At 39.3% G+C, this 57,671-nt stretch carries 52 protein-coding genes and 2 pseudogenes (2 of these 54 running past the window's edge); 43 read left to right on the top strand and 11 right to left on the bottom strand.

The genetic code is table 11. From position 1 onward, the window contains the following. Positions 1–1,437 carry the 5' portion of a squalene--hopene cyclase gene (gene shc, locus F9802_RS13960; RefSeq protein ID WP_152152985.1) on the bottom strand. The gene continues 438 nt to the left of window position 1, outside the view, so the window shows 1,437 of its 1,875 coding nt (coding positions 1–1,437); it begins with the start codon at positions 1,435–1,437; the stop codon falls past the left edge of the window. A gap of 214 nt (positions 1,438–1,651) precedes the next feature. On the opposite strand from shc, the gene F9802_RS13955 reads away from it, so the two are divergent. The 10 genes from F9802_RS13955 to F9802_RS13905 all read left to right on the top strand — a co-directional run bounded on the left by F9802_RS13955 (position 1,652) and on the right by F9802_RS13905 (position 11,826). After that, on the top strand, positions 1,652–2,695 hold the full coding sequence (locus tag F9802_RS13955; protein ID WP_404799171.1) for a DUF2515 family protein: 1,044 nt from the start codon (positions 1,652–1,654) through the stop codon (positions 2,693–2,695). After that, on the top strand, positions 2,613–3,092 hold the full coding sequence (locus tag F9802_RS20145) for a CBO0543 family protein (RefSeq protein WP_318636116.1): 480 nt from the start codon (positions 2,613–2,615) through the stop codon (positions 3,090–3,092). Before F9802_RS13955 ends, F9802_RS20145 begins: the two co-directional genes overlap by 83 nt. Before the next feature lie 332 nt (positions 3,093–3,424). Continuing rightward, positions 3,425–4,861, top strand: a complete 1,437-nt coding sequence (gene sauS / locus F9802_RS13945) for an acylating sulfoacetaldehyde dehydrogenase (RefSeq protein ID WP_152152979.1) — start codon at positions 3,425–3,427, stop codon at positions 4,859–4,861. 14 nt (positions 4,862–4,875) lie between these two features. Then, positions 4,876–6,003 carry an ATP-grasp domain-containing protein gene (locus F9802_RS13940; RefSeq protein ID WP_152152977.1) on the top strand — a complete coding sequence of 376 codons (1,128 nt, stop codon included), beginning with the start codon at positions 4,876–4,878 and terminating at the stop codon, positions 6,001–6,003. Continuing rightward, entirely contained in the window at positions 6,000–6,893 is an 894-nt protein-coding gene (sucD, locus tag F9802_RS13935; RefSeq protein ID WP_152152976.1) for a succinate--CoA ligase subunit alpha, read from the top strand. Before F9802_RS13940 ends, sucD begins: the two co-directional genes overlap by 4 nt. Positions 6,894–7,011: 118 nt before the next feature. Next, on the top strand, positions 7,012–8,271 hold the full coding sequence (locus F9802_RS13930) for an MFS transporter (protein WP_152152974.1): 1,260 nt from the start codon (positions 7,012–7,014) through the stop codon (positions 8,269–8,271). Positions 8,272–8,666: 395 nt separating this feature from the next. Then, positions 8,667–9,734: a type III polyketide synthase gene (locus F9802_RS13920; protein ID WP_152152970.1), complete on the top strand. Its 1,068-nt coding sequence runs from the start codon at positions 8,667–8,669 to the stop codon at positions 9,732–9,734. After that, the gene (locus tag F9802_RS13915) at positions 9,731–10,246 is read left to right on the top strand and encodes an isoprenylcysteine carboxyl methyltransferase family protein (protein WP_318636115.1); all 516 of its coding nucleotides are present in this window, start codon (positions 9,731–9,733) and stop codon (positions 10,244–10,246) included. The genes F9802_RS13920 and F9802_RS13915 overlap by 4 nt, the downstream gene beginning before the upstream one ends. A gap of 177 nt (positions 10,247–10,423) precedes the next feature. Continuing rightward, on the top strand, positions 10,424–11,239 hold the full coding sequence (locus F9802_RS13910; protein ID WP_152152968.1) for a squalene/phytoene synthase family protein: 816 nt from the start codon (positions 10,424–10,426) through the stop codon (positions 11,237–11,239). A 248-nt stretch (positions 11,240–11,487) separates the two neighbouring features. Next, on the top strand, positions 11,488–11,826 hold the full coding sequence (locus F9802_RS13905; protein WP_152152966.1) for a hypothetical protein: 339 nt from the start codon (positions 11,488–11,490) through the stop codon (positions 11,824–11,826). Positions 11,827–11,996: 170 nt separating this feature from the next. On the opposite strand, the gene F9802_RS13900 is transcribed toward F9802_RS13905, so the two are convergent. Then, complete coding sequence (locus F9802_RS13900; RefSeq protein ID WP_152153046.1) at positions 11,997–12,407, bottom strand: PaaI family thioesterase; 411 nt, start codon at positions 12,405–12,407, stop codon at positions 11,997–11,999. 381 nt (positions 12,408–12,788) lie between these two features. On the opposite strand from F9802_RS13900, the gene yyaC reads away from it, so the two are divergent. Both yyaC and F9802_RS13890 read left to right on the top strand, forming a co-directional pair. Continuing rightward, positions 12,789–13,394 (top strand): spore protease YyaC, encoded by a 606-nt coding sequence (gene yyaC, locus F9802_RS13895; RefSeq protein ID WP_225435358.1) that lies wholly within the window; start codon positions 12,789–12,791, stop codon positions 13,392–13,394. 124 nt (positions 13,395–13,518) lie between these two features. Further along, a complete protein-coding gene (locus F9802_RS13890; protein WP_152152964.1) occupies positions 13,519–14,199 on the top strand; it encodes a GntR family transcriptional regulator in 681 nt (226 codons plus the stop codon). Positions 14,200–14,413: 214 nt separating this feature from the next. On the opposite strand, the gene F9802_RS13885 is transcribed toward F9802_RS13890, so the two are convergent. Further along, positions 14,414–15,220 (bottom strand): aspartate dehydrogenase, encoded by an 807-nt coding sequence (locus F9802_RS13885; protein ID WP_152152963.1) that lies wholly within the window; start codon positions 15,218–15,220, stop codon positions 14,414–14,416. Between the two features lie 1,040 nt (positions 15,221–16,260). Between F9802_RS13885 and F9802_RS13880 the strand changes: the two genes are divergently transcribed. Then, positions 16,261–17,712 (top strand): hypothetical protein, encoded by a 1,452-nt coding sequence (locus F9802_RS13880; protein WP_152152960.1) that lies wholly within the window; start codon positions 16,261–16,263, stop codon positions 17,710–17,712. A 167-nt stretch (positions 17,713–17,879) separates the two neighbouring features. Next, positions 17,880–18,608 carry an NAD(P)-binding domain-containing protein gene (locus F9802_RS13875; RefSeq protein ID WP_225435357.1) on the top strand — a complete coding sequence of 243 codons (729 nt, stop codon included), beginning with the start codon at positions 17,880–17,882 and terminating at the stop codon, positions 18,606–18,608. Positions 18,609–18,865: 257 nt separating this feature from the next. On the opposite strand, the gene F9802_RS13870 is transcribed toward F9802_RS13875, so the two are convergent. Next, positions 18,866–20,101 carry a hypothetical protein gene (locus tag F9802_RS13870; protein ID WP_225435356.1) on the bottom strand — a complete coding sequence of 412 codons (1,236 nt, stop codon included), beginning with the start codon at positions 20,099–20,101 and terminating at the stop codon, positions 18,866–18,868. A gap of 710 nt (positions 20,102–20,811) precedes the next feature. After that, the gene (locus tag F9802_RS13865; protein ID WP_152152956.1) at positions 20,812–21,147 is read right to left on the bottom strand and encodes a hypothetical protein; all 336 of its coding nucleotides are present in this window, start codon (positions 21,145–21,147) and stop codon (positions 20,812–20,814) included. Positions 21,148–21,455: 308 nt separating this feature from the next. On the opposite strand from F9802_RS13865, the gene F9802_RS13860 reads away from it, so the two are divergent. From F9802_RS13860 to F9802_RS13800, 13 genes are all read left to right on the top strand, one after another. Further along, on the top strand, positions 21,456–21,788 hold the full coding sequence (locus tag F9802_RS13860; RefSeq protein WP_152152954.1) for a 2Fe-2S iron-sulfur cluster-binding protein: 333 nt from the start codon (positions 21,456–21,458) through the stop codon (positions 21,786–21,788). A gap of 149 nt (positions 21,789–21,937) precedes the next feature. Next, on the top strand, positions 21,938–22,708 hold the full coding sequence (locus F9802_RS13855) for a creatininase family protein (RefSeq protein ID WP_152152952.1): 771 nt from the start codon (positions 21,938–21,940) through the stop codon (positions 22,706–22,708). Positions 22,709–22,936: 228 nt separating this feature from the next. Next, positions 22,937–23,665: a TenA family transcriptional regulator gene (locus F9802_RS13850; protein WP_152152950.1), complete on the top strand. Its 729-nt coding sequence runs from the start codon at positions 22,937–22,939 to the stop codon at positions 23,663–23,665. A gap of 191 nt (positions 23,666–23,856) precedes the next feature. Next, on the top strand, positions 23,857–25,323 hold the full coding sequence (locus F9802_RS13845) for an aldehyde dehydrogenase family protein (RefSeq protein ID WP_404799173.1): 1,467 nt from the start codon (positions 23,857–23,859) through the stop codon (positions 25,321–25,323). 27 nt (positions 25,324–25,350) lie between these two features. Continuing rightward, positions 25,351–25,830: a GlcG/HbpS family heme-binding protein gene (locus tag F9802_RS13840; protein WP_152152946.1), complete on the top strand. Its 480-nt coding sequence runs from the start codon at positions 25,351–25,353 to the stop codon at positions 25,828–25,830. A gap of 143 nt (positions 25,831–25,973) precedes the next feature. Further along, positions 25,974–26,588 (top strand): chromate transporter, encoded by a 615-nt coding sequence (locus F9802_RS13835; protein ID WP_404799170.1) that lies wholly within the window; start codon positions 25,974–25,976, stop codon positions 26,586–26,588. Beyond that, positions 26,585–27,115 (top strand): chromate transporter, encoded by a 531-nt coding sequence (locus F9802_RS13830; protein ID WP_152152942.1) that lies wholly within the window; start codon positions 26,585–26,587, stop codon positions 27,113–27,115. Before F9802_RS13835 ends, F9802_RS13830 begins: the two co-directional genes overlap by 4 nt. Before the next feature lie 40 nt (positions 27,116–27,155). Then, a complete protein-coding gene (locus F9802_RS13825; RefSeq protein ID WP_152152940.1) occupies positions 27,156–27,845 on the top strand; it encodes a GntR family transcriptional regulator in 690 nt (229 codons plus the stop codon). 157 nt (positions 27,846–28,002) lie between these two features. Beyond that, complete coding sequence (locus F9802_RS13820) at positions 28,003–28,353, top strand: 2Fe-2S iron-sulfur cluster-binding protein (protein WP_152152938.1); 351 nt, start codon at positions 28,003–28,005, stop codon at positions 28,351–28,353. 381 nt (positions 28,354–28,734) lie between these two features. Then, positions 28,735–29,220, top strand: a complete 486-nt coding sequence (locus F9802_RS13815; RefSeq protein WP_225435355.1) for a RidA family protein — start codon at positions 28,735–28,737, stop codon at positions 29,218–29,220. A 99-nt stretch (positions 29,221–29,319) separates the two neighbouring features. Continuing rightward, on the top strand, positions 29,320–29,685 hold the full coding sequence (locus tag F9802_RS13810) for a Na-translocating system protein MpsC family protein (protein ID WP_152152936.1): 366 nt from the start codon (positions 29,320–29,322) through the stop codon (positions 29,683–29,685). Positions 29,686–29,816: 131 nt separating this feature from the next. Continuing rightward, positions 29,817–30,839: a Nif3-like dinuclear metal center hexameric protein gene (locus tag F9802_RS13805; RefSeq protein WP_152152934.1), complete on the top strand. Its 1,023-nt coding sequence runs from the start codon at positions 29,817–29,819 to the stop codon at positions 30,837–30,839. A gap of 14 nt (positions 30,840–30,853) precedes the next feature. Continuing rightward, on the top strand, positions 30,854–31,978 hold the full coding sequence (locus tag F9802_RS13800) for a hypothetical protein (protein WP_152152932.1): 1,125 nt from the start codon (positions 30,854–30,856) through the stop codon (positions 31,976–31,978). 109 nt (positions 31,979–32,087) lie between these two features. Here F9802_RS13800 and F9802_RS13795 read toward each other — a convergent pair whose 3' ends face one another. Continuing rightward, positions 32,088–32,558 (bottom strand): hypothetical protein, encoded by a 471-nt coding sequence (locus F9802_RS13795; RefSeq protein ID WP_152152930.1) that lies wholly within the window; start codon positions 32,556–32,558, stop codon positions 32,088–32,090. Positions 32,559–32,879: 321 nt separating this feature from the next. Between F9802_RS13795 and F9802_RS13790 the strand changes: the two genes are divergently transcribed. The 3 genes from F9802_RS13790 (at position 32,880) to F9802_RS13780 (ending at position 36,591) form a co-directional block, all read left to right on the top strand. Next, positions 32,880–33,506 (top strand): PepSY domain-containing protein, encoded by a 627-nt coding sequence (locus F9802_RS13790; RefSeq protein WP_152152928.1) that lies wholly within the window; start codon positions 32,880–32,882, stop codon positions 33,504–33,506. Between the two features lie 169 nt (positions 33,507–33,675). Continuing rightward, on the top strand, positions 33,676–34,104 hold the full coding sequence (locus tag F9802_RS13785) for a cell wall hydrolase (RefSeq protein WP_152152926.1): 429 nt from the start codon (positions 33,676–33,678) through the stop codon (positions 34,102–34,104). Positions 34,105–34,617: 513 nt separating this feature from the next. Beyond that, positions 34,618–36,591, top strand: coding sequence for a methyl-accepting chemotaxis protein (locus F9802_RS13780; protein WP_152152924.1), 1,974 nt, complete (start codon positions 34,618–34,620; stop codon positions 36,589–36,591). Positions 36,592–36,651: 60 nt separating this feature from the next. On the opposite strand, the gene F9802_RS13775 is transcribed toward F9802_RS13780, so the two are convergent. Beyond that, on the bottom strand, positions 36,652–37,326 hold the full coding sequence (locus F9802_RS13775) for a GntR family transcriptional regulator (protein ID WP_152152922.1): 675 nt from the start codon (positions 37,324–37,326) through the stop codon (positions 36,652–36,654). Between the two features lie 256 nt (positions 37,327–37,582). Between F9802_RS13775 and F9802_RS13770 the strand changes: the two genes are divergently transcribed. The 8 genes and pseudogenes from F9802_RS13770 to F9802_RS13730 all read left to right on the top strand — a co-directional run bounded on the left by F9802_RS13770 (position 37,583) and on the right by F9802_RS13730 (position 47,684). Further along, the gene (locus F9802_RS13770; protein WP_152152920.1) at positions 37,583–38,386 is read left to right on the top strand and encodes a transporter substrate-binding domain-containing protein; all 804 of its coding nucleotides are present in this window, start codon (positions 37,583–37,585) and stop codon (positions 38,384–38,386) included. Between the two features lie 97 nt (positions 38,387–38,483). Then, positions 38,484–39,638, top strand: coding sequence for a saccharopine dehydrogenase family protein (locus F9802_RS13765; protein ID WP_152152918.1), 1,155 nt, complete (start codon positions 38,484–38,486; stop codon positions 39,636–39,638). 76 nt (positions 39,639–39,714) lie between these two features. Beyond that, positions 39,715–40,371 (top strand): amino acid ABC transporter permease, encoded by a 657-nt coding sequence (locus F9802_RS13760; protein WP_152152916.1) that lies wholly within the window; start codon positions 39,715–39,717, stop codon positions 40,369–40,371. A gap of 39 nt (positions 40,372–40,410) precedes the next feature. Further along, positions 40,411–41,166, top strand: coding sequence for an amino acid ABC transporter ATP-binding protein (locus tag F9802_RS13755; RefSeq protein WP_318636114.1), 756 nt, complete (start codon positions 40,411–40,413; stop codon positions 41,164–41,166). 274 nt (positions 41,167–41,440) lie between these two features. After that, positions 41,441–42,948: pseudogene (locus F9802_RS13750) on the top strand (sigma 54-interacting transcriptional regulator). Between the two features lie 536 nt (positions 42,949–43,484). Beyond that, positions 43,485–44,332, top strand: a pseudogene (locus tag F9802_RS13740) (iron-containing alcohol dehydrogenase). Between the two features lie 62 nt (positions 44,333–44,394). After that, complete coding sequence (locus F9802_RS13735) at positions 44,395–45,852, top strand: CoA-acylating methylmalonate-semialdehyde dehydrogenase (RefSeq protein WP_152152910.1); 1,458 nt, start codon at positions 44,395–44,397, stop codon at positions 45,850–45,852. A gap of 242 nt (positions 45,853–46,094) precedes the next feature. After that, entirely contained in the window at positions 46,095–47,684 is a 1,590-nt protein-coding gene (locus tag F9802_RS13730; RefSeq protein WP_152152909.1) for a PucR family transcriptional regulator, read from the top strand. A 206-nt stretch (positions 47,685–47,890) separates the two neighbouring features. Here the strand turns inward: F9802_RS13730 and F9802_RS13725 are convergent, their stop codons facing one another. The 3 genes from F9802_RS13725 to F9802_RS13715 all read right to left on the bottom strand — a co-directional run bounded on the left by F9802_RS13725 (position 47,891) and on the right by F9802_RS13715 (position 50,668). Then, positions 47,891–49,123 (bottom strand): Zn-dependent hydrolase, encoded by a 1,233-nt coding sequence (locus F9802_RS13725; protein WP_152152907.1) that lies wholly within the window; start codon positions 49,121–49,123, stop codon positions 47,891–47,893. A 615-nt stretch (positions 49,124–49,738) separates the two neighbouring features. Beyond that, entirely contained in the window at positions 49,739–50,128 is a 390-nt protein-coding gene (locus tag F9802_RS13720; RefSeq protein WP_152152905.1) for a hypothetical protein, read from the bottom strand. A gap of 3 nt (positions 50,129–50,131) precedes the next feature. Continuing rightward, complete coding sequence (locus F9802_RS13715; protein ID WP_152152903.1) at positions 50,132–50,668, bottom strand: hypothetical protein; 537 nt, start codon at positions 50,666–50,668, stop codon at positions 50,132–50,134. Between the two features lie 503 nt (positions 50,669–51,171). Here F9802_RS13715 and F9802_RS13710 point away from each other — a divergent pair. From F9802_RS13710 to F9802_RS13695, 4 genes are read left to right on the top strand one after another with little or no spacing between them, the layout of a single operon-like run. Next, positions 51,172–52,557: an NAD(P)-dependent oxidoreductase gene (locus tag F9802_RS13710; protein WP_225435354.1), complete on the top strand. Its 1,386-nt coding sequence runs from the start codon at positions 51,172–51,174 to the stop codon at positions 52,555–52,557. Between the two features lie 31 nt (positions 52,558–52,588). Beyond that, positions 52,589–53,857 carry an NAD-dependent dihydropyrimidine dehydrogenase subunit PreA gene (preA, locus tag F9802_RS13705; RefSeq protein WP_152152899.1) on the top strand — a complete coding sequence of 423 codons (1,269 nt, stop codon included), beginning with the start codon at positions 52,589–52,591 and terminating at the stop codon, positions 53,855–53,857. Between the two features lie 49 nt (positions 53,858–53,906). After that, entirely contained in the window at positions 53,907–55,316 is a 1,410-nt protein-coding gene (gene hydA / locus F9802_RS13700) for a dihydropyrimidinase (protein ID WP_152152897.1), read from the top strand. A gap of 48 nt (positions 55,317–55,364) precedes the next feature. Then, positions 55,365–55,598, top strand: coding sequence for a hypothetical protein (locus F9802_RS13695; RefSeq protein WP_152152895.1), 234 nt, complete (start codon positions 55,365–55,367; stop codon positions 55,596–55,598). 144 nt (positions 55,599–55,742) lie between these two features. On the opposite strand, the gene F9802_RS13690 is transcribed toward F9802_RS13695, so the two are convergent. Further along, on the bottom strand, positions 55,743–56,318 hold the full coding sequence (locus F9802_RS13690) for a hypothetical protein (protein WP_152152892.1): 576 nt from the start codon (positions 56,316–56,318) through the stop codon (positions 55,743–55,745). Positions 56,319–56,952: 634 nt separating this feature from the next. Here F9802_RS13690 and F9802_RS13685 point away from each other — a divergent pair. Further along, positions 56,953–57,671, top strand: partial view of a CoA-acylating methylmalonate-semialdehyde dehydrogenase gene (locus F9802_RS13685; protein WP_152152890.1) — the 5' portion only. Its footprint extends 739 nt past the window's final position; the window shows 719 of its 1,458 coding nt (coding positions 1–719); its start codon is at positions 56,953–56,955; the stop codon falls past the right edge of the window.

The following is a 57,671-nucleotide window of genomic DNA, read 5'->3' as shown; positions in this document are numbered from 1 at the left end:
GTCTTTTTTCTGATGATGAAAAAGCCAGTCTATTCCTCGTTTCATCACCTCATGATTTTTCGGTAATTTCGTATAACCTCCGAGAAACTCGAGTGTTCTTCCAGTCAGGTCTGCGCTGCTCGGATCCGTCAGCAAAAATTTTCCCCCCTCAATTGGCAGCAAGTTCAACAATCTTTTATCCACGTTTTTTTCAAAAGCAGGCCAGCCGCCGTCATTGTTTTGCATGGAAAATATCCACTGGGTGCCTCTGTCCCACGCTTGGCGCAGATGGGGATCAGTTTGAACAAGCGGCGAAAAAGACCTGAGCGATGCGGTTGTGTCATCTACGTCAGGGTTCATCGTATTAATATGTGAGAATCCCCATCCACCGGGTAAAACCCCCGGATTATGAAACGTCCAATCTCCATATTTATATTGCTGCCGCTCCAATAAATAGCGATTGGCCTTTGTGACCATCGGATCGGAAGGGGAGACTCCCGCTTGTTGAAGGGCGTAACTGATTAAGGAAGTATTCCACACCGATGCGGTCGTGTATTGCATGTGGCTGCGGCCATTGATCGTGCATTTCATCGCTTTTAAGCCACTAACCGCCTTTAAAATGACGGGATCGCTTTTGGAGTGGCCAAGTGAAAGCAAGGCAAATATCATCAGAAACGTAGAACTGAAATAGCTATAAAGGGTTCCATCCGGTTCAATATGATCCAACATATATTGCTTTGCCCGGTGAATAGCCAGTGAGTGGATGTATTGGGGAAGGCCAACTAACTGTTGAATTCCCTGGCCAATGAGGGAGAAAAAACTTTTCGATTCCCGAGTTTCCGGCCAGTTGAAAAAGTCATCAGCTCTTGAAACAAATAGACCGGAAAGGTTTGGACTTTTTTTCGTTTTTTTGCTGTATTTCTTATTGGCTGCAATCATAATAGGAGCGAGATTGGCCCGGCCATATACGGAAAAATCATAGAAATTGACCGGAAAGGAAAGCGGCAAAAGAAGCATTTCAACCGGAATAGGGAAAAAAGGCGGCCACGGGTATTGCCCCGTTAAGGACAGCATGATCTTTGTAAACATATGTGATTGTTCAATCCCGCCGCTCGCTAAAATAAACTTTTTTGCTGCCTGCAAACGTTTATCTTTCTTTGTGTAATAACCGGAATAAAGAAGAGAATAATACGCTTCGACCGTCGCGCTTATATTCCCGTGTTCCTCGTCGTGGAAAAGCTTCCATGCTCCGTTTTTCTCCTGTTTTCTCCATATCCTCTCTGTTAATTCACGGATTAAGTCTTCATCATTTATTTCCAGTGTCCTTAATAAAATAATCATATAAGCATCTGTTGAAATGCCCGTTTCAAACGGATAGTCCCACGAACCATCCGGTGTCTGGGATTCTTTAAGTTGTCGGATTATCTGGCGGACCAATTCTTCTGTATGATGTTTCACCGATACACCATCTCCCTAATGTAAGATCATTCTTTCTTATACATATTCTTTTAAGAAAAAAGAATTCTCTAGAGCTAGACAACAGCGGGGGTGACTAGTCATTTTCTTTCAAAAGAAGACAGGAGCAAAACAACGGCTGCCGGAAAATCTGCTTGAGATTAAAGAAGAGTTAAAGTTGATGGGGCAGCCTGTTTTACTGCCCGAGGAGTCCAACTTGTCAAAAAAAGACCAGCAGCTTCTTCAGCAAGTTCGCTGCCGAACGATTCAGTTGAATGTAAATAATGTCACAAGAACGAAAGCTTACCTGGACTTTTACTGTCTCTATCCGGAAGTTCATTGGGCATTCCTCGGTCATATGGTTTCAAGAAATGGGGGATGGAATATGACGGATTTAAGAGGAGACCTCCTTTCGAGACTCTTGAATGAAGAAAAAAGGCAAGCGTTTTTTACTTTTTTGGAACGTGGGAACTGGCTCATTTTTCAAGATGCGTATCCACAGTTTTTACTATTTGCGGAAAGTAAGAGGCGAAACCAAAATATGTTTTATTTATTGCCTTATTTGAATATCTCCGTATTCATGGAAACGATCTGGAACTATTATTGGAAGAAACGTGACCATTATATTCTTACCATCGCTCTTATCATTAATGAACAAAGCTATTTAGAGAAAAGGGTCATTCAGAATTCAATGTTTAAAGATAAGGTGTTTCATACACTCGAGTTTTTGCTGCAGGATCTTCTTTCTTTTAATCATATTTTGTTTCCTTATTGTGTTAGCGGAAAATCGGAAAGGAAAGCAGCTCTCATTGGGCTGACGCTCCATCACTTTGGTTCCTTGCATGAACGAATCATGCTCGGGAAACGGTTATATCACTTGCTTTTCCATAATAGGGGCCAGTTGGAGAAAGTCTTTCGCTGGGCCGTTGTCCATCCGCATACCGGTACACGGAAGGATTATTGGCCGGATATTTTCAATGATGTAAACGAAGGGATACCAGGAACAATTTTTACACGCCGAATAAAGCGTTGTCAGTTGAGAAAGGGAGCAGTTAGGCTATATAGCCCGAGACTTGAATTTGCATGGAAAAACGTTGAACATCTTCCGGCAGAGTCAGGAGATTGGCTTGAAAGCTTGAGCATCATCGACTATCTGCAGGAAGAAACTAAAACGATTAATGGAGAGGTTGCAGGTGAATACTGTGAAACACTTGAAAAACTCGAACTTGCCGCAATGGCCAAGAAGGCGATTTTTATTTAATATAGCCTCTTATTTTCCCGCCATCTTGTTAGCCTCGTGGTTGGGAACCTATTTAGATCTTTACTTTGTCGGAGAAAAATTTTATGAATTTCCGCTTCGTCCTTTCCCGGGAGTTTTTTCAATAAATATAGCCTTTACGCTCCTTGGCCTTCCTTTTTTAACGTGGGCGTTTCTTTTTTTGATGAATAAAATGGACAGATGGAAAAGGTGGATGTTCATCCTGCTGCTTAGTCTCGCTTTTCCCGCTGTTGAGAAACTGTCGGAACAATGGGGGGCCTTCCGCCATAGTGATAAATGGAGCCACAGCTATTCTCTTTGTGGATATTTCCTGTTTCTAGTGATCGTTTGGCAAGTGTTCAAATGGACGAATCGAAGGAATAACTCGAAAGTTAAATAACGGTGCATAAGAAACAAGTTTCCGGTGATAGCGAGACATGTGTGAGCTATCATTGGAGACTTGTTTTTTGATAATGAAACTTGGATTTAATTCCATTTTTAACCAAAAGGCTTTATTCTGTTTGATATTAAACTTTCGAATCATTGTCGAGTAAAAACATTACGAATATAAGTTTTAGTTATAAAGGGGAGAGGAAGCTGCATAACCTTGACTTAGATGGGTGCCCATAATCTTTCGACACAGATTTTTGAGTTTGGATAGGTGAAGAAAACCATTGCTCCATCTGTCCCGGTGAAGGCCGGTCGGTTATACGATATGAAGGAGGAGAAAGAATGAGTGTTAAAAAAGTTGTGCAAAAGGGTCAAGAAGTGGATGTTTCAACCATCATATCAAAGATGGTTCAAAGGGCAAGAACCGCGATGGATCAAATTTATGATTACAGTCAAGAACAAGTAGATGAAATTGTACAAGCAGTCGCCTGGGCTATTTATAAACCGGGAAATGCAGAAGAACTGGCTCGGATTGCTTTACAAGATACAGGTGTAGGCCGGTACGATCATAAGGTCATAAAAAAGCGGCGGAAAACAATGGGAACACTTTATGATTTAAAAGGAAAGAAAACTGTCGGGGTCATTAATCGTGATGTCGCCACAGGAATCACGGAAATTGCCAAGCCTGTGGGTGTTGTTGGTGCGGTTGTTCCTTCGACCAATCCAGGAGCTACGCCAGTAAACATCGCTATGATGGCTTTAAAGGGGCGCAACGCAATTATTATTGCTCCATCACCGAAAGGTTTATCAACTAGCGAGTTGCTTTTGAAATATATACATCAAGAGTTAGAGAAAATCGGTGCTCCTGCTGACCTTGTTCAAGTCTTACCTTCACCAGTCAATAAAGCTAAAACAAAGGAACTGATGAAGCAAGTCGATTTCCTTACTGTAACAGGTTCAAGAAACAACGTAAATTTGGGGCAGACAAGTGGTACACCTAATGTGTGTGTAAGTGAAGGAAATGTAGTTTCAATTGTTGATTCTACAGCAAAAGTTAAGGAAGCTGCACATAAAATCTTTTTAAGCAAAACGTTTGATAATTCAACGAGCTGTTCTAATGACAATTCAATTGTCATTGAGGCATCGGTCTATGACGAGATGATTGAAGCTTTACAAAAAGAAGGTGGCTACCTCTGTAACCCTGCAGAAAAAATGAAGCTGCAAGAAGCGATGTGGATAGATGGAAAACGCGAATCGAGGACATTGGCAAAAGATCCGGAGATCATTGCCCGCGAGGCCGGTATGAAAAACACTAAGGCAAAAAAAGCACAATTTTTCATGGTCGAAGAAACAGGGATTGGTGAAAAACACCCATTTTCCGGAGAAAAATTGGCAGTCGTGCTAACCGTTTATAAAGCAGATAGTTTCGAACATGCCATCGAGATAACCAAAAAAATATTAAACTATCACGGCCGCGGCCATTCTTGCGGACTTCATACGACAGATGAATCACATATAGAACAAATAGGGCTTGAGATAGATGTATGCCGTTTATTAATAAACCAAGTACAAGTATATGGAAATGGCGGCAGCTTTGATAATGGCCTTAACTTTACACTTTCCATGGGCGGAGGAACATGGGCCGGAAACAATATAGGTGAGAACTTATCATACAAACATTTTCTTAATATTACAAAGGTTTCTAGAGTCATTCCTGAAGTGGTGCCAAGTGAGGAAGAGTTGTGGGGAACGTATTGGAATAAATATGGGCGTGAATAAGGAGCGATTAGTCAATGAAATTATTTGAATATCAAGCGAAAGAAATATTTGAAGGTTCTGATATAAGGGTGCCGAAACGAACATTAATTAAGGAGATTTCCGAACTGAATGAAGCCATTCGTCAAGTTGGCGTACCTTGTGTAATTAAAGCACAAGTGTTGCAAGGAGGAAGAGGAAAAGCAGGACTTATTCAGTTTGCTGAAGGGTTAGAAGAAGCGAAGAAAAAAACATATGAAGTCATTTCACGCGCGAAAAATATGTACTACCTTATGGTTGAAGAAGCGATCAATATTGATAAAGAGTTTTATATATCGATCACAGCTGATCCAATATCAGGATGTGCCATGATTATGGCAAGCGCCGAGGGCGGCGTTGATATTGAAGAAATTGCTAAAACAATGCCCGAGAAAATTATTAAGACTTATGTCAATTTGAGTGAAGGTCTGTTGCCGCATCAAGCTCATAACCTCTTATATGAATTAGGAATAGACGAGTCAATGATTAGTCAAGGGACGCAGCTTCTTTTCAATTTATATGATGTGTATTGTAAAAATGACGCTGAATTAGTAGAAATCAATCCTTTAATGCTGACAAAAGAAGGGAGTTTCGTTGCCGGAGACGGGAAAATTAGCATAGATGATAACGCCCTTTACAGGCATCCTCAGTTTTCATTAACGAGGGAACATTTTGAAAGTGATGTGCAATACGAAGCGGCAGTGGAGGGAATCCCTTATCTTCAGTTTGATGGAGATATCGGTTTAATGTGTGCTGGAGCTGGTTTAACGAATACTGTTTTTGATCTTGTAAACGATTACAGAAGCAGTGTTGCTTGTTATTTGGAATTCGGGGGGCCGAATTATCATAAGGCAGTCAAAGCAATGAAACTTATCATGCAATCTGAACTTAAAGTACTGCTAGTCGTTACGTTCGGTACGATTGCGCGAGCTGATGTCATGGCACAGGGATTGGTTGACGCAATGAAAGAATTGAAACCGGATTTTCCAATTGTGACAGCGATACGGGGAACAGGAGAAGAAAAAGCACATGAAATTTTGAGAGGTTTTGGTCTTGAACCATTAGCAGACATGGAAGAAGCAGTGAAGAAGGCAATCGAACTTGCAGGAGGTGCTTTAGTCGAATGAGTATCATTTTAAACGAAAAGACACGGGTATTAGTCCAAGGGATTACCGGCAGGGAAGGAAGCTTTTGGACAAAACATATGATTGACTATGGTACGAACGTAGTGGCTGGTGTCACACCTGGTAAAGAAGGAAGAACAATAGGCGAGGTTCCAGTCTTTCATACGGTGAAACGGGCGATGGCTCATGTAGAAGTGGATGCTTCCTTACTGTTTGTTCCGCCGCGCTTTGCTAAAGCTGCCTTGAAAGAAGCATTAGATGCTGGGATTAAAAAAGTGGTTATATTGTGCGATGGCATTCCTTTACATGATGCATTGCAAATGAGAAGCGCCGCTCGTTTAGCCGGAGCAATGGTGATTGGAGGCAATACGTCTGGAATTATTTCAATGGGGAAAGCAATGATGGGTTTCTTTCCTTACTGGCTCGACCGGGTGTACAAGCCGGGCAAAATCGGGATCATGACCCGAAGCGGATCATTAACAAATGAAGTGACCGCAGAAGTAGTGAAGGCTGGCTTTGGTGCATCTTCACTAATTGGAATCGGTGGAGATCCTGTGCCATTGACAAGATTTGCTGAAGTGTTGCCATTATTCCAATCCGATCCTGCCACGGATGCGGTAGTGATTATCGGAGAGCTTGGCGGGACAATGGAAGAAGAGGTGGCCGAAGCAATGAAAAAAGGATTGTTTACAAAACCTTTAGTCGCTTATCTAGGAGGAAGAACAGCGCCAAAAGGGAAAAAGATGGGGCATGCGGGCGCCATTATTACAGCAGGAAAAGGTACCGTGGAAGATAAAATCGCTGCTCTTAGCGGGGCAGGTGCATACGTAGCTAAAAAGCCGAGTATGGTTGGAGAGTTGCTAAAGAGCGCTTTAGCCAAACACCAAATTTAAGGCGGAAATGATGAAAAGCCTCCCAATCTGTATTGGGAGGCCGCCTAAACAACATTCATTGACTTCATAAATGTTTCATGAAGAAACAAAAATACTCCTCATCTTAGGGAGGTAAGTTATGAAGAAAAAAATGTCAGTCAGTAATAAAGTATTGCTGATACTATGTTTTATGTACTTTATTACGTATATTGATCGAGTCAACATTTCAATCGCTGCGCCGTTTATGCAAGATGATCTAAAACTTTCCGCTACACAAATGGGATTAATTTTATCTGCTTTCGCTTATCCCTATGCTTTTTTACAAATTTTCGGCGGGTGGGCTGGAGATAAACTAGGTCCTCGTAAAACATTGTCGATTGTCAGCGTCATTTGGGCCGTGACAACTGCGCTTACAGGAGCAGTAACAGGAGTGGTAAGTGCCGTTCTAGCACGTGTGGGGCTTGGTATTGGAGAAGGCGCGGCTTTTCCGACTGCAACTCAGGCGATGTCAAAATGGCTGCCGGAAGATAAGCGGGGATTCGGACAAGGGATTACTCATTCATTTTCTAGATTAGGAAACGCAGCGTCTCCTCCATTGATTGCTTTTATTATTGTTGCCTTAGGTTGGCGCGCCTCTTTTTATATAATGGGGGCAATCAGCCTTCTTTGGACAGTTGCATGGCTTTGGTATTTCCGGGATAACCCGAAAGACCATCCTAAAATGACGAAAGAAGAATTAGCTACTTTACCACCTCATGCAACGAACGAACAAAAACAGAAAAAGTCAGTGCCATGGAAAAAATTAAGTAAGCGAATTTTGCCAGTCACCTTGGTCGACTTTTGTTACGGATGGACATTATGGGTATATTTAACGTGGCTACCCTCCTTTCTATTCACTTCGTATGGATTAGATATTAAAAGCTCAGCCTTGTTTGCCGCTGGTATCTTGTTTGCAGGTGTCATAGGCGATACGTTAGGCGGAGTGTTTTCTGATAGTATATATCGCAAAACAAATAACATTAAGTTGGCTCGTCGGGTAATGTTAGTTATCGGTTTATCAGGATCCTTTATCTTTTTATTACCGACGTTATTTGTCCATGACTTGATTTTTATCGCTATTTCCATGAGTCTTGCTTTCTTTTTTCTCGAATTATGTAATGCTGTTTTATGGGCGATTCCAATGGATATAGCACCTGAACATGCTGGAGTAGCAAGCGGAATGATGAATACTGGCTTTGGTATCGCAGGAATGCTCTCTCCTTTACTATTCGGATTTTTGATTGATGTTACCGGTAACTGGGAAGTTCCTTTTATCGCGTCCATTGTTCTATTGTTTATAGGGATCCTAGTAACTTTTAAAATAGATCCTTCGAATAAAATCACTTCGGCCGAATCGTAAAAGGAAGACGAATAGACTTTCAGACCGAAATACTCATTGACTTGTCTGATGATAGAAACCCTTGAATCGAGAGTCTCCCAAAAGCTTAGCTTTTGGGAGACTCTCTTTTTTCAGTAGACGGAAATCGTGAACAAAGCCATCAAAATGATGAACAGAAAAGTCTGCTTACATTCGACTATAACCTTTTAATGACTGACTACAAATAAGTATTAGGTGACTGAAAACGAACATTTCCTGACTGTAAATGGGGTTTGAAGTTAACTGGCATTTCTATCGGCGCTTGCCGGCTGGATTATTTTACAAAAATTGGGCGGTGGCAGGCGCGCATTCAGGTGTACCGAGCAAGCAAAAGGGGAAAGCTACCAGTAAATGAGCTGGTAGAAGGGATGAATTAAATGCCATTTATCCGGAGTGTTGTGACTGAGAATCCCCCTTATCGTTTCGATCAACAGGACATTGTCGAGATCGTGCGAAATTTATTTGGGGGGTATTATGATGATATTGAGCGGCTGTTGAGGGTGTTCGGCAACGGGCAGATTGAGAACCGTCACTTTGCCGCTCCTTTATCGTGGTTTGAGAAGGAACACGGATTGGAGGAAAAAAATCAGAAGTATATTGAAGAAGCTGTTCGCCTTGGCAGCAGGGCTGTCGCCAATTGCTTGAAGAAAGCAGATGTCAATAAAGAAGAAATTGACGCTTTTGTGTTTGTGTCCAGTTCAGGAATGGCTACGCCGACAATTGATGTGCGTATTATGAACGAACTTAGCCTTCCTTCTCATATAAAACGGATGCCTCTTTGGGGTCTCGGCTGTGCTGGCGGCGCTGCAGGCATCAGCAGAGCACATGATTATTGTCTCGCTTACCCAAATGCCAAAGTGCTCGTTTTGTGCATTGAATTGTGCAGCTTGACTTTTCAGCGCTCCGATACGTCAAAAAGCAATTTGATTGGTACTTCTTTGTTTGCGGACGGTGCGGCGTGCGCATTGGTCACTGGTGAAGAGGGGCAGACCGCTGGAGCCGGATTCTTCACGAAAGACACGCAGTCCACACTCATGTCTAACTCGGAGGATGTGATGGGATGGGATGTGAAAGATGAAGGGCTGCACGTCATCTTCTCGAGAGATATTCCTAACATTGTTGAAAGCTGGTTAAAGCCGAATGTCGATCTTTTTTTGGATAAGCTCGGCAAAAAATCATCTGAAATCGATCACTTTATCGCTCACCCGGGCGGGAAGAAAGTTTTGGAAGCATATGAGAAATCGTTAGGCTTTTCAGCTGAAAAGACGGCTGTTTCCCGCAAAGTGCTGGCTTCTCATGGAAATATGTCTTCCCCGACCGTCTTATACGTATTGAAAGAAATTATCGAGAATCAGCCTGCGGCCCGCGAACAAGGCTTATTGACGGCACTAGGGCCAGGTTTCAGTTCGGAAATGCTCTGGCTGGAATGGGGGGAAATGGAATGATGACGTTTTTTTACATTTTATTCGTATTTGTAGTTGCGCAGCGGTTACTGGAAGTCGTCTACGCCCGGTTTAATGAAAAACGAATGAAGGAACAAGGAGCGGTTGAAGCGGGCGCCGATCATTATAAGTGGATTGTTTTGCTTCATGTCTTCTTTTTTCTTTCCCTTTTGGCAGAAGTTCTTTATTTTGGAACGAGCACGGCACGCGGGTGGTCATTGTTTTTATCGATTTTCCTAATCGCACAAGTGCTGCGCGTCTGGACTCTTTCCTCTCTCGGCAAGTTTTGGAATACGAAAATTATTGTACTTCCGGGAGCAACGAAGGTAAGCAGGGGGCCGTACCGCTGGATCCCCCACCCTAATTACATTGTCGTCGCCATGGAAATCGCGGCACTCCCTTTAATATTCGGGGCGTGGCGGACAGCATTATTTTTCTCCATAGCCAATGCCCTGCTCTTGCTTCTAGTCCGAATTCCAGCGGAGGAAAAAGCACTGCAGGAACTAAAGGGATGAAATGGTTTTTTGATTGTGTTAAATAACATATTCATGTTAAATAGAAGTATAGTTATTGTATTAAAATAAAGATGTTTCATTTTATCGCTTCCACGAGCGGAGCTTTTTCAAATACAAGTGGTTATTATAACTAAAAACAATTGATTGTGTTGACATGAAAGAAGGGGGCAATACAAGATGGATGAAATAAATGATTTGCATAGGGATGCTAACAACATATTGAAGGAAACAAGCCGGACTTTCTTTATTCCTATTAGTTATCTATCGCCGGGATTACGGGAAGCAGTTTCGTCTGCCTACTTATGTATGAGGGCGATCGACGAGATTGAAGATCATCCAAAGCTTCAGTCAAAGATTAAGAGCGATCTGTTATATTCGGTAAGTCATATTTTGCGAAAACCTTTTAATGACAGTGATTTATCTGCTTTATTCCATCCTTATAAAAGTCATTTACCACAGGTCACTTTACGACTCAGTGATTGGATAAAGGTGTGTCCACCGACAATCGTAGAGAACGTTTTACATGCGACATCTGACATGGCAAAAGGGATGGCGGACTGGGTGACGAAAGAATGGCGCATTAAAGATGAAAAGGATTTAGATGACTATACATATTGCGTTGCAGGGGCCGTAGGAGTCATGCTATCAGATATTTGGAAGTGGTATGATGGTACAGAAACAGATAAGCATTTGGCTACTGCATACGGCCGCGGCTTGCAGTCTGTTAATATTCTTCGCAATCATACAGAAGATAAGGAACGAGGGGTGACTTTCTTTCCTGATGGATGGGAATTAGACGATATGTTTAGTTATGCCCAGCGCAACCTGGAACTGGCTGACATTTACTTGGAGGATATTAAAACTGGTTCTATCCGTAATTTCTGTAAAATCCCGTTAGCTCTTGCACACAGCACACTTAAAGCTTTAACGGAGGGGAAAGAAAAAATGAGCAGAGCCGAAGTAACGGAAGTAGTTAGCCGAGTGACAGATTAATCAAAATTTAAAAAAGACAAGTGGCAGTTGCAATATGTGATACTAACTTTTAAAACCGTTCGGGTATCCGGATGGTTTTTTTGTGTTAGAAATACTGCTTTGCGATCAATCCTATTACTGTTACCTCTTTTTTATCAAATTTACATACGATGTAATTCTACAGAAATGAAACTGAAAAGTTCAAATGATAAAATGTAAAAGGGCTACTTATCTGCATACATAATACAACTGATAAAAGGAGCTTGATTATGGAGGAGCACGTGAAAAAGTCTTTAGAAGAATGGAAGCAAGAAATTGGTGATTTATTAAATGAAATAGATAAAGAATATGAAGAAGTAAAACGGGAGCTGCAAGTTTATTCCTATAAATTTAGTATTACAAAGCAAGTGATCCAATCAACAATAAATGAAGAAATCATCCGGAATATACGTGAACTTTATCACACACCTTTTGAAAAGAGATTTAACCAGCTGAAAGAAGAGATAAGAGATCTCGAAGAAAAGAAAAAAGTGTTTCAAATGTTTGTTGATAAAATTGATAAAGTGAAAGGGAAAGAAGAAGAGAAGCCGTATGCAGCTGTTCAATAATGGGGAATTTCTGTTATAGCGGTATGCTGTCCAATCTATTTCTGTTTCTGTTTCTCTGCTGCTATATGACAAGCTAATAGAGACTATTAAAGCATGTTGGACGTCTGTGTTTTAAAATTCCCCTCCCCCTTTATAAATACTCAAACAAAAATAGGGGCCATTCACTGCCCCTATTTTTGCATAATCATAATAGAAGAAACGACACTTGCTACTATTTTACCGTTTTGTTTCAATTCTGCGGTTACGTAAGAGACGGTGCGGCCGAATTTTTCTACTCTTGCTGCCACATCTACTTCGCCGGTAAATGTCGGGCGATGGAAGGTTGTCTGCAGGTTGATTGAAGCGAAAGTTTGCTCTTCTGTTAGGAGCGGCGTGATTGCATACGCCATCAGAATATCAGCAGCGGCTGCAACGAACCCGCCCATAACTACACCATTCCCATTTAACAGCCGGTCTTCGATTGTCCAGACTCCTTTCGCATACCCTTCACTTGCCTCCAGCACTTTTACGCCAAGCGAAGTATCACATGCTGGTGGGGCACTATTCCCCTGAATAACATCATTTAAATTCACAGTTTTTATCACTACTTCAACAATCCTTTCTATGTAAAAGATGCTTCTATATTCTATAAAGATTACTACATCTATTCGTCATTTCGCATTCAAACTCCTTCTTTATATACCATTCATCTGGAATGAAGAACTGGATATGGGAAACTAGGAACACGGGATTCGTTCGTAGTATCTCTTAATCTATCAAACTTAACAAAAGCCTTAAATCCCTGCTAAAATAGGGATTGAGTCTTTTGGGATTTTTAGATCGAGCCGGCTGCGCTGCGTTTCCAAATTGCAGCAAGCATCCAAGTACAGGCGGTGAATTTATATCACTAAGCGAGGGAATTATTAACTAACAAACCTGCTATGTACAGGAAATGTAAACCGACACGATTAGAGAGGATAGGGATGAACATGTGGCCTTTTCAGAGAAAGAAAAAGAGTGAAGTGAAGGCAAAGCGAGCCTATTATCTGGCGGCGAAAGAAAATACAGAAGAAAGAGAAATAGATGTGATGGCCAGCAAAGTTAGGTGGGCTCTTCAACACTCCTTCAATAAAGAAATAATTTTTTTATGCATCGGATCAGATCGTTCGACCGGGGATTCACTCGGCCCTATTATAGGATCAATGCTGAAGGAAAAACAATTCCCTTATCCTATATATGGTACGCTGGAAGAGCCCGTCCATGCTTTGAATTTAGAGAAAGTCTTGAAAGAGATTTATAAAACATATGAAGAACCAATTGTTTTTGGCATTGATGCCTGTTTAGGAGATGAAAAGCAAATTGGCTATATTCTTTTTAAAGAAGAACCCTTTATTCCGGGGAATGCCTTGAACAAAGCCTTGCCAAAAGTCGGTGACTTTCATATGAGAGCGATTGTCAACTATTTGGATCCGATTTCGCCGGCGCAGTCTTTAAATAATACGAGGCTTTATGAGGTTGTAAGCCTGGCAAAAATAATAACTAAGATCATTACTCGGGCAACAGTCGTTGAACATTCTTCTTCGAGTTAACATGGCAGATTATTAAAGGTCTGTTTAGTATAGAAGAAGTTTCGTGTTTAAATAAATTTGATCTTTGTAAAGTGAGTAAGTTATAATTTGTACAATGTATACAAGAAGGGAAGAGGGTGGCGAATTGGGAAAAGATTGGTCGGCAGAAAACCTTCTCTCTATACGGGAAAGGGCCTATCTTCATCTAAAGGATTTAATATTAGATGGTGAATTTAAAACGGGTGATCGTTTAGTGGAAAGGGAGCTTGCTGAAAGACTAAATATTAGTCGTACACCTGTTCGAGAAGCATTATTTAGGTTAGAATCACAAGGGTTTGTAAAAACAGTGCCAAGAAAAGGTGTGATCGTAGCGGATATTTCAGATAAAGAAATTATCGAAGTATTTACGATCCTATCTTCTCTAGAAGTCCTAGCCGCAAAGCTGGCGGTTCAGAAGTTGGACGATGAAAGCAAAAGTAAATTTCTTTCCTATATTGAAGAAGTTGAAAATCGTCTGCAGGAAAAAGGCGAGGCTGATTTTTCCAATTTACATAGTGAATTGAATTACTTATTATACAGTTCTGCTAAAAATTCAAAACTTTATGAAATTTTAAGCGGCCTAACTGATTATATTCGGGCTTTTGCAAAGACTGGGTATAAAAAATCAGGAAGACCAAAGCAGTCGATGGAAGAACATTTAGGAATTATGAAGGCTATTGTTAATCAAGAAGCAGAGATGGCTGAATACTTGACGAAAATTCATATTGAAAATGCAAAAAAAGCCTACATTGAAACAGTCAATGAAGGAAAAAAAGTGAAAGAATAATTTTTGGAAGGAAAGGGGCTGTCCAAGAATTGGGTGTTTAATGGACAGCCCTTTTGTGCACGGGGCAAGTAGGCTTATGCACCGGTCAACGGACTTTATGCACGAGTTGTACGATTTTCTGCACGACCAGGTCTTATTTATGCGCGGGAACAGCCAGAATATGCGCATTGGCTAAAGTTACACAAAAGAGGCTTTTGAGATAACCCTTTAATGCTTATAACCCCACCACTACTGGTGCAGTCAAATTTTTCAACACTTTTGCCACACTCATCGCTACGATAGGGCTTGATTTAGGGTTTTGTTTGGATGGCGTGTTTTTAACCGCTATCTCAACTTCACCAAAGCATCCCTTAGCTAAAATAGTATGGACATTGCGGTCGATAGTCGGATCAATATACACTTGAACTTTTGTTTTTTCGAACCCTATACCGGCAAGGCTCAATGTAGCGGAAGCATTTACACTTTCAGGGAATAACTTGGCTGCCTCTCGTGCACTTCCTTCATAAATACAATAAGGCTCCGTAATTGCGGTTAAATCTACTTTTTCCTCAGCGATCGTTCCGTACCAGCTTTTTGTTGGTTTCCTAGTAATAAGTGTGATTTCCTCCATTTCGCCTACTACTCCAGAAGCGATTCTATCTAAGCCTGCAATAGCAGCAGAAGGGATGAACAGTTGTTTTCCGGCGTTATCCGCTGCAATTTGTAAACTTTCATGCAAATCTTGATCTGCCAAAGCCCCTATCGAAAGTATTAAAAGATTACTCCCGACGGAAAATGCTTTCTCGCCGTAAAGCTCTACGGCATGGTGCCCGGCTGCTTCAATAACAATATCGAGCTCTTGATTAAAAAATAGTTCTTCATCAGCTGTTATTGTACAATTCGGCAGAGCGGCGCTGGCAGCTTTTTCTGCGTTTCTAACAAGAATTGTCTTTAACTCAATGTTCCCAGCTTGTTTGGACCGTATTAATTCTGCAATATTCTTTCCGATTGTTCCGTAACCAATAAGACCCGCTCTAAGCATATTTTTTCACCTCTTATAGTTAGTTTGTTAGAACTGTGGATGCAGCCAGCTTTTTAACTGAATATGAAAAGGGCAGATCATCTAATAAAATATATTTTAAAGCAAAATCTACTAACTGGGATACTGTATACCATACTTGATTAATATATTAACGAATGCAAAACTCAAAATCAAGAACATTTTTTATAATTTATAAAAACATCTAAATTTTCATAATTATTTGACTAATTTGGATTTTTAATGATATATTGATTTCAATCTTTGTACTAATATAAGGGGAGGGAGATGGATAATCATGGTGTAGGTTATGTAGGCAATGCAGTTAGTTAGTTAGAAAGTATTAAAAAAATTACTAAACAAATAAGAAAACAGGAAAGCATGAAAAACTCTAACTTTGCTTCTAAAAGAGAAATCCATGTAAATAGTAGACAAGCAAGAACTAGTTTAGCTGAAGAGAAGCTATGCAGTAATTTTTTAATTATTTTAGGTATACAATACACAGTGTACAAAATGCAAATTAAAAAAAGAGCCTAAAATTAGTTTGGCAAATCATTATAATATCGCCTAATGCTTAAGGGTGAATACTACGATTAGTTAACGTGCACATTATGGGAACAGTAGAAATAAAGTTTTTGATAAAATTCTCTCTCATATGTGCTGGTTATCAGCGGGTTTGTCGAAAAAAAGAGAAATATTTATGTTAAATTTGTATGGAGAAATTTACTCAATACCAATAAAATAAATACTATGTTCTTCAAGAAATATCCGTATTATCATTTTTAATCTATACAAATAGCAATCACTCTTCGTTACTTGAAAGTAAACTATTTTTTTGTTTAGAAATAAAAGCGCTTTCACAAAAAGGCAAACTAAATGAGTATTTGCTTTATATGGAGAAGGGAGCTGCATCTATAGCAGAAAGCGCCCTTTTTCAAACAATCGAACGATATGACCTATCTTCACTTGCTTGCCAATAAATTTAAAGTAAGACAAAGCCTGAAATAAAAGCTTTTGATCTTATAAAACATTGGAGGAAAGATATGGAACTAACATTAGCTCATTGGATCTATGCGCTTGTCACTGTTACTGTTATTTCTACCATGCTTTTCAGAAAAGGTGTTGTTCTGCCAGTTATCATTGGAACATTTTTAGTAGCTATTGTGTACAAAGGGAGTTTTATTTCAGGTTTTCAAGCGGTTTTCAACGCGAATCTCGTTGCAGCTAAAGAGTTATTCAGTATATTTCTCATTATTTCTCTAATGATCGCTTTGCTTAATTCATTGAAGGATTTAGGGGCAGATAAAAAACTGATTGTTCCTATCCAAAAAGTAATGGTGAACGGACATATCTCCTATCTTATTTTAGCCATCACAACCTATGTCATTTCGCTCTTTTTCTGGCCAACCCCAGCCGTTCCATTAATTTGTGCTTTGCTCGTGCCAGCTGCTGTAAAGGCAGGTTTACCGTTAATGAGTGCAGCGGTGGTTATTGTTATTGCCGGTCAGGGGATGGCTCTTTCTTCTGACTACATTATTCAAGTGGCTCCAATGCTCAGTGCAAAAGCCGCAGGAATTGATAAGCTGTTAATCACGGACAAAGTATTAATACTCTCCCTTGTCACGGGGTTAAGTGCCCTTTCTATCGTTTATTTAAAGGCTCGTAAAACGATTGTGCAAAATTCGTCTGCCAGATCAGAATTAGATTTTAATGAAGAAGAAAAAGCTTATTTTAATGTAGCTGATGAATTGGCGGCTACAGCAGATGAAAATGCAGAAGTTATGCAAAGAAAACAAAAATGGGGGAAAATGTTTGCTGTTATTGTTCCCTTATCAATGTTAGCTGTCATGATTTACATGTTCCAAACGAAAATATTTGGCGGTTCCGGCTTCGAAGGAACGGATGGAGCAGCCTTTGTTGGCGGTGTGGCTACTATTCTATTAATATTAGCTACAGTTGCTTTTAACCGTATACACGCACTTGATAAAATTAGCGATCACCTGACAGAAGGTTTTGTCTTTGCATTTCGGGCGATGGCCCCTGTCATTCCGATTGCCGGTTTCTTCTTTATGGGAAGCGGAGATTTTACTGGTGCTATCCTTTCGCTAGATGAAAGTGCGGCCAAACCAGCTTTTCTGTTTGATATGGTTCAAGCAGGACAACAATTTATTCCACAAAATTCATTTTTTGCGGGATTTGGCATTTTGCTAGTTGGGTTAATCACAGGGTTAGATGGTTCAGGCTTTTCAGGGCTTCCTTTAACAGGTGCTTTATCTGGTGCGATGGCCGGCGGGGTTGGTATGGATCCTTCCACACTAGCAGCGATCGGACAAATGGGCGCCATTTGGGGAGGTGGAACGCTTGTTGCGTGGTCTTCCCTTGTAGCAGTAGCTGGTTTCTTACAATTATCACCTTTAGAACTGGCCAGAAAAAACTTTGTACCGGTTATTAGCGGGTTGTTAATCGCGACCTTGCTGGCCATCCTCATTTGGTGAAACACCTATTCAATTTATTGAAAAGTATTAATTTTAGATACGGACAATTTTTACGTAGTAATTCTAATCAACAAGGGCTACCTAAAAGTCAGTATAGCTGGCTTTTAGGATAGCCCTGTTTTACATTTTATATAAGGTTGAATTTATAAGAAACGAGGGGAATTACATTGGCGCAATTTAAAGTAGGGTTAGCCGGGATTGGAAAGCTGGGGGCGGCTATGATGACGCATTGGCAAAAGAATCATCGAACAATGGGCGTTTATCATCCTGTAAAATCAAAAGCAGAACAGTTTATTCAACAATATCAAAATGGTTACGTTTTGACAGAAAAAGAACTCGCTGAACAAAATGTAATCATTTTAGCTCTCCCAGCGAGTGAAGTCATTCCTTTTATCGATCAGTTACTTGCTAAAAATAGTTCACCGCCTAACACTTGCTTCGTTAATATGGCGACATCACTTCTGACAAAAGAAATAAAGAACAAGTTCCCTGACTTGCCTATTTTAGGAGTGAAATATATGGGGCACAGCAAAGATTTGCTGGAACGAGGAAATGGTCTTTTTATAACAGAATCTCCTCTTCCAGTGTCCATAGAAGATTTTTTTAAAGATCTCGGAGAAGTAAAAGTCGATAGTGAAGAACTTTTAATTCAAGTAAACAAATTAGCCACTTATTATGCCATAAAAGCAGCGCTCGAAATTGAATCTCAATTTGCAAAAAAGGGGTTTGACGATGAATATGTTCAAAGAGCGTTAACGTCACTCGCCCCGGAAGTGATCCGTTCATATAGCGAAGGGAGCCTTGGACACTTCGGTAAAGAGGTTGTACAAGAATTGCAGAGAGAGGTTGTTGAAACAGATGAACACACCTGGAAGTCGCGCCGAACCGATGAATAAAGTGTGGGAGTCGTGAACAAAGCAGCAGAAATGATGAATAACGTGTGGGAGTCGTGAACAAAGCAGCCGAAACGATGAACAACGCCCGAGAATCGTGGACAAAGCAGCCGAAATGATGAACAATGCCCGGGATTCATGAACAAAGCACCCAAACTGATGAACAACGCTCGGAACTACGAGTGTTGAGGAAAGATGAGAAAGACTGCCCGATAAGTGACTAGTTCTTCACTTTTGGGCAGTCTTTTTTTTCATTGGAATCAAGATACAAACAGTTGCAACATAAACAGATACACCATGACGCACCCAATATAAAGGCATGTAAAACTCAAATTCCAATTCGATATTTTATAGGAGCTTTCTTTTGCAATATTAGACATGAGACCGATCGTTGCGTTATAAGGGCCGACTAAAAATGCTGATACAGCACCTGCTAACATCGCTACTGTCAGGACGTGTGGAGAGATGCCAATAACTGTTGGATTTAAGGCTTCAGCCATTAAAGCAAGAGTAACAGCAGGGTGCAGCCCAATAAAAGCAAACGCTAAAGGGATGAGAGGCAGCAAAATCAAAAAGAATTCGACTCCAATGACATTAATCAGCTTAATAATCCAGTCATACAATAATTCGTTTGTATGAGAGATTTTAATTGTTGAAATAAAAAAACCGGCAGATAAATAGATGAAAAACTGATCTTTCATTTTAACAGTGAAAGATTGAAAGTGCTCGGATAATTGCGAGCCAAACTCTTTTCCTTTTTTTAAAAGAATGGACCAGACAAATGCAAATGGGATCACCATCAATGAAACAAGAATCAAAAAGGAATATGGAAATTGTGCTTCAGCTATCGAAATAACCATATTGAAAATAAGGATGGCCAATAAAATTTGCAGTACTCTGCCAGGACGGTTTAGCTGGTTTTGTTGCGCAGTCGCAGCCATTTCATGTGCAGACAAGCTTGTTTGCGCGTCTGGTATCTTTTTAGATTTGCGTGCGCCTAAATACCAATCCATTACTAATCCAAATACACTCAGCGGAATCACGTAAGGCAGAATGGATACCCAGCTTACTCCTGTCATCACGATGACAATGCCAACAATAGGGGTGACTGGCGCCCATAGTAACGGCATGGCAAATCCGCGTGTAATCGCTCGGCTCATGAAGCGTTCTTCATGTTGAACTGAAAAAACGCTAAGAGCCGGTCTGATCGAATAATAAGTCATTGGTAAAGTTGCCAAGTTCATAAAAATACTAAAAAAATAGGAAATACCAGAAGTCATCATATAAAGATGGCCGGATGTTTTTACTTTTTTTTGAATAAGCGATTGAATGCCGCCGCTATATCCGCCTAATTTAATCGGTATGCCTAAAATCGGTATTAACGTAAACATCGTCAGCAAGTCGAGCATAGGACCGAAAGCAAGGATGTAATGATGCCAATGTGAACCGCTTGTCCAAAGCAACGCCAAACCGAGAATTAGAAAAGCTCCCCCCAATATTTGAACAAACCTTTTTGCCAGCCAAAAAGTGCTTACTACCGTTACTAGACAAAGTACGGAGAGAAGCCCTTGAATATTTATCTGGGGTAAGAGAGTAGAGAGTAAATACAAAAATATGAGTAGTAGAAATAAGAGCCTCAGCATATTATCACCCTAACTTTTCATTAATTGAGTCTTGCATGGCGTTACTTTCATTATAATCCAGCTTTTGTAATAGGAAGTAAAACAATTTCGTTTAATAGGCTGAGATATGGTTAGCCGTGCTAAAGTGACAATTGTTTTATTGTTTAATAGAGAAAAAGAAATCAAATAAAATAATAATGGTATACCAAACTGCGTATTTAAAGCAATTTGTTCAATAATCTTTCATAATTATACAATAAAAATGGTATTTGGTATACAATTATATTGTGTTTTTCCTATTCCATAGTATAATAAAAGAAACGACTAGCTGGAGGGATAGGAATGTACAACTTTTTATTTGGTTCCAAAAAAGCAGCTGAAAAAGCGGAAAAAAAATTAGCGCGGTTAAGAAGAACATTGAAGTTTTAATATTTTTTTAGTATAAGGGGCTGCACCGACATTCAGTGACTAGCTGAATGTTTGGTACAGCTCCATTTTTTTGAACAAAATTGGAGCTTGTTAAAACGAAAAAATCGGAGAGAATGTTTCTTTCTCTCCGATCAGGGCCTGCTGTATAGCCCAGGCTATACAGCTACATCTTCAGATTTAACAAGTTTAGAGTGCTGGGAATCTTCACTGTTGCCGGAAGCCTTTACAATTTCATTTAATTCTTCACGTGCAGCTTCAATTGTTCCAAACGTTTCAAAAAACTTCACTCCAATATGATTCACGTACTCTTTACCCTCATATTCTTCAAACAATTGAATTTTGATGCTATCATCTAAAACTTTCGCAATTGTATACTTAGACTTTAATTTGTCAAAAAAATAGAAATGATAAGTTTCAACTGGTTCTAAACCCTCGTTCTCGAGCACAGTTTGAAAAGTATCCTTATTAGTCAACACAATATATTTCTCCACTTTCAACACTCCTTCAATAAAATTAATAGTCTTCATTGTTAGCTCATTTAAGCTCTTATCGGATTATTTAAGCTATATAGTTGAATGGAAGCCCCATAAAGGTTTACAGAAAGTAGTACTCACCTCCGCTCATTTGGAATATTGTATACCAAATGCCTTATTGAACATTTTAAACTATTAAAAATGAAAATTCAATACCATTTTCTAAATTTTTAAATAATTCAAACATTTAATTGATTTTCTATTTAGCAATGGATATAATTTGAGCAAGAATTGAATTTTTGAAAAAACGGAAAAGGAGCAGTGCTATGCCAAAAGTTAAATTACATGTTGACGGGACCATCGTTGAACAAGAAGTGAAGGACAATGCAAACTTAGTGGTTTTAGCAGGGATCAGACAATTTCCAAAATTAAAGTATGGCTGCGGAATGGGGAGATGCACAAAATGTACTTGCCAAGTCATTTCCGGTGCTGAAGCGTTAAGCCCGCCAAATTGGAAAGAAGAAAAGATGCTGGGCGATAAAGTGAATGAAGGATATCGCTTAACATGTCAGTTAACAATCAAACAAGATATTGAATTGTCTCAAGAAAATATCTCGGTCAAGCCGCTTAAAAAGCAATCAACTGCTCTAACTAAGTAGTTTTTATTTTTCAGCCTTCAAGGTATACAAAGTGCCAGAAAACTTAATGTTTAATTATTTAATGCGGTACTTTTCATGAATGAGCCACAAACATATCATTCGCTGAATTTATGAAAACGCTAACAAACCGGTTAAGAGGGTGAAAGACAATGGAATGTTATGATCTAACTAAAATGACTTGGAAAGAGGTAGAAGAGTCACTAAAGACAGTGGAGCTTGCTATTATACCAGTTGGAGCTCATGAACAACATGGGCCGCATATGGCAGAGAGCTGTGATGCGATATTAGCTGAAAAAATGGCTGAAAGGTTAGGCAAGAGAATGTTTCCTTATGTGATGGTTACTCCTACAGTTAATATGGGGGTTTCGCCGCATCACTTGAATTTTCCAGGAACGATTTCCTTGCAGCCGACAACACTAATTGCCATTTTAAAAGACATGGTTTCTTCTTTAAAACATCACGGTATTAAGAAGTTTTTATTTTTAAATGCCCATGGCGGCAATATATCGACTTTAAATGTCGCGTCAACGGCGCTGTCACAAGAATTGGATGTTGAAATTTACTATGCGAAGACGACAGCTTCCGCTAAGAAATCAATAGAAAGTTTTGTCTCATCGCCGTTATTTGGCCATAGCTGCGAACGAGAGGTTTCAGAAGCGTTGTACCTAGCGCCTGAACTCGTGCGCCTTAGTAAACTGGCAAAGGGTGATATACAACAAAGAGGAAGGTGGAAGCAGCTAAGACCAGGAAAGGCTATTCAAGGGTTTTATCGTTATGAGGAAATGACGAATAATGGCTGTATTGGTGATGCAACGAAAGCGAGCCGTGAAATAGGGGAAAAGATTGTCGAGGAAGCATTAGACAACCTTTCAAAAGAGCTTTTTCAATTAATGGATCTAAAAGTAAATGTTCACCATTAATTTTAAAATGTTTTAAATATTCCAAAAATTATATTTACAAATGAAAAAGAATAGTTTAGTATAAGTGTCAGAGGTATACCAAACAGTTTGAAAACGCTTTATTCAAAGAATGTTGAACAGTGCCATAGTCAACAATCTTTTATTTTTAAACATATTTGGTATACAAAATATCAAATACCAAAAAACTCTAGACAGTGAGCTAGGTAAAAACCGAGGAGGAATTTAACCATGACAGCTTTATTATCCAAAGATGAGTTTCGCAAAGAATTAGAGGAAGCAATTAAAGGAAACCATAGCCAAAAGGCGCCATTTACGGTAGCTTGGGCTGAAGGAAAGCTGGAAAGAAAGCATTTCGCTAAATGGGCTGAAAATCACTACCATTATGTAGGGCCATTCGCGGATTACTTATCCTACATTTACCATAACACTCCAAACGATGCTAAATACATGGCTGCGAAAGACTTCACGTTACAAAACATGTATGAAGAAGAAATTGCAGCTGACCGCCACACTGACTTGCTCATTCGCTTTGCTGAAGCGTGCGGAACAACTGGTGAACGCGTTATGGATCCTAATAATATGGCTATTACTACTTTAGGCCTTCAAAGCTGGTGTTACGCCGTTGCAGCACGTGAAAACTTTGTTGTTGCTACAGCTGCCTTAGTAGTTGGCCTTGAATCTCAAGTTCCTGATATTTACCGGAAGCAAACACCGGCTTTACGTGAACAATACGGCTTTACAGATGAAGAAATCGAATTTTTTGATTTACACATCGTGTCGGATGAGATTCACGGTGAACGAGGATACAAAATTGTTCTTGATCATGCCGATACTCCAGAATTACAACAGCGTTGCCTGGAAATCGTCCGTACAGGGGCAAAAATGCGCCGCATGTATATGGATGGCCTATGGAGAGAATATCTTGAACAAGATCTCGGTGCATTGGTTCAATCTTAATAAACTCTTACAATTATAAAAAATTAAAAGGCTGATCGGCAAGAAATACCATCTTACTAGATTAGCCGCCTATAAAGGACCGTCAAGTTTAATCTTGTAAAATCGAGGTTTTATGTGACGGTCCATTTTATTAAAGACCCTAAGCTTTTAGATGAAATCAGATTAGACGATATCAAGAAGAAAAGGTGATAATCGTGTTAACGACTAAAGTAGTAACATTCAGTAATTTTATTGATGGTGAATGGAAGGAAGCGTTAAGTGGAAAAACATTTGTCAGTTTAAACCCTGCAAATAAAGACGAAGTCGTTGGAACGTTCCAGGCGTCGAATGAAAAAGATGTACAGCTTGCTATTGAAGCTGCAAGTAAAGCTTTTCCTAAGTGGGTCCAGACGGCTCCATCTAAACGTGCAGCGATCTTAAATAAAGCGGCCAGTATTCTAGAGGAAAATGCCGACAAGCTGGCGAAAGAGTTAACTAGAGAAGAAGGAAAGCATATGAATGATGCTAAAAATGAAGTGTTACGATCCGCTCAAACCCTCCGTTATTATGCGGTAGAAGGACAAAGCTTTACAGGTGAAACTTTTCCAAATGATGACCCTAATATGAAGGTTTCTACGGAAAGAGAACCACTTGGAGTGGTGAGTGTGATTACTCCTTGGAATTTTCCGATTTCCATTCCTGCCCGAAAGATAGCGCCAGCTTTAATCACTGGGAATACGGTTGTTTTTAAACCTTCATCTGATACTCCGCTCATTGCCCTGCGTCTTGTAGAAGCATTACATAATGCTGGGATTCCCGAAGGTGTCATTAATTTTGTGACGGGAAAATCTTCAGATGTAGGTGATCTGCTAGTCACCCATCCAGCGGTAAAGGCTGTAACTTTTACAGGGTCCACAGCTGCTGGGGAAGATATCCATCAAAAATCTGCTTTTACGACCCGCACTCAAATGGAGCTTGGAGGCAAAAACCCAATCATCGTGATGGACGATGCAGATGTTGAATTGGCAGCCACTTTGACGGTTAACGGCGGATTTTCCTTAACAGGTCAAGCGTGTACAGGAACGAGCCGTGTCATCGTTTTGAAAGAAGTGAAAGAAGCATATATACAAAAGCTAATTGAAAAAACAAGTGAACTCAAAATCGGTAACGGCTTTGAAGACGGAGTGAAAATTGGCCCACTCGCAAATGAAAAACAATTGAAAAATGTGTTGAAGTATATTGAGTATGGCAAAGAAGATGGAGCAACTTTAGTATATGGCGGCGAACAATTAACAAAAGGGGAATTCCAGCAAGGGTTTTACGTTCAGCCAGCTATCTTTGCTAATGTAACCCCTAACATGCGAATTGCTAAAGAAGAAATTTTTGGCCCTGTCGTAGCCATTATTGAAGTCGAAACGTATGAAGAAGCGATTGCCATTGCTAATGATGTAGAGTACGGTTTATCCGCTTCAATCGTGACGAATAATTTAAAACTCGCTCACCAATTTACAAAAGATATTCAGGCTGGAACGGTAAAGGTAAACCGTACAACGACTGGAAACTTAATTAACGCCCCTTTTGGCGGACTGAAAAAATCAAGTACATCAACATTCCGTGAATCCGGCAGAGTCGGATTAGAGTTTTTCACGCAAGTAAAAACAGTGTATGTCGGCTATTAATAAGAAAAAGGGCAGAGGAGAGCTGAAATGAAAACAGTTTTAAAATTAGAATTAGAAGAAGCAAAATTAATGATTGAAGCAGCAAAGCAGAAATCAGCAGAAATTAACGTGCTTGAAACCATTGCTATCGTTGATGAAGGCGGGAACTTACTCGCTCTTGAGCGGATGAATGGAGGCCGGATTACCGGTCCGGAAATAGCGATTGCGAAAGCTTACACAGCTTCTGGGCATAAACGCTCCACTCATTTATTTAATACAGAGCCAAATGGTCCTGCGCTTCCGGGAAATGAAGCGTTCGGCATTCAGCATATGCTTCCAGGTAAGTTTGCGGTATTTGTCGGCGGTTTCCCTATTGTTGTTAATGGTGAAGTGATCGGCGGAATTGGTGTGAGCGGCGGAAACGGCGAACAAGATACGGCCGTCGGTACAGCAGCACTCAGTGCTCTACAGCAACATCTAGAAAAAGATGGGCTGGAAGTGATCACGGAAGCCGATATAAAAGAATAAAAATAGCGGGGACCTCATTCTTTGTACCTGTTAAGGTGGAATGGGGTTCTTTTTCACTAACGGGATTGGCCGTTGAATGGAAACATTCGTTTTGCTGCTGTTTTGGAAACAATAAAATAATCACATGACGAATAACTTTGCTAATGGAGAGGGGGATTCGATTGGGCACATATGTTGATTTAGCTGTTGGATTTGCCCGTACTGGTGTAACTGGGTATGGAGGAGGACCCTCTACCATTCCGTTGATCGAATACGAGGCAGTCGAAAAGTATAAATGGATGACGGAAGAAGAGTTTGGTGAAATTTTGGCATTAGCTAATACACTGCCTGGCCCTATTGCGACAAAAATGGCCGCCTATATCGGTTTCAAAGTAAAAGGGAACTTGGGCGCAGCGGTAGCGATTATTACACATATTCTACCGTCTATTGTTGCCATGATTAGTTTGCTGGGCGTGCTCTACACGTTTCGCAAATCACCAATTGTAGGCGGCATGGTTCAGGGTGTCACCCCAGTGATCGGATTTATGCTTGCGGAGATGGCTTATCGCTTTTTTGAAAATGGCCGTAAAGGGTTAGGAATATCGAGAATGCTTTTATTCTCTGCTGTTTCTTTAGTATTTGTCCAATTTTTAGGATGGCACCCTGGAATTTTAATTGCTGTTTTTTTGGTTTCTGCTTTTTTCATTGCGTCTCGTAAAGAAAAAGCTGCTTCTCATTCGAATAAAATCATCATGCAAAGAAAGGAAAAAATTTTATGATCTATTGGGATATTTTCTGGGCGTTTTTTATTGCCAATCTATTGGGGTATGGCGGCGGCCCATCAACCATTCCTTTAATACAAAATGAAGTTGTCCATAATTACGATTGGATGACATTATCGGAGTTTGGCGATGTCTTAGCTATTGCAAACGCATTACCCGGTCCTATTGCCACAAAAATGGCGGGTTTTATTGGTTATGATTTAGGTGGCATTTTAGGTGCGACTGTAGCCTTGACCGCTACGATTCTTCCTTCCGCCATTGCTGTCATTATTTTGTTTAAGTTTGTGGATTTGTTTAAAGATTCTCCAAAAGTAAAACTCATGACAAAGTCCGTGCAGCCGATCATTGCGGTGCTGCTTGCGGTTATGGCATACCAATTTTTTTTAACAGCATTTGAAAACAGCGGCGTTTTACACCTTTTATTTTTAGCCTTAGTCAGCTATTTAACATTAAACAAGTTAAAGATTCATCCTTCTCTTGTCATTGTTTGTTCACTGTTTTACGGCGGTGTTTTACTATCTTGATCGCAAACTAGAAGAATTCATTTATTAGGCAGGTGAAATTATGGAGATAAAATGGAAGGAAAATAATCTTTTATCGATTCGGGAACATGCTTACTTGTATTTAAAAGAACTCATTCTGGAAGGGACATATAAATCCGGAGATCGACTCATTGAGAGGGAGCTTGCAGCAAAGTTGGCGATAAGCCGTACGCCTATTCGTGAAGCGTTGTTTCGCCTGGAATCTCAAGGGTTTGTAAAAACTGTCCCAAGAAAGGGTGTAGTAGTCTCTAATATTTCCGAGGAAGAAGTCATTGAGGTATTTACGATACTTTCCTCTTTAGAAGTACTGGCGGCAAAATTAGCAGCACAGCGGATGGATGGGGAAACACAACAAGAATTAGATCAAAAAATTGAACAGCTGATGGAACTTGAAGAGGAGGCGGAAGAACATTTTAATAGTGAGCATATTCAGATGAACCATCTGCTTAATAAAGCTGCTAAAAGTCCAAAGCTATTTGAAATTCTGTCCGGCCTTACTGACTATATTCATATGTCAGCAAATATGGGATATGAAACACCTGGCAGAAGAAAAGAATCACTAAAGGAACATCTTGATATCATGAAAGCTTTGCGTAATAAAGAAACAGAAATGGCTGAGTATTTAATGAGGATACATATTGAAAACTCTAAAAAAGCCTATATTAATTATGTAAAAAAATCAAAAGAAAAACGAAGTATAAAGCAGAAGTAGAACAGGCGCGATCAATAAGCAGCCTGTTTTTATTTATCATTTACTAGCAAGTAAGAATGTAAATTAAAAACTAGTTTTTAGATATTTTTATATTGTCAGAAAATTATAACTATGGTATATTGTATACCAAGTAGAAAACTAAAGGAGGAACAATCGTATGCCAAACATTCATTTCGTTAATAGTCAAAAAAATATGGAAGTTCCGGAAGAATCAAATATTCTTAGGATGTCCCTTCGTTATGATGGAGAGCTCCCAAATCGGTGCGGAGGCGGAATTTGTGGCACTTGTGTATTTAAAACGGAAGAAGGTGCTGAGTTCCTGGATAACGTGAAGATACAAGAAAAAAGAAAGTTAGGTGAAGAATGGCTGGCAGAAGGCTATCGTCTCGGATGCCAAACGTTTGTGACAAAAGGTGATATTTCTATTTCATGGGATGAAGAAATCACAAAACAAGTGATCAAGAGAAAACCAGACAAACTGAAAAAGGAAGTTTCTTCGGCTAAGTAAAGAAAGATAATATACCATTGTTAACTGACTGCTGAGAAAGTAATAATAAAAATTATTGAATGGGGGTGAGTACATGTGGGCCTGCAGCAGACACATAAAAGAAGCATTAACATTACTGGAAGCACCTCATATTAGTAAAGCACCATATCGTATTAAATGTTCTCTTTGTGAAAATCGTGCAATCGCCAATCTTTATTACGCGCATCAACCTATTCAATATAAAAGAAATCAAGCCTTATATTACTTATCAGAGGTTGATCAGAAACAATCTGTTTAATAGTTTATCATTTGAATAGGAAAGGCTTATTTAGCTTGTGCAGGGGACCCGAATAAATTCGAATAAAATTTAACGCTTTGATAATCGAAAAGCAGAGAGGAATAATGATGAACGAGAGAGGAATCATAACGAACATTGAAGAGAGATTGCAGGAATTAAATATTCAATTACCTAATTTGCCGGCTAATAACCAGCCATTTAATGCCGGTGTTATTTTAGGCAACACAGTCATTCTTTCGGGACAAACGCCAAAGGTGGATGGAAGCCAAAAGTATACAGGCATTGTTGGAACGTCAGAAGTAAGTATGGAAGAAGCTCAAGATGCGGCGGAAATTTGTACGCTAAATTTACTGGCTGCATTGAAAGACATCATTGGCGACTTAAACAAAGTGACAAGAATTATTAAAATGAACGGTTATGTGGCCTCTACAAGCGATTTCAAAGAGCACTCTAAAGTAATTAACGCGGCTTCCAATCTTCTAAATGATATTTTTGGGGAAGAAAACAAGCACGCGCGTGTAGCTGTAGGAATGTCTTCGCTGCCGGGAGGGGCGCCTGTTGAAATTGAAATGATTGCAGAGTTTGAATGATAGTTAATTGAAAGGGTTTACAATGTTAAATGATTGTGTTAAGTTTGAATTATTAGATAATTCAAACTCTTGTTGATAGAAGAGGAGATGAGTAGTTAGATGACGTGGACTGCTGGTCCGTTTAAACAGGAGCTCATCAAAGATTATAATAATATCAATCTTCGGATGTTTGACATAGGCGTCAAACGTCAAAGGATCGATATTGTAGGTGATAAGGTATTGATCCTCGCTTATCATAAGAGAATTCCTACTCTTAAATATTTGGACGAGGTTAATCGCTCTGTCACCCGAATGACTGATATTGCCATTCTTGATACTTACAAGGAACATCTAAAAAATATATTTGAAGAAAAGTACGGCATGAAAGTACTTTCGATTTTAAAAGATTATGATCCATTTACTGAACTTTCAGGCACAATCATCATACTTGATCAAGATGTAAGTGCTTATATGATGCAATACTAAAGTGAATAAATATGACTGGTAGAGTGAACTCTTTAGAGCGCATAAAAACCGTCAGTACATGCTTGCAGAAAACATCTGCATGATTTGTACTGACGGTTTTTTTTATAAAAAATATTTGAGGAGGAAATTAAATGAAAACAGTGGGAGATGTTTTAAACGCGCTTGACGAACTAACAGGGGGAAGAGTGATTAAATCTTTAGCAGATATCACTAGAGGAGACCATCCTTTCGTCATCATGAAATCATCCAATCTTCCCGGAAAGGAAGTGATAGAGACGCCGGGTCTTGTTTATGGAGATTTAGGAAGAGAAGTGAAAAAAGTGGCGGTTGCGATGACAATGACAGAAGGCAGTATCGAACTTGCTGGAGCAACAGGAGTTGATGCGATCATTGCCCATCACCCTATTGCTGAAGCAGCTAATTCCGGTGGGGTCACGTTGAAGAATTACCTCGATCTCTATAATGTAGCGGTTTTTGAGTTGCACGAAGCTTTTCATGGGCTACATCCAGGAATTTCTTTTTTACACGGGCACGAAGTATACCGAACGGAAATTACTTACGGCGGGGTTCACGGAGACGTATTATTCGTCGGAAAAGCCCTGCAAGAGGCACGAACTCTTGGTGATATTTTGAATCGATTGGATGTTTTTATGGGTCTGCAACAAGAAGAGGATCTACTATTTACAGAAAAAGAAATCCGCAGTGCTTCTTCGTTGACTGAAACAAGTGTTGTTACACGAGGAAGAATTATGATTGGAGAAGAAAGTACTCCAGTGAATAATATTTTACACATATTCCCTCATACAGGATTTTCCCCAGAACATTTGCGCCAAGCTGTGAAAGAACACCCGGAAGCTGACACCGTTCTCTCCTCTATCAGCCGTGTGTATGATGGACATGCTCTTATTGAGACGGCTAAAGAACTTGGGCTTAATTTTATCATCGGAAACTGTCACGTGCTGGAAATACTTGAAAATGGTTTACCTTTAGCTTACGCCTTGGACATATTGCTTCCTGGAGTAGAAGTCGTCGTATTTCGGGAGCGTGTGACGAGTCAGGCGTTGAATGAAATGGGCACTCCTCAAATGAAACAATATGCCGAAAAAATGGCAACTACCTACCTTGTAAACAGAAAAGCAGTTGAATTATCTTAAAAGGAGATGAAAACATGAGTGGAATTGAAAAAGCTGCTGAAGAAGTCACTGTCTTAAATGAAGAAACTGTTATCCCTATACCGGAAAAAAGAAAATGGACAAGAATTGAAGTTGTGGGCTTAAGTTTGGTGATTGCCTCACTTTTGGTCATGTTATTATCCCCGGGAACATTGGCTGGATTATTTAATTCCATTGTGGATCAAGTATTTCCGGTTGTTGTAGAAATATTTTTAACAGGGACGGTTGGGGTCACCATTATTGTTAGTGTCATTATTGGCCGGACATTAGAGAGATTAGGGTTTACTGATGCGCTGATTCGAGTGTTTATTCCTATCACAAAATTAATGAAAATTAATTCAGCCGTTGTTATTCCAAGTATTTATAATATTCTTGGCGACATTAATGCAGCTGGAAAAATCGCTGGACCGATTTTAGTGCGGTCGAGTGCAACGAAAGATGAGCAAAAAATAGCCGTAGCTGCAATGGTTCAATCACAGCAATCTTTCGCAACATTTATGTTAGGCATGGTTGCTTTAACCGCTGTTGGGGCCAATGCTTTCCTAGTCGTTATGTTGGCTGTTTTTATGCCTGTGATTATTGTTCCATTCATTCTTTCAAAAACGCTATACCGTGATACAAAGGCTGTCCAACTTGAAAAACTGCCGAAATTTACGCCTAATACGGGGGTGTTGCCTACATTATTTAATGCCGCCAGGGAAGGGGCAGAACTTTTATTCCTGCTCATTATTCCAGCTGTAGCTGTCGTTTTTGCGTTTATCGGTGTTTTAGACTATATCGGTATATGGTCATCCATTGAATCGGGTTTATCAACGGTATTACTAGCTTTAAGTATTGACCCTGAAACTGGTATTCTTTCCATTTTGGCCAGTCCGACACTTGCGATGGCTAAGTTATCAGAGGTTGCCGCAACGATGGATCCCCGGTTAGTCATTGGCTCATTCGTGTTGGCATCATCGGGTTTGCCTTTGTCTGCAGTCTTGGGACAAATTCCAGTTATATGGGGGGCAAACTCTGATCTTAGTGAAAAGGAAGCAATGGGAGCGGCAGTTTTAGGAATCGTTATGCGAATTGTTACTGCTTTTTTAGTTGTTTATTTCTTAACACCGATATTAGTTTAATAAACTCATCTAAACTATTAGTGAAAAAGCTTGGCTCGTAAAAAAAATGAAAATTTAATGGAAGCCTTCTAATGGTTAAGAAGGCTTCCTTGTCATTTTGCATTATAAACTAGGGACAATGTTTAGGCAGGATAAAGGAAACATCTACATAAAGTTGTTTTGGTTGGGTTTTTTGGATGAAGGAAGAATCGAAATAAAGAGGAATTCGTTTTATGGTACCTTTTTCTTTTTTCAAAAAATATAAAATGGTTGTTCTATCAATAGGTTCTATAAAGCCCTCCCTCGGTAATACTATTTCAACTTGGAGATTAACTGGATGAGTTGAGGGACACTTTATAAGCAGGCACGGCGCAGTTTGAAAAGGATCAAATCGATTTATTGTATTTTCAGACAGATAGTGCATTCTCCCAGTAGCTGCAATTCGTTTATTTGGAAGGATTAGTCCAGATTCATGGTATATATCTTTTCCTATAGAAGAAGGGAGCTTTTCCTTATTCCATAAAATTGACATCGAAAAAGTATAATTAGGCAATACAGATAATGCTCTGTTTGATACTAATTCAAAACCAATTAAAGACAAGGTGTTCTCACCTCTTTTGTTGTTTAATGATTATATTTATGATCAAAAAAATAAAGTCATGCCATAATGTCAGCAGCGGTTTGAGAATTTAATAAATGATAACTTTATTATGCAAGTACTTTCACTCTCCTCACATGACCATTGATGTCTCCTAACAATCCATTTGCATTATCCTCACCCCCCTCACTAATTCATGTCAAAAAGAAAGATTAAAAAATTTTAATGATATTCTAACCTCATTTTTATGTGCTCTTCATTCAGTTTTTATTTCAATCGGGTATGATACTCATTGTAAGAGAAATTCATTAGGAGGTAAGAAATATGAATAACAAAATAAAAAAGTTTATCGTTCCTGCATTAGCAGCGGCAATTATCGGTGGGGGGGCAACGAGTGCCATCTATGTATCCGCGGCCACAAAGGACAAAACTGTTGAGCAAGGTGAAATGAATGACCAACAGGAGCAAGCTGTTTTAGCAAAACAAGCGAAATTCTCCGAACAAGAAAGTGTTAAAATCTCCTTGGAAAAAGTGCCTGGCACTGTGAAAAATGTAGAATTAGATGATGAAGATGGAACAGTTGTATATGAAGTCGAAGTACAAGCGAAAGATGGAAAAGAACAAGATGTGAAGATTGATGCGCAAACGGGTAAAGTGATAAAAATAGAAAAAGATGATGAAGATGAAAAAGAAGAGAGTGATCAGCAAGAACAAGCTAGACTAATGAAGCAAGCAAAGATCACTAAAGAAGAAAGCATGAAAATTGCCTTGGAAAAAGTGCCTGGCACTGTGAAAAGTGTAGAATTAGATGATGAAGACGGAACAGTTGTATATGAAGTTGAAGTACAAGCGAAAGATGGAAAAGAACAAGATGTGAAGATTGATGTGCAAACAGGTAAGATAGTAAAAATAGACAATGAAGAAGATGACGAAGACAACGATCAGGATTAATCAATGACTGCTCTGTTACCATATCCGGATCACTTGTGCTGAAGCTGCTAAAGGATTGTCAAAAGTAATGAAGTTAAATTAACAAGTCATTTCGTTTATTTTCTGACTGTTCATCAACATTCCACCGGTTAAGAATACAATAAAGAGAATATTGTACGGGGGTGAAAGGATGGCAGTCGTAAAGCACAGGGAGTCAGATATTGAGTTGTTAGCAAGGTTACTGAGAGCGGAAGCTGAAGGCGAGGGAACCCAGGGGATGCTGCTTGTCGGCAACGTCGGCATCAATAGAATCAGAGCCAATTGTTCTGATTTTAAAGGTCTGCGGACGATTCCGCAAATGGTTTATCAGCCGCATGCTTTTGAAGCTGTTCAAAAGGGGTACTTTTACCAAAGAGCAAGAGAAAGTGAGAAAAGGTTGGCGCGCCGTGCGGTAAAAGGGGAAAGAATTTGGCCGGCAAAATATGCTTTATGGTATTTCAGGCCGCCGGGAGATTGCCCGCCAACGTGGTATGACCAGCCTTTAGTAGCGCGTTATAAGCTTCATTGCTTTTATCAGCCAACAGGCGAAGAATGTGAAAATGTATATACTACTTTTTAGTACAAATATGCGAAAGGAGCTGTGTGATCAGCTCCTTTCGTTTATTTGCATATAAAAAATATTGAAATACCCGTCAATTTTTCCGCCGTTCCAACATTTAATAAAGAGAACGCATCATGATGAATAAGGATGGATGGACATGGCTAAACGCTATCGCGGAAAAACACTAAACCGAATGCCGGCAAGGGCACGAGGGAAATGCCCTTTGTGTGGAAAAACAAGAATTAAACTGCTGTACCCACATACAACAGAACAGAATGAAAAGATTACAGTGTGCAAAAATTGTCGGAATAAGTAAAGGCATAACATTTATAAAGAAAATAGTTTTTAACGTAAAGGAGCTGCCTGGCAGTCAGTAAATAACTGACTGTTAGGCAACTCTTTTTTTAATATTAATTGTTTGTAAAGAAGTAGGACTTTTCCTGTGATTATAATTACTCATAAGTTATGATGATTTAGTGAATTATACACAGTCAATTATTCCTGTGATTTGGAATAAGGAGGAAAGTACCATTGGTTAAATTAAAATCGCTAAATACAAAGTTATTCATTATCCTGTTAACAACTTCAATTATCCCATTGCTTCTATTAAGCGCTATTTTGCTGCATAACGCCAATCAAGGATTTTCAACACTTACGAAACAAAGCCAACAATCAACTAAGCAGTCGGTAGTCAATAGTCTTGATTTGGCTTCAAAGGATTTGTTGGAGTTAACAAAGATCTACGCTCAAGATCAAGAGCTGATCGCAGCTTTCAAGACAAACAACCGGGAACAATTAGCGGGAAAAGTGAAGCCAGTTTTTGAACGACTGAAAGAAGAACAACAGCTAAGCGTGTTTGAACTCGGGAGTAAGGACGGAATTGTATTCCTAAGGGGACACAATCCCGAAAAGTATGGAGATGACAAAAGTGATCTCACTGCTATTCAAGCTGCTCTAAATGAAGAAGAAATTTCAGGGTTTGAATTTGGCAACAGCGGATTGGCTGTGCGGGCTTTTGTACCGATTATACATAACAATGAAATGATAGGGACGCTGCAAACAGGTATTGATGAAGGTTTTTTAAAGCAGTTAACTGAAGCGGTTCAAGGTGTGCAGCTGAATTTATATAATGAGTCTGGTGAAACAGTTGTTTCATCCGAAAAAGAAAATGTTGGCGATCAGTTAGATGATCAATCCATTATGGACAAGGTTCTTTCAGGAAAAGAAGTGTCTATGGAAAAGGGAGAATCTTTGCAAACGTACGTACCAATGTTTGATCCTACTAAAACAGAAGTTATCGGAATGATCGGTATTTTACAAGATATATCTGTTATTAATGAAGCAGGCGACAAGATGACTTTATTAACGCTGATTGTAGGAGGTATTACGTTATTATGTTTAATCACTGTTGCGTATTTATTCAGCCGTTCTATTTCTCAGCCTATTAAACAAGTCACTCATTTCATGGATGAATTCGCCAGAGGGAAATTAAATGCAACATATGATGGCAAAGAAAGAAATGATGAGATCGGGCTGTTAACTCATTCGATTATGAAAATGCAGCAAAGTTTTAGGGAGATGGTTGAACGAATCTCGAATACGTCAGATGTAATGACTAAGCAAAGTGCGATTCTCAAACAATCTTCCAACGAAATAAATGAAGGCAGTCAGCAAATTGCTGTTACGATGCATGAATTGTCTGAAGGGGCGGAAACACAAGCACATTCATCGATGGAGTTAGCAGAAAGAGTCGGGGAGTTCTCCGAAAATATCCAGCAAGCGTATCAAAATGGAGAAGAAATGTCCACAACGACAAAACACGTATTGAATTTAACATACAAAGGAAAAGAATTGATGGATATTTCGATTAATGATATGAGTACGATCCATGAAATTGTCAGAGCTTCGGTGCACAAAGTGAAAGACTTAGATGAGCAAGCAAAGCAAATTTCAGGAACGATTCAAGTCATCCAGGGTATTGCGGAGCAGACGAATTTATTAGCGCTGAATGCAGCAATAGAAGCAGCCAGGGCAGGGGAGCATGGAAAAGGATTTGCCGTCGTCGCAGATGAAGTTCGCAAGCTTTCAGAACAAGTCAAAGAATCGGTTAGCGGCATCACTCATACAGTCGATGGGATTCAACAAGGTTCAAAAGAAGTGACTATTTCCTTGCAAGAAAGCTTTGAAAAAGTGGAGGAAGGAGCAGAACAAATCCGGACGACGGGAACCACATTTGAAGAAATCACAGAGGCTATTTCGATCCTTGTTGAAAAAATTAGAGTGATCTCTTCCCATTTAACGCAAATTAATAATGAAACCGCAGGCATCCATTCAGTAGTTGAAAACATCGCCTCCATTTCAGAAGAAGCCGCTGCCGGTGTAGAAGAAACGGCAGCGGCAGCTCAACAAACAAACAGTTCTATGGAGCAAATCACGGATAATGCAGAAACGTTAGCAAACCTTGCCGAAGAATTGAATGACTTACTTAAGCAATTTACTTTGTAAGTCTAAAAATATTTTAACATAAGAGGTCAGCCAGTTTTTTTTCTGGCTGATCTTTTTTATCTAAAAAATTTCATCCACTTCTTTGTATTCATTATAACGAATATCTAAACTTTTAAAGGCGCGTTTAAAGTGATTTTCTAGGGCAATCTTTAGCTCAACTTCGTTCTTTTGCTCCATTAAATTCAAAATATACGTATGTTCATCAGGACTATAAGGTTGTTGCTCTGGATTGTCGAAAAATTCATCATAAAGAAGAAGATAAATATTTGTTCGATTGATGAGCGTTACAATAAACTCATTTAAAAATGTATTGTTGCATTTTTCCGTTATGGCAACGTGAAAAGATTTGTTAGATTTCACGTAAGCTTCTGAGTTCTTATTTAATAAGACTTTGTTTTCTTCTTCAATGCTTTTTTTAATTTCAGTAAAATCCTCTTCAGTCATTGAGTCCATAGCTTTACTAGCCGCTAAAAACTCTAAATTTGCCCGTAGTTCGTACGCTTGAATAATTTCTTCTTTAGTTGGGCTAGTCACAAAAGCGCCTTTATTCGGAATAATATCGACTAGCCCTTCAAGAGACAATTTTTTTATTGCGTTTCTAATAGGAGTACGACTTACTTGCAGCGTATTAGAAATTTTGTTTTCAACTAGCTGCTTTCCAGGTGCCAGTTTACGCGATAAAATAGCTGTTTTTATATGATCGTATACATAATGCTCCATTGAATTTTTTTTCATATACCAAACTCACCTGCTTCATTAATTATGAGAGTTAAAGTCTTGTCTAAACACTTTTATTTATAATTTTCTAAAAATATTGACAATTTAACTAACTCTAGTATACACTAAAATAAATTGTACTACAATTATGGACAACAATTTTGAACAACACTGTATAACCTTAATAGATCATTAAATTTAAATGGAAGGAGAAGAACAGGCACCACTATTGAAAGCGTTATCAGTTAAGAGATTATTCAAAGGGGGATTCTAAATGAGAAAGAATTTAATTTTGTCAATTATCGCTTTCTTACTTATAGGTATGGTTGCAGGGTGCAGCGGCGGAAAAGAAGTTAGTGGAAACAGTAAACAGAAAGTAATGGATCGAATTGAAGAAACAAAAGTTTTAAAGGTTGGATTTGAAGGAACATTTCCTCCATTTAATTTCTTAGATGATAAGCAAAAATATCAAGGATTTGATGTAGACATTTCTAATGAGATTGCCAAGCGTTTAGGAACTGAAACTGAGTTTGTCGCAACAAAATGGGATAGTCTGATCGGTGGTCTGAAATCAGATAAATTTGACATTATCATTGGACAGATGACTGTTACAGAAGAACGGAAAAAGAGTGTTGATTTCACTGATCCTTACGTAGTTACTGGTTCTGTACTAATAACTAGAAAGGATACTAATAATGTAAAAAAGCTTGAAGACATTAAAGGAAAAAACGTTGGAGTAGGCGGAGGAACAACATTTGAAGAAGTAGCCAGAAGTGTAGACGGGGCAAATGTTAAATTGTACAAAGCTGTAAATGACTATGTTCAAGACCTGGCGAATAAAAGATTAGACGTCATTATAAATGACCAATTATTGATGAGCTACAATATTAAAGAGCAAAAATTACCTCTCAAGATTTCCAGCGATATTTTAAACAAAGATGAAATTGGAATGGCTGTAAAAAAAGGAAACGAAGACTTTGTTAAGGAAGTTAACACCATTCTAGTTGATATGAAAGCAGATGGAACGTATGACAAGATTTATAAAAAATGGTTTGGAACAAAACCTTTAGAGAAATAATCGATCAGTCTATGGAGCGAATAAGAGTATGACGATTCCTCGATTCCTCACTTTATTGAATACACAATATGAAAGCATTCTAAGGAGGTAGTTTAAAATGCGTGCAGTCGTTTTAGGAACCGGGATGATTGGTACAACAGTAGTAAGTGAATTAGTGAAATTTCCAAGTATTGATTCAGTAACTGCTGTTGATGGAAACGAATTTAGCGTTGAAAAGTGTTTAGAGATTGCTAATAATTCAAAAGTTGTTGGTAAAGTAGCTTCGCTGCAAACGGAAGATGATATAGCTAAAGTGTTAAAAGATGCAGACGTTGCAGTGGCGTGCTTGCCACATTCCTTAAGTTTAGCGGCTATTAAAGCAGCCATATCAGCAAAATGCCATCTAGTAGACTTAGTTGGATCTAAATTTGAAGAAAAAATGAAATTAGATCAACACGCGAGGGAGGCTGGCGTTATTATTATGCCGGGATGTGGGGTAGCCCCTGGAATAACTAACTTTTTAGCAGCTCAAGGAATTGAATTATTAGATGAAGCTGATGAAGCGGTAATGATTTGCGGTGGAATTCCAAGATATCCAGTGCCTCCGTTATGGTATCAGGTCGTTTTTAGGCTTGAAAGTGTATTAGGGCTTTATACAAGGCCTGCGTTGGCAGCCGAAGGTGGTAAGTTAATAGAGTTGCCTCCTTTATCAGGCTTGGAAAAACTAACATTCCCAGATCCTGTAGGTAATTGTGAAGCAGTTATTACGGATGCCCATAGTACAGCTTATACTTTAAAAGATAAAGTAAAAAAGTTATATGAAAAAACAGTTCGATATGAAGGTCATTGGGAAAAAATGAACGTGTTAGGGCAATTAGGTTTCTTAGATGAGCAGCCGTTAGATATCGATGGGCACCAAATTAGTCCCCGGGCATTTTCGGAAAAGGTGTTAGCACCAAAGATGCAAGGAAGTTCCAAAGAAGACATTACTGTTGTGCGTGTAGAAGTTAGCGGCATAAAAGATGGAAAACAAACAAAGTATATGTGGGAAATGGTTGATTTGTTTGACCATGAGCGAAATATTACATCAATGGCCAAAACGACAGCTCTTCCAGCCATGTTGCTTGCAAATTGGATTGCTATGAAAAAAATAACAGATGTAGGGATTGTTCCAATTGAAAATGTGATTATTAAGGATCTATTTAATCCTTTTATACAAGAACTAAACGACTTGGGAATTAAAATAGTATTTAAAGAAGAAGTTTTAGTTTAGTACGAATTTTTCTCCCTAAATATGAACATATGAATTTATTTTTGGATCGTAAGATAGTTAGATTGGAGGAAACTTCATGGATATCTCAATAATTATTGAGTCCTTGCCAACTTTACTAAATGCTACGTTAATGACAATTTTTTTAGCAGTGGTATCGATTTTAATTGCTCTTCTTCTCGGGTTTTTCACGGCATTAGCAAGAATATCCAAGATTAAGCTGCTAGACGCCATTGCTTCTTTATATGTTTCTATTTTTCGTGGTACACCGCTGCTCGTACAAATTTTCGTAATTTATTACGGCTTACCTCAAGTAAATATTGAATTGGATCCGATACCATCAGGAATACTTGCGTTAAGTTTAAATGCGGGGGCTTATTTATCAGAGTCCTTTCGAGCTTCTATCCTATCCGTTGATAAAGGACAAATGGAAGCCTCAGTATCCCTTGGGATGACTTACTGGCAAGCTTTACGAAGAATTATACTTCCACAAAGTCTTCGTATTGCCATCCCTACAATGTCCAATTCATTTATCGTACTAATTAAAGATACATCTCTTATCTCGGTCATTACGGTAACAGAATTATTGCAGATGTCATCATTGCTCATTGCTAAAACATTCGAACCGTTAACGATTTATTTATTGGCTGCGGCGCTTTATTGGATAATCATTACGGTTTTTTCTGTCATGCTGGATAGGCTGGAGAAGCGAACATCTCAACATATTGCACTCTAAGATTGAATTTTGTAAATACAGATTTAAAAGGAGATGGGCATGAGCATTATTCAATTAACAAACCTCAAAAAGAAGTTTGGGACTAATGAAGTTCTTCAAGGAATTGACCTTACTGTAAATAAGAGTGAAGTAGTCGTTCTCATGGGGCCGAGCGGTTCTGGAAAATCCACACTGTTGCGTTGCTTAACTTTTTTAGAAGAACCGACCGAAGGGGTCATTCAAATAGGTCAGCAAGAAGTAGCTGCCGGTGAAAAAACAAGTCGTAAACGAAAAAATGAAATAAAGGAATTACGAAAAAGAACAGGCTTTGTTTTTCAACAATTTAATCTATTTCCACATAAAACGGCCATCGAAAATGTAATGGAAGGTCCTATAGTCGTTCAAGGAGTGGAACGTGAAGAAGCAAGGAAGTTAGCCAAATCACTTTTAGAAAAAGTAGGACTTGGAGAACGCTGTGATCATTATCCATCACAGCTTTCGGGAGGGCAGCAGCAAAGGGTGGCTATTGCTCGGGCACTTTCAATGAAACCGATGGTCATGCTCTATGATGAACCTACATCTGCTTTAGATCCGGAACTTGTTAGAGAAGTTCTGCAAGTGATGAAAGATTTAGCTCAAGAAGGAATGACGATGGTAGTCGTTACACATGAAATGAATTTTGCCAAAGAAGTAGCTGATCGTGTCATTTTTATGGACGGTGGAGTTATTGTCGAGGAAGGAACTTCGGAAGAAATATTTAATTGTCCTAAGGAAGAAAGAACAAAAAGGTTTCTAATGAGAGTAAAAGAGGAGTAATATTTTTTCTAGGGGTTGTTAAAAATAGCCGCTAAATAAAAAGATGATCAAGTTTAGAAAATACTAAACAAGGTCATCTTTTTTGTTACGGAAAACAATTTAACAATTTAGAGGACTTTTGTTCAAAAGACCGAATTTTCTTTATATAAGGAAATGAAAAGAAATACATAATAAAGGATGGAGAGGGATGGCTTTGTCTGTGCAGGATTTATATAAGGAAAATCTTCCGTATGAAAGATTAGATGAAAATGACTTTTTGCAAATTAAGAACTGGATGACTCCAAACCCCTATGTAGTTACATCTCATCAAACGATTAAAGATATAGCGGATAAGCTGCTCAAGTCTCAGGTTGGTTCACTTCCAATGGTAAATGACGAAAAGAATCTAATCGGACTTATAACAACTAAACACCTTTTGCATTATCTAGTTAATGGGCAGTCTGCCGAAGATATTATTCCTTATCCTAAGAAAGAAAAGTTTGTTACTGTGCAAGAAGACGAGCTAATTACCGGGCTTCTTTCATTTCCGTATAAGCAATTTCCCGTTATTGATTCGAAATCTAAACTTGTGGGGATATTAACGAGACAAGATATATTAGATGGATTAATGAATTATTTACATATTTTACAGAAGAATCTTGAGAGACTTCAAAAGAATAATATAAAATGGAAAGAGGAAGCTTTCTCATCCATTAAAAAAAGTACGATTGAAAAAAATGTGACGATCGGACAAATTATTGGTGACAGCGAGAGTTTATCAACAGTGAAGCGGCTGGCAAGGCGAGCCGCAAGAACAGCTGCAACCGTATTAATTACAGGAGAAAGCGGAACGGGCAAGGAAATGTTTGCCAAAAGCATACATCAGCTTAGCCGTTATGCTGCCGGTCCGCTCATTTCCGTAAACTGTGCAGCTATTCCAGAAAATTTAATAGAATCTGAGCTTTTTGGCTATGAGGATGGAGCTTTTACAGGTGCTAGAAAAGGGGGGAAACCTGGAAAGATTGAGCTTGCCAATAACGGCACTTTATTTTTAGATGAAATTGGTGAAATGTCTGCGGTGATGCAAACAAAGCTTCTGCGCGTCCTGCAGGAAAAAGAAGCAGAACGTGTGGGAGGAGTGAAGAAATATCAAGTCCATATGCGGGTGATTGCGGCTACAAATAGGAATCTGGAAGAAATGGTGAAGGAAGGCACATTTCGTGAAGACTTGTTTTATCGTCTCGATATTATCAGGCTTCACATCCCACCGTTAAGAGAGCGAAAAAGCGATATTCCAACTTTATTATCTCATTACCTTAAAGAAGTCTGCCGGAATTATGGACTAGCCGAAAAACAAATGACTTCGGAGGCTGTATCCGCTTTTATTAACTATGAGTGGCCGGGAAATATTCGTGAATTAGTTAATACCGTTGAACGTCTCGTTGCGTTAATCGAAAGGGATCTGATTACACTAAAGGACAGTCTGGATTATATTCAAGCGATGAATGTTTCTGCGGGAAAATCTGCTGGCCAATTAAATGAGACAACAGAGTTGGAAGAAGCGCAATGACAGAAGGAAATTCATTTAGTCAGATTAAAACAACAGCAGAGCCTCTAAACAATATTTTAGAGAAAGCGAAACAGGACAGTTTTGAAAAAGAAAAAGCTCTGATTATGAAGGTGCTTCAAGGAACGGAAGGAAATAAAACAAAGGCGGCAAAGCGGCTTGGGATTCACCGCACAACTTTGTATCAAAAAATCAAAAAATTTGGAATTATGCAAAGTAAGCACATAAGATTGTAGGGGGCTTCAACTAAACCAGCTAATAGTTTGACAAAAGAACAAAAAAGCCAATTCTTATCGTACGGAAAATCGACTTTTTTGAGATGGGTTTCTTACTTTTTGGGGTGTCGTCAGGCAATGCAGTTTCCTGCTGACATCCCATATATAGATATTTTCGAACAATTATCTATTACAGAAAAATCTTTATTTGGAGTCTTTATGTTTGGACTTCGTAGTTTGAATTTTAGCTGTGTTCTGAGGCTCGGCATCTTTCTTAAACGCTTCCATTGCCTTGGCGTAAAGTAAACTCATTGTTTCCACCTCCTTAATTTCTAGTTATTTATACCATTTCCCTTTTTGCTTTCAGCAAAACATAACAGCTTTCTTCGAGACCGATTCTACGTTTTTTGGCTAATTGTGTAGTTGTCTATATACAATTTATAAAAAGCGTAGTGAATAAGCTTCATCTTTCTGTCTGTTTAAGCGAAAATGTGGCAGTTGCGATTGGCATGTATCTTGCATTTATAGTGATTGACTAACAAAAAGAGGTGGATGGAATGGATAAACCTGCTGTTTTTCAATCTCCACAAAAAATAGTGTACGGGCAAGGTGCTTTTCAACAATTGGGAAAAGAAGCTTCTGCCAGAGGGAAGAAAGCACTCGTTGTCACAGATCACATCATGACTAAGTTAGGATATGTGGAAACAAGTAAAAAAATGCTCTTAGCGGAAGGAATGGAAGCAGTTGTTTACGAGGGGGTTTCTTCAGAGCCAACAGATCAATATGTAGCTGAATCACTAGATTTACTTATAAAAGAAAAATGTGATCTCGTTATTTCACTTGGGGGAGGCAGCTGTATTGATACTGCAAAAGCGATTGTCGTGTTAGAGAAAAATGGAGGCTATGTTGGGGACTATATGGGAAATCGAAAACGGGCCGAGACTTCAAGAATTGCCCATATCGCTATTCCGACAACTGCAGGCACAGGTTCTGAAGCAACAGATGTGACAGTAATTACGAATTTATCCACGGTGTCTCTAACGTCAAGCTGCTCCCAGCAGTATTAGAATTTAGCAAAGTGGCGTGCAAAGGTCAACTCGCAAGTATCGCGGAAATTCTCTTGGATGAAAAGGAAAGAGAGAGCCGGTCAGTGGATGAGATCGCTCATTTAGCTATTAATAAGATAAAAGAGTTGTGCGTGAACTTGAATATTCCTAATTTAAAAAGCTGGGGAATTCCTGAAAAAGATTTTCTAGCTGCTCTTTTAAAAATGGCAGATGATGCGCTGGCAAGCGGAAGTCCTGCAAATAACCCAAAAGTCCCTGTCAAAGAAGAAATTATGGAGTTATATAAGGTTTGTTATGATTATCAATTTTCTCCATCGCTGAACACGATAAGGAATTGATTATTATTTTCATTGATGATTTGTTTATAGTTCAAATTTAAGATAAGAAGGAGAGAGGGAAAATGACAATTACAACGACAAATATATTAAAAAATTATATTGGTGGTAAATGGATAGAAGTGAAGACAGATGAATATAGACCAGTGCCTAATCCAGCTACAGGTGAGAACTTGGCAAATGTTCCGATCTCAACAAAAGAGGATGTACATGTTGCCGTTCAAACGGCGAAAGAAGCGTTTAAAACATGGAGCCAGACGCCTGTGCCTAAAAGAGCAAGAATTTTATTTAAATACCAGCAATTGTTAGTGGATAATTGGGAAGCACTTGCGAAGCTTATTACACAAGAAAATGGAAAGAACTATGGTGAAGCGTATGGCGAAGTGCAGCGCGGCATTGAATGTGTGGAGTTCGCAGCGGGAGCTCCTACGTTAATGATGGGAAAACAACTTCCAGACATCTCAACAAATATTGAATCCGGTATGTTCCGCTATCCGGTAGGGGTAGTAGGGGGAATTACTCCGTTTAACTTTCCGATGATGGTGCCATGCTGGATGTTCCCGCTGGCGATTGCCTGCGGAAATACATTCGTATTAAAACCATCTGAACGCACGCCGCTTCTGGCCAATCGTTTAGCGGAACTGTTTCAAGAAGCAGGACTTCCAAACGGCGTTTTAAACATTGTTCACGGGGCTCATGATGTCGTGAATGGATTGCTGGAGCATGAAGATGTGGCAGCCATTTCATTCGTTGGTTCACAGCCGGTGGCAAAGTATATTTATCAAACCGCTGCCAATTATGGCAAACGGGTGCAAGCTTTAGCCGGAGCTAAGAATCATACAATCGTTATGCCGGATTGCGACTTAGATTTAGCTGTGAAAGAAATTATTAATGCTGCTTACGGTTCGGCAGGCGAGCGTTGCATGGCTTGTTCTGTTGTTGTGGCTGTAGGCGATGCAGCGGACTCACTCGTGCAAAAGCTGACGGAAGCAGCGGATAACCTCAAGATGGGTGACGGGTTAGAGGAGGATGTCTTTTTAGGCCCGGTTATTCGCCAGGAGCATAAGGAAAAAACGAAAAACTATATTGAAAGTGGGGAACAAGAAGGCGCTGTTTTAGTTAGGGATGGACGAAAAGATGAACTTAACCATGAGAAGGGATACTTTATCGGCCCAACGATCTTTGATCAAGTGCAGCCGAATATGAAAATCTGGAAAGAAGAAATCTTCGCACCGGTCTTATCCATTGTTCGCGTGAATAGCTTAGAAGAGGCAATCGATCTGACAAACCAATCCGATTTTGGGAACGGAGCCTGTTTATTTACGGCTAGCGGCCACGATGTACGGTATTTTAGAGAAAACATTCAAGTGGGGATGCTTGGGGTAAATATTGGAGTCCCTGCTCCAATGGCGTTCTTCCCGTTTTCCGGATGGAAAAACTCTTTTTATGGCGACCTGCATGCCAATGGATCAGATGGGGTAGAGTTCTACACGAGACGTAAAATGCTTACAGCTAGATGGTGAAATAAAAGCTTTTCTAAACAAAAGAGGAGGCTGTCTCATAAGTCAGATAACTGACTTACGGGCAGCCTTTTTAAATATAAGCAAACCGCTTCGGCCGTTATCATGTAAGTAACAAAGAGTTAAATAATAAATTCTTTTTCATCTGCCTAAGGTTGGACTGCCAAACCTTCATATCATTGAATGTTCCTTGATTTGAATTTAAACTAATATAAAACTATTCCTTATTGAGGCAAGGTGTACATATGAAGAATGAAATTAAATTATCTGTACAAGAAGTGTTGGAGAATGAACATTTTCAAAAGGCGGAAATCGTGGCAGGAAAAAGCGGAACACACCGAACTGTAAAATGGGTGCACGTTATGGAAATATCCGACGTTAGCAATCTATTAAATGGAGATGAATTGATCCTTTCAACAGGTGTTGGCTGGAAGGAAGGTAAAAAAACATTGCTGTCCCTCGTGCAGCAATTGATTGATTGCCGGGGAGCTGGCTTGTGTATAGAGCTTGGAAAATACATGAGTGAGATTCCTTTTGAAATTATTCAACTCGCTGACCGTCACGATTTTCCGATCATTGTATTTTACGAGGAAGTCCGGTTTGTCGATATAACAGAGAGTGTACACACGTTAATTATCAAAAAACAGTATCAAATGATTACAGACTTGGAGGATTATTCACGCAGGCTGAATGAAGTGTTGCTTGAGACAGATACTAAGGATAAAATCCTTGAAATGATGTATGAACAAATTGACATGCCCGTTATTTACTTCCCGAAAGAAGGCCATGCGGAGGTCATTTCGAATAAAGCGAAAAAAGAAAATCAACAAATACTCCAATCGATCAATGAAAACAGGCTTGAGACGGGTGGCAGTATCGCGCGTCAAGAAATACATGTATGGAACCAAAGTTTTGCGGAGTTGATGATTATTTCAGAAGAGGGAACAATGACAGAATTTGAGACGCTGATTTTGGACCGTACGGTAACGGCTCTTGCTCAAGTGATTTTACGTGAATTATGGACAGAAGAAAGAAGAAGATCAAAGGAAGCAGACTGGATTCAAGAATGGCTGAAAGGAGAGCATAGTGAAGAGCAAATCAGCAGGTTTCTGATAAATCTTGAACCTGATTTAAAACCTAAAACAGCAGCGGTCTTTTTGCTGCATGCGAAACAATTGGATAAAGACAGCTCGAATATTACTTACTTAAAAATGTTGATGCGTTCTGTTTTTCAAGAACACGGATTTTTTCTTTTATCGGCTGCTTTAAAAAAGGAAATCGTTTTTATTTTACTTGATAAGCGAAATAAAAGTGATTGCAAGCAAAGAATAAAAGCAGGAATTGAGCAAATATTGAGGTCAGAATATTTGAAAAACAAACCGGTTTTCCATAATCAAATTAGTGTAGGAACAATAGTTGATAAGCTAACCGAAGTAAAAACGAGCTATGAAAAAGCAAAGATAGCATCCGTTATTAGAGAAAACGTTCCCAGCGAACGAACTAGTTATTTTTATAATGACTTACATATATATCGATTGATTTATGCTGCTCAAGAAAAAGGAATTCTTGATGAGTTTATCGCTGATTATTTACATCCTGTCCTTGCATTTGACAAGCTTCATAATGCTAAACTAATGAATACGCTGAAGATTTATTTACAGTGCAACGGGTCAAAGAAGGAGGCAGCAGAGCGCCTTTATATTGTCCGGCAGACTCTTTATCACCGGCTGGATAAACTATATGAACTTTTAGGAGAAGATTTTATGGAGCCATCCAAACGCCAGGCAATTGAATTTGCAATGTGTGCTTACGAATATGTGGAAAGAAATAAATAAGCATATATTGATAGGGAAGAATAAGCTATTGCTAACTAATGAGATATATAAATATTATTCAGTTTATGCCCGAATAATAAAATCGGGCATAAACTTTTTAATTATTCACGTATTTTCTAATAAAATGAAGTGTCCGTGCGTTTCCTAATTCATTATATAAATGAGTGACTAAGCTTTTCGATAACCCGGCAACTGGATAAACAATATTATTCGGGTTTAATCACCAGCGCAGTTTCCAGGAGAACATTTATACCTTTTTCACAATCTTCCCAAGCAGTCAGCTCGTCTTCACTGTGGCTTTTTCCATTAATACTTGGAACAAAAATCATGGCAGACGGGATATAGCTTGCTATAAATTGAGCGTCATGGCCAGCCCCGCTCACCATCCGTTTATATGAATAATTTAAAGACTTTGCGGACTGTTCCAGTAGGTGACAAATATGTTTGTTAAACCAAACTGTATCCCGGTCCCACAATTTTTTAACTTTGATCACGCTGCTTTCCTCAGAAGACAACTGTGCCAATCCCTCGATCATTTCCTCTACTTGAGTGATGACGGCTGGGTCTTTATGTCTTGCTTCTAGAGAGAAGACAACTTTATTTGGAATGACTGTGTGTATATTAGGGGATACATTCATTCTTCCCATAGTAAACACAAGCTCATCATCAAGAGTACCGAGTTCTTGACGTGCTTTTGTTATTAAGTCGTTTGCTGCAAACAGAGCGTCTTTTCTCATAGTCATTGGTGTCGTTCCCGCATGGTCGGATTCTCCCGTTACTTCAATTTCATAGCATACCATCCCCACTACACATTCAACGACCCCAATAGCTAAAGATTCCCGCTCAAGAATAGGACCTTGTTCAATATGAAGCTCTAAGAAGGCGGTCGCTTCTTTTAAACGGGATTCCTCGTTGCCGGTATATTGAATGGTCTGCAACGCTTCTTCAAAAGTAATGCCATCAACATCTGTTTTCTTCATCATTACAGCTTTTTCAAATTTGCCTGAGAGGATGCCGGATGACATCATCGAAGGCTCAAATCTGGCGCCCTCTTCATTCGTAAAGTTAACAACCATAATAGGAATTTGCGGTGTTATATTATTTTCTACTAAAGTCCGAACAATTTCTAAGCCGGCAACAACGCCTAAAATACCATCGAATCGGCCGCCTTTTTTTACAGTATCCATGTGAGAGCCTATTACGATTGGGGGTTTGTCTTCTTTTCCTTTCAATATCGCATATATATTACCGAGATCATCTACTTGAACGGACATGCCGAGCTCTTTGCAGAAAGAACAAAAGTAATCCCTTGCTAAACGGTCTTCTTCAGACAACGACAGACGAGTGACTCCGTTGTTTTCTGTTCGTCCAAAATCTGCAAAACGTTCTAGTGTTTCTTTTAGTCTTTCACCGTTAATAAGTATTTTTTGCTTATTCAAATTGCTCACTCCTTTTTTTATATTTTATTTTGATATTAATAAAAATATTTTCGTGTTTTGATTTAATTATTCTTCTGAATCCTTTTTATTCCTTCTTTTTATTTCAAGCTCACTAAAATTTAATAATTTTAAACAAAATTCCAGAAGAAGATGAATAGATTAATAGTGGAGAGGGAGAAGCAAGTGATCTATAAATAATTTTTTGTAGAAAATTGAGAAACAGTATGTTTTTATCGGAGATACCAGAATAAAGGATATTAATATTATGCGTAAAAGAAAAAGGCTCTTTTCTAAAAGATTGTTGCTTTTAAAACGAAAACTGTTGAAGGTTGATTGGAGCGGAAGTGCGAGACTCCTGCGGGAGAAGCGGGACAGGTGAGACCCCACAGGCGTTTACGCCGAGGAGGCTCACCGCCCGCCCCGCTCCAATAGAGCAACTCTCGCTGCAATCAACCACACCGCACTACTTGGTAAATAGCAACAAAGTTTGCCAAAACAGCCAAGAAAAAAGTAGGCCTGTCCACAGTGAACGGCCTATTAAGAAAAGGTATTAGAAAAAATAGGAGTGGACGAGTATAGTGCTGTTGTGTACTTACTGTTGGCGGGTTACAAACTTCAGCGGTTTTCTTTGTTGTATTGATCAAGCCCTTTTTTAAACAGATCAAGTATGATATCATGCTGTGTTTTACTCATTACATGATTTCTAATTTCATTCAGCTCAGCGACTAGCTCGGCATCAAGGTGAAGATTAATTGTTTTGCCTTTATCCTTTGGTCTTATTTCATACCCATCATCATCTTCTTTCGCATAGCCTTCTATTAGCATGTCATTAGAAAACCAGGACTTATCAGGAATCCATATATACTCTCCTTCAAAGAAAATTTTTGATAAGTCTTTTTCAAATGAAATATCAAGCAAGTTGTTCTTGCCTTGATTGGATTGTTTAATTTTTCGGGCTATTTCTTGGTTTTGAACGTTATTGGTAAGTTGAATTTTTGCCTTCATTAACTAATCAGCTCCTTCGACACTTTTTATTTTGCTTTCTTCTACATCTTTGAGTACGTCGAAAGATCCTTCAATTTGAATCGTGTACTGAAAATGATCTTTGTTTAAGCATGAATCAATGATAATTCCAATAATCGGCTGCTCGTTTGCGTGCGCATTTACGAGCACACGGTCAAGCACTTCAAATTCAGAGGACAAGTAGCCTTTCTCATGCAAAAAAGTATATGCATAAGCTTTGGGATATAAAAATCGTTTCTTTCCTTGTTTGGCATGTAAGGCCCAAAACTTTTCTTTTTCATCAATGACCTCGCCTAAATAACCTTCGTCCGCCCAGCGTTTGATCGTAGACATATTAATTTTCTTGCCGATTTTCTTGAAAACTAAATCAATAATCTCCTTGGAAGATATATATTGCTCTCGTTCTTTTTCTTGCTCAATTAATGCCTCTAACTGCGTATATAAATCTTGCAGAAGCTGTTGCTGGTTTTTAATTTTTTCTTCTAATTTTTTTATCATGGATTCTAAATCGTTTCTTTTCAAAAACTTTCACGCCTTTCTTTCTCGCGAGGCTTAAAAAATGAAGAGATATTTTTATTTTACAACATTTTTGCAATTTAAATGAGTTAAGTTAACAAATAAGATATCTAGATGCAATCATTAATAAAAAAATGAAAAAATAACTTCTTAAAAAAATCCGTTATTATAACTTTAGAGTGTTATTTAAAATTGATTAATATAATATAAATAAAAGCAATTAATCGATTGACAAATTAACACTGATATCATAATATCTATTTTAAGAATATTAAGAAAATTATAAGGTTTAACACAGAATTTAACTTGTAAGAAAGGCGAGTAAATAGGGGAAGCGCAAGTAAAAAGATTTTTATAGTCTTAGCGATTAGTAAAAAAATAATTTTGAAAGCGTTGTCAAAAGGATTGTTTGTCTGTTGTAGGCAGAAGTAAAACATTTTATTGTCAGGAAGCCAGTTAAAGAAGCTGCGAAATTAAGCTCTATGGAAAAGAGTGAGAGGGGGATAAGTATGCATTTAAACAGAGTAAAGGATAAAAAGATTTCCCTGAAAGATTTAAGGAAGAACTTTAGTGAATTTGAGCCTGCCTTAACACCAAAGGAGGCGGTTGAAGAATCAAATCGCTGTCTTTACTGTTATGACGCACCCTGTATCAAAGCTTGTCCAACTGGAATTAATATCCCATCTTTTATTAAAAAGATTGCTTCTGGGAATTTAAAAGGTTCCGCTAAGGTCATTATGGAGGCGAATCCGGTAGGAGCCAGCTGCGCACGCGTCTGCCCTACGGAAGAATTGTGTGAAGGTGCCTGTGTATTAAATAATGCTTCTCTGCCGATTATGATTGGCAACTTACAGCGCCATGCAACGAACTGGGCAATCCAAAATAGTGAACAATTATTCCAAGCCGGTGAAGCGAATGGCAAAAGTGTGGGTATCATCGGCGGAGGACCTGCGGGATTATCGGCAGCACGTGAGCTGGCTCGTCTTGGATACGAAGTGACTATTTTTGAAGCGAAAGAAAAAGCTGGGGGATTAGATACCCACGGCATCGTTTCTTTCCGGCTGCCTCAGGAAATTTCGTTGTGGGAAGTAGAGCAAGTTGAAAAGTTAGGTGTGAAAATTCATACAAATACAAAGGTCGGAAGAGACATACCGGTAGAAGAAGTGATGAATAACTTTGATGCCGTTGTTTTAGCCGCAGGGATGTCTAAAGTTCCTATGCTGGGCATTGAAGGGGAAGAGGCAGAAGGAGTATTTGATGCCATTGACTTTGTAGAAAATACAAAAACGCCTCCTCTTGATCAGCAGTTTATCGGGAAAAAAATTGTCGTGATCGGAGCTGGGAATACGGCTATTGATGCCGCGACATGCTCTGTTCGTTTAGGGGCAGGCGATGTGAAAATGATCTATCGCCGGACAGAGTCGGAAATGACAGCCTATGAGTTTGAGTATGAATTTGCCAAGCAAGATGGAGTTGAGTTTAGGTGGCTGACACAGCCAATAAAAATTATTAAAGATAAGGCTGGTCATGTCAAGGCTTTAGAATGTGTCCGTATGGAGCTGGGAGAGCCGGATGACTCGGGACGCCGTCGTCCAACTCCAGTTGCTGGATCTGAGTTTAGTATGGAAGTGGATGCGGTTATAAAAGCCATCGGTCAAACCCGCTATGTCAATTTAATTGAAGAGCTTGGATTAGAGCATAACAGAGGGGTCGTAAAGATCGATATGAACACACATCAAACATCTAATCCAAAAGTATATGCAGCAGGTGATGTCATCTTTGGTGATGGTCAGGGAGATGCAATGGTGGTTACCGCTGCGCAACAAGGGAAATTGACAGCTTATGCTATTCATAAACAACTGATTACTGATGAGGCCACACTTGAAAGCGTGTAATTAAATTATATTTAAGGCAGGAGGAATTTGAATGGCAGACTTACGTGTAAACTTTGCCGGCATTAAAGCACCCAACCCTTTTTGGCTTGCTTCTGCTCCGCCAACAAATTCAGGATATCAAGTGCAGCGGGCTTTTGAAGCAGGCTGGGGAGGAGCGGTGTGGAAAACCTTAGGGGAACCCATTTTAAATGTATCTTCCCGATTTGCCGGGACTCATTTTAACGGCCAGCGCGTTGTCGGGTTTAACAATATTGAATTAATTACTGACCGGCCGCTTGAAGTGAATTTGCAAGAGATATATGAAACAAAAAAGAAGTTTCCGAATCACGCCGTTATTGCTTCCCTAATGGTTGAACCTAAACAGGAAAAATGGCATGAAATCGTAAAAAAAGTGCAGGATGTTGGCGTGGATGGCTTTGAACTAAATTTCGGCTGCCCGCATGGAATGGCAGAACGCGGTATGGGGTCTGCTTCCGGACAGGTGCCTGAACTGGTCGAAAAGCAAACTTATTGGGCGAAGGAAGCGGCAAAGGTGCCGGTTATTGTGAAATTGACTCCAAATATTACTGATATTACCGCAACAGCTTATGCAGCTGTACAGGGCGGAGCAGATGCTGTAAGTATGATCAACACAATTAACAGCTTAGCCGGAGTGGATATCGATACGTGGAAGACCATTCCGAATGTCGCAGGAAAAGGGGCCCATGGCGGCTATTGCGGACCGGCAGTTAAACCGATCGCTTTGAATATGGTAGCCGAGTGTGCACGCAACCCTGAAATTAATGTACCGATTTCAGGAATGGGTGGGGTGTCCACATGGAAAGATGCAGTGGAATTTATGCTTATGGGAGCAGGAAGCATTCAAGTGTGTACAGCTGCAATGCATCATGGCTTCAGTATTGTCGAGGATATGGTGGATGGGCTGAATAATTATCTTGACGACAAGGGGATTGAGTCAGTTGCCGGCCTTATTGGCCAATCGGTTGAAAAATACTCTGATTGGGGTCATCTGGATCTAAATTATAAAGTGGTTGCCCGCATTAATAATGATGTTTGTATAAATTGCAATAAGTGTCATATCGCCTGTGAGGATACCTCTCACCAATGTATCGATATGCTGACATCAGAAAATGGCAACGCGTATCTTGAAGTACGGGAAGAAGATTGCGTAGGGTGTAATCTATGCTCAATTGTTTGTCCGGTGGACGGTGCTATTAGTATGGTAGAAATTCCAAATGGGGAACCGATGACTTGGAACCAGCGTCAAGAAGCGATCAAACTGCCTATCTGTAATTCATAGATCTGTAGAAATGACTTGCACTATTTTTTAAAGGGAGGATAAATGATTAATGAAAAAATTAATTAAAAATGGAACTGTCGTCACTGCAACAGATCAATATGAAGCAGATATCCTTATTGAAAATGGAAAAGTCGCCGCTATCGGTCATAACTTAAGTAAAAATGTTGATGAAGTAATTGATGCTAAAGGAGCCTATTTATTTCCTGGAGGGGTCGACCCGCATACCCATTTAGATATGCCATTTGGAGGGACAGTTACAAGTGACGATTTTGAAACGGGAACTATTGCAGCAGCCTATGGGGGAACCACTACTGTGATTGATTTTTGTTTAACAAATAAAGGAGAGCCGTTAAAAAATTCTATTCAAACATGGCATGAAAAATCAAAAAACAAGGCTGTTATTGATTACGGTTTTCACCTCATGATCGGTGAAGTTAATGAGAATGTACTAAATGAAATACCTCAAGTAATTGAGGAAGAAGGTATAACATCTTTTAAAGTATTCATGGCGTATAAAAATGTCTTTCAGGCCGATGATGAAACATTGTTCCGCACGCTTTTAGCGGCGAAAGAGCATGGCGCTCTTGTTATGGTTCATGCTGAAAATGGGGATGTCATTGACTTTTTAGTTAATAAAGCATTAAAAGAGGGCAATACTGATCCGATCTATCATGCGTTAACAAGACCCCCGGAAGTAGAAGGAGAAGCTACCGGAAGAGCAGCTCAGTTAACGGGACTTGCTGATTCCCAGTTGTATGTTGTGCATGTGTCCTGCGCTGAAGCTGTAGAAAAAATTGAAGAGGCCCGAAAAAAAGGCTATCAAGTTTGGGGAGAAACATGTCCGCAATATCTCGTATTGGATCAGTCCTATTTAGAGAAGCCGAATTTTGAAGGGGCCAAGTATGTATGGTCTCCTCCTCTCCGTGAAAAGTGGAACCAGGAAGTATTATGGAATGCGTTAAAGACCGGTCAGTTACAGACACTTGGCTCGGACCAGTGCTCGTTTAATTTTAAAAGCCAAAAAGAGTTAGGATTGGGCGATTTCACAAAAATACCGAACGGGGGCCCGATAATAGAGGACCGTTTTAGTATTTTATTTTCGGAAGGCGTAAAAAAAGGCCGGATATCTATTAATCAATTTGTTGATATCGTCTCAACAAGAATTGCTAAGCTATTTGGGTTATTCCCGCAAAAAGGAACAATTGCCGTTGGCAGCGACGCGGATATTGTTATTTTTGATCCGAATAAAGAAAGAGTTTTGTCCGCTGAGACGCACCATATGAATGTCGACTACAGTGCATTCGAAGGCATGAAGATTACAGGGGAACCAATTTCAGTTTTATCACGCGGCGAATTTGTCATTCGTGAAAAAGAATTTGTTGGCAAACGAGGAACAGGGCAATATCTGAAAAGAAAACGTTTTGAAAGCCAGGCTAAAATAGCTGAAAAAGTATTTTAATAGCCGAATGAACGGATCAATAAATTCATTAGTGAGGAGGATAGAAAAATGTCATCTTACGCGGAATTTTTAGAAGAAAAAAAGAAAATTGATGAGTTATACGAAAAAGGGTACACAATCACGGCTGTTCGTGAAGATCTAAGCGGTGCTTATCTAACATTTGAACGTTCAAAGCTGGATTTGAATGATATCGAAGAGAAAATAGAACTTCACATTTTAACGGCAGATACGCGTAAATATTTTTCTAATTTAATCATTGCACAACAGAAAGAATTGATTTAATTATTGGCGTCAAATGATGCGAGACAAAAAATGTGAAAATAATTCATCATTCTGCCTGGCAGCGCAGAAAACCTTTCTTTAATTTATTTCAAAGAAAGGTTTTCTATAGGAGATAGTCTTATAAACAACACTAGGGAAGATTCATTAATTATGTTTAATTTTGGAGATGCTATATATAGCTGATGACACGTTTTTTTCTGAGCCGTTAATATTAAATACTAATTCCACATCTATATCTTTAAGCTGTTTTTCCTGGTTATATAAAACGTAATAAATAATTTCATCATCAATATGATAAATAATACCATCATGTGAACGGGCTAAAAGGTATTCTCTTATATCATTTCCTATTTGTTTGGAAAGTTCTAAGTGGTTGTTGGCGATTCTATTGGCGGGGAAATGACTTCCGGTGTACTTCCAGCGCAAAGCTTCCTTCCGTAATCGGGTTTCACTAAATTGGTAATTCAAAATAAAAGGGTTTTTAAAAGTGATCTTTTGATTAAGGACGACGGCTATCTCTTCTTCTTCCACTTCAGCGTGGCAAAATGCATATTGCGCAGCCAGCTCCAGGTCATTAATGAGATAAACACCCGGTCCAAATGAAGATCGGGCGGCAACTCCATTATTAAAGGCTCTTGATTCATTGCGTTCATATTTTTGGGTGTGGATTACGGTTCTTGCTTCTTTGTAGCTGACTCCTCGGTAAGCACTTCTTTCCAATTTGAACCCTCCCTTTATAAGTGTTGATTGCGTTATCACAAGAGAATTGAAAGATTGTTAGGCACGTAGAGAAAAATTTTAAAAGCGCTTACATTGTTTTTTATAATGTTTTTTGGAAAACGGTCTCCGCTCGCACGTAAGCTCATAAATGCATAACATATATATTTGAGGCCTATGCTTGAAACTCCTTTTTTTATTTGGCTGTTTTCGCAAAATTTGTTGCTATTTACCAAGTAGTGCGGTGTGGTTGATTGCAGCGAGAGTTGCTCTATTAGAGCGGGGCGGGCGGTGAGCCTCCTCGGCGTAAACGCCTGTGGGGTCTCGCCTGTCCCGCTATTCCCGCAGGAGTCTCGCACTTCCGCTCCAATCAACCTTTAACAGTTTTCGTTTTAAAAGCAACAATCTCTTAGAAAAGAGCCTTTTATTTAAAGATTAAATGTAGAGCTACAATTAATTGATCTTTTTCAACTATATCTTTCTAACAAAGGACACAACGTAAGGGGAAGAGAGGAAGATCATCCATAATGTATCATAATGTTCCGAATGTTTTTACTATGTGTCTAATGAAAGCGTTATCCAACGAGAATATAATAAAACTATTAAGGTAGCTAAAAAACTTTCAGGAGGTTTTATAATGGTAGTCACAAAAGAAGTAAAAACAGTGAAAAACTTTATCAATGGACAATGGACAGAATCAGTCAGTCAGAAAATAGAGGAAGTTCCCAATCCGGCGACAGATGAAGTGATTGCCAGACTCGCAGTTTCTACGAGAGAGGACGTTGATCAGGCAGTAGCAGCCGCTAGGGAAGCATTTCAAACATGGAAGAAAGTGGCTGTCCCGCAGCGCGCCCGCATGTTGTTCCGTTATCAGCAGCTGCTGGTGGAGCACTGGGAAGAGCTCGCTCAGATTGTCACACTTGAAAATGGAAAAAGCTATAACGAAGCATATGGAGAAGTTCAGCGCGGCATCGAATGCGTGGAATTCGCCGCTGGAGCTCCTACGTTAATGATGGGCAGCCAGCTGCCCGATATTGCTGCAGGCATCGAATCTGGGATGTACCGCTATCCGATCGGTGTAGTCGGCGGCATCACACCATTTAACTTCCCGATGATGGTCCCGTGCTGGATGTTCCCGCTCGCCATTGCTTGCGGCAATACTTTCGTATTGAAGCCATCTGAACGTACGCCTCTTTTAGCGAACCGTTTAGCCGAGCTGTTTAAAGAAGCTGGCCTTCCGGATGGCGTTCTAAATATTGTTCACGGCGCTCACGATGTTGTGAACAGGATTCTTGAGCACAAAGATGTAAAAGCTGTTTCATTCGTCGGTTCACAACCTGTGGCCGAATACATTTA

The sequence above is a fragment of the Bacillus aerolatus genome (genome assembly GCF_009183655.1).
In the GTDB taxonomy this organism is placed as follows: domain Bacteria; phylum Bacillota; class Bacilli; order Bacillales; family Domibacillaceae; genus Pseudobacillus; species Pseudobacillus aerolatus.
Note: the sequence above shows the minus strand (reverse complement) of the source record. Positions and strands in the feature narration are given on the sequence as shown.

Excerpts from the sequence above, each read along its gene's own strand:
- F9802_RS20145 (WP_318636116.1), top strand. The coding sequence starts at position 2,613 with ATGGAGAGGTTGCAGGTGAATACTGTGAAACACTTGAAAAACTCGAAC.
- sauS (WP_152152979.1), top strand. The coding sequence starts at position 3,425 with ATGAGTGTTAAAAAAGTTGTGCAAAAGGGTCAAGAAGTGGATGTTTCA.
- F9802_RS13940 (WP_152152977.1), top strand. The coding sequence starts at position 4,876 with ATGAAATTATTTGAATATCAAGCGAAAGAAATATTTGAAGGTTCTGAT.
- sucD (WP_152152976.1), top strand. The coding sequence starts at position 6,000 with ATGAGTATCATTTTAAACGAAAAGACACGGGTATTAGTCCAAGGGATT.
- F9802_RS13930 (WP_152152974.1), top strand. The coding sequence starts at position 7,012 with ATGAAGAAAAAAATGTCAGTCAGTAATAAAGTATTGCTGATACTATGT.
- F9802_RS13920 (WP_152152970.1), top strand. The coding sequence starts at position 8,667 with ATGCCATTTATCCGGAGTGTTGTGACTGAGAATCCCCCTTATCGTTTC.
- F9802_RS13915 (WP_318636115.1), top strand. The coding sequence starts at position 9,731 with ATGATGACGTTTTTTTACATTTTATTCGTATTTGTAGTTGCGCAGCGG.
- F9802_RS13910 (WP_152152968.1), top strand. The coding sequence starts at position 10,424 with ATGGATGAAATAAATGATTTGCATAGGGATGCTAACAACATATTGAAG.
- F9802_RS13905 (WP_152152966.1), top strand. The coding sequence starts at position 11,488 with ATGGAGGAGCACGTGAAAAAGTCTTTAGAAGAATGGAAGCAAGAAATT.
- yyaC (WP_225435358.1), top strand. The coding sequence starts at position 12,789 with ATGAACATGTGGCCTTTTCAGAGAAAGAAAAAGAGTGAAGTGAAGGCA.
- F9802_RS13885 (WP_152152963.1), bottom strand. The coding sequence starts at position 15,220 with ATGCTTAGAGCGGGTCTTATTGGTTACGGAACAATCGGAAAGAATATT.
- F9802_RS13880 (WP_152152960.1), top strand. The coding sequence starts at position 16,261 with ATGGAACTAACATTAGCTCATTGGATCTATGCGCTTGTCACTGTTACT.
- F9802_RS13860 (WP_152152954.1), top strand. The coding sequence starts at position 21,456 with ATGCCAAAAGTTAAATTACATGTTGACGGGACCATCGTTGAACAAGAA.
- F9802_RS13855 (WP_152152952.1), top strand. The coding sequence starts at position 21,938 with ATGGAATGTTATGATCTAACTAAAATGACTTGGAAAGAGGTAGAAGAG.
- F9802_RS13850 (WP_152152950.1), top strand. The coding sequence starts at position 22,937 with ATGACAGCTTTATTATCCAAAGATGAGTTTCGCAAAGAATTAGAGGAA.
- F9802_RS13840 (WP_152152946.1), top strand. The coding sequence starts at position 25,351 with ATGAAAACAGTTTTAAAATTAGAATTAGAAGAAGCAAAATTAATGATT.
- F9802_RS13835 (WP_404799170.1), top strand. The coding sequence starts at position 25,974 with ATGGAGAGGGGGATTCGATTGGGCACATATGTTGATTTAGCTGTTGGA.
- F9802_RS13830 (WP_152152942.1), top strand. The coding sequence starts at position 26,585 with ATGATCTATTGGGATATTTTCTGGGCGTTTTTTATTGCCAATCTATTG.
- F9802_RS13825 (WP_152152940.1), top strand. The coding sequence starts at position 27,156 with ATGGAGATAAAATGGAAGGAAAATAATCTTTTATCGATTCGGGAACAT.
- F9802_RS13820 (WP_152152938.1), top strand. The coding sequence starts at position 28,003 with ATGCCAAACATTCATTTCGTTAATAGTCAAAAAAATATGGAAGTTCCG.
- F9802_RS13815 (WP_225435355.1), top strand. The coding sequence starts at position 28,735 with ATGATGAACGAGAGAGGAATCATAACGAACATTGAAGAGAGATTGCAG.
- F9802_RS13810 (WP_152152936.1), top strand. The coding sequence starts at position 29,320 with ATGACGTGGACTGCTGGTCCGTTTAAACAGGAGCTCATCAAAGATTAT.
- F9802_RS13805 (WP_152152934.1), top strand. The coding sequence starts at position 29,817 with ATGAAAACAGTGGGAGATGTTTTAAACGCGCTTGACGAACTAACAGGG.
- F9802_RS13800 (WP_152152932.1), top strand. The coding sequence starts at position 30,854 with ATGAGTGGAATTGAAAAAGCTGCTGAAGAAGTCACTGTCTTAAATGAA.
- F9802_RS13790 (WP_152152928.1), top strand. The coding sequence starts at position 32,880 with ATGAATAACAAAATAAAAAAGTTTATCGTTCCTGCATTAGCAGCGGCA.
- F9802_RS13785 (WP_152152926.1), top strand. The coding sequence starts at position 33,676 with ATGGCAGTCGTAAAGCACAGGGAGTCAGATATTGAGTTGTTAGCAAGG.
- F9802_RS13775 (WP_152152922.1), bottom strand. The coding sequence starts at position 37,326 with ATGAAAAAAAATTCAATGGAGCATTATGTATACGATCATATAAAAACA.
- F9802_RS13770 (WP_152152920.1), top strand. The coding sequence starts at position 37,583 with ATGAGAAAGAATTTAATTTTGTCAATTATCGCTTTCTTACTTATAGGT.
- F9802_RS13765 (WP_152152918.1), top strand. The coding sequence starts at position 38,484 with ATGCGTGCAGTCGTTTTAGGAACCGGGATGATTGGTACAACAGTAGTA.
- F9802_RS13760 (WP_152152916.1), top strand. The coding sequence starts at position 39,715 with ATGGATATCTCAATAATTATTGAGTCCTTGCCAACTTTACTAAATGCT.
- F9802_RS13755 (WP_318636114.1), top strand. The coding sequence starts at position 40,411 with ATGAGCATTATTCAATTAACAAACCTCAAAAAGAAGTTTGGGACTAAT.
- F9802_RS13735 (WP_152152910.1), top strand. The coding sequence starts at position 44,395 with ATGACAATTACAACGACAAATATATTAAAAAATTATATTGGTGGTAAA.
- F9802_RS13730 (WP_152152909.1), top strand. The coding sequence starts at position 46,095 with ATGAAGAATGAAATTAAATTATCTGTACAAGAAGTGTTGGAGAATGAA.
- F9802_RS13720 (WP_152152905.1), bottom strand. The coding sequence starts at position 50,128 with ATGAAGGCAAAAATTCAACTTACCAATAACGTTCAAAACCAAGAAATA.
- F9802_RS13710 (WP_225435354.1), top strand. The coding sequence starts at position 51,172 with ATGCATTTAAACAGAGTAAAGGATAAAAAGATTTCCCTGAAAGATTTA.
- preA (WP_152152899.1), top strand. The coding sequence starts at position 52,589 with ATGGCAGACTTACGTGTAAACTTTGCCGGCATTAAAGCACCCAACCCT.
- hydA (WP_152152897.1), top strand. The coding sequence starts at position 53,907 with ATGAAAAAATTAATTAAAAATGGAACTGTCGTCACTGCAACAGATCAA.
- F9802_RS13695 (WP_152152895.1), top strand. The coding sequence starts at position 55,365 with ATGTCATCTTACGCGGAATTTTTAGAAGAAAAAAAGAAAATTGATGAG.